The organism is Burkholderia oklahomensis C6786 (genome assembly GCF_000959365.1).
Classification (GTDB): domain Bacteria; phylum Pseudomonadota; class Gammaproteobacteria; order Burkholderiales; family Burkholderiaceae; genus Burkholderia; species Burkholderia oklahomensis.
Genome location: NZ_CP009555.1, coordinates 1419546 through 1476489, shown reverse-complemented (window position 1 = coordinate 1476489; position 56944 = coordinate 1419546). Strand labels below are relative to the sequence as shown.

Genomic DNA, 56944 nt, shown 5'->3' with positions numbered 1-56944 from the left:
GAAAGTGAAGGGTTCGTCGATCACGCTGAAGATGGGCACGAAGGTGAAGAGCATCCGGCTCGTCGGCGGCGATCACGAAGTCGACTGCAAGATGGACGCCGGCAACTTCATGCTGAAGGCTTGCTACCTGAAGAAGGTCTGAGCGGCGCGCGACGGACGATGAATCTCGACGCCGCAAGCCGCAACCTGACGGTCGCGTCGCTGCTCACGCTGTCGGGCGGCTATCTCGACGCATACACGTACGTCGGCCACGGCCACGTGTTCGCGAACACGATGACGGGCAACGTCGCGTTGCTCGGCATCAACCTGTCGGCGGGCGACTGGGCGCAGGCGCTGCACCACGTGCCGCCGCTCGTCGGATTCGTGATCGCGGTGTTCGTCGCGCATACGCTCGGCCTCGCCGCGCAGAAGGGCTGGATCCGGCACACCGCGTTCATCAGCCTGATCGTCGAGATCGTCTTTCTGGCGTTCGCGTCGAGTGGCTGGCCCGCGATGTCGAGTGCGTGGCTGATTCCGGGCATCTCGTTCGCCGCGACGCTGCAGACGCTGTCGTTTACGCATCTCGAGGATCTGTCGTACACGTCGGTGATGACGACGGGCAACCTGCGGCGCGCCGCGCAACTGCTGTTCGCCGGCCTGATCCCGCGCTACGACGCGCTTGCGCTGCACGATTCGGGCCTTCTCGCTGTGATCAGTTTCTGCTTTCTCGCGGGCGCGGTGGGGGGCGGCTTCGCCACGCGCACGATCGGAGACGGCGCATTGTGGGGAGCGGTGCTGCTGCTCGTCGCGGCATTCGCTGAAATCGTCCGGCGCGCGCGCTACGATGCGGATGTCGCCGTGCAACGCGACTGACGCCGCCGCGCGAGGTGCGCGGCATGGCGAATCCATCGAATCCATCGGACGCATTGAACACGAACGATAGCGAGGGCGCATCCGTGCAGTTTTCTTCCGCGATTCCGGTGCTGCGCATCTTCTCCGAGCAGAAGGCAAAGGAGTTCTACGTCGATTTCCTGGGCTTCACGGTCGGCTGGGAGCATCGCTTCGAGCCCGATCTGCCGCTTTACGCCGAAGTGCGGCGAGGCGGTCTGATCCTGCATCTGAGCGAGCACCACGGCGACGCGACGCCCGGCTCGACCGTCTTCGTGCCGCTCGAAGGCATCGATGCGCTACATGCCGAGCTGAACGGCAAGCGCTATCCGTATGCGCGCCCGGGCATCGAGCGATACGACGGGGGGCGGGTGATGGAGATCGCCGATCCGTTCGGCAACCGCCTGCGCTTTTGCGAGCGCGACGCACAGGGCGCCTGAGCACCCGAGCACCCGAGCGCCGTCCGCCGGCGCGCACCGTTGCGCCACGACTACAACGCCGCGATTCTCGCGGCGTTTATTTTTTTACAGAGCTTACATCGTCATATGATTCGTGGACTCGCCGCACGCGGCACGTGCGCGCGGCGGAGTCGGCCGCGGCCGTGGCCGGAGAAGAGATGGAGACAATTCACAAAGGAAAGCTCATGAAGCAAACCACCAAAATCGCGGGACTGGTAGGAGGGATGACGCTGGCGATCGCAGGCCAGCAGGCGATGGCGCAGAGTTCGGTGACGCTCTGGGGCGTCGCGGACGTGAGCCTGCGCTACCTGAGCAACTCGAACGCGCAGAACGACGGGCGCGTTTTCATGACGAACGGCGCGATCACCAACAGCCGCATCGGCCTGCACGGCAGCGAAGACCTGGGCGGCGGCCTGAAGGCGATCTTCAACCTCGAGAGCGGCGTCAATCTGCAGGACGGCTCGTTCTCGGACAGCAAGCGCATCTTCAATCGTGCCGCATACGTCGGCCTGTCGAGCCAGTACGGAACCGTGACGCTCGGCCGCCAGAAGACGGTGCTGTTCGATCTGCTGAGCGACACGTACGATCCGCTGACGGTCGGCAACTATCTGGAGAACGCGTGGCTGCCGGTTGCGCTCGGCGCGGGCCTGTACACGGACAACTCGGTCAAGTACCGCGGCACGTTCGGCGGCCTGACGATCGGCGCGATGTATTCGTTCGGCACCGACTCGACGTCGTCGACGGGCGCGGGCGGCTTCTCCGGCCAGATCCCCGGCCACACGGGCGCGGGCAACATGTACGGCTTCTCGCTGTCGTATGTCGCCGGGCCGGTCAGCGTCGCGGCGGGCGTCCAGCAGAACAGCGACAACTCGAATCGCAAGCAGACGATCTATCACGCGAACGTCGTCTACGCGTTCAGCAAGGCGAAGATCTATGCGGGCTATCTGCATTCGAAGGACGACACGGGTTTCGTCGACTCGCTGCTCGCGCAGCAGCCGGGCCTCTTCACGAACGGCGCGCCGAAGCGCACGGGCCGGATCGACGACGGTCCATTCGCCGGCGTGAGCTGGCAGGCGACGCCCGCGCTCACGCTGACGGGCGCGTTCTACTATGACCGGATGCGCAACGCGACGGTCGCGAACGGCCAGCTCGACAGCGGCAACCGCTACACGGTCGTCGGCCTCGTCGAGTACGCGCTGTCGAAGCGCACCGAGATCTACGGCACCGTCGACTTCAACAAGGTGAACGGCGCGGCGACGGTCGAGCTGCCGGGCCGCAGCAACCAGACGGGCGTCGCGATCGGTCTGCGCAACATCTTCTGAGCGGCCCGACGTCGCGCAGATCCGGTGGAAAGGCCCGCTCGCGGGCCTTTTCGTCGATGCGCTTCGGCGTTCCGCGCTTCGGCATCGATGCGCGGCGTCCGCATCACGCGTGTGATCGAGGTCGCGCACGCATCGCCGCACGCATCGCCGCGCCCGCCGTCACGCCGCGCCGGCTCAACGCGCGGCGGTCACCACGCCGCCCGCCTGCTGCGACACCTGCGTGAGGATCTGCTTGGCCGCCGCGAACGACTCGTTCATGTAGATCTTCGTGAACGAATGGCCGAGCGGATCGGTGAGCAGATGCATGCCGAGCGAAAAATTCGACGGCAACACCGTCTGCACGAGGCTGAGGCTGCCGATCACCGTGTCCGACGACGACGTCAGATAGCTCGAGCCCGGCAGCAGATAGCGCGCCGCGTTGCCGACGTTCACCGAGCTGATCTTGCCTTGCGCGCGCTCCGGTCCCGTGATCAGCAGGTTCATCTCGAAGTTCGCGTACAGCGTGCCCTGCGAGTGGCCGACGAGCACGACCTTGCGGCTCTGCTGCAGATACGTGCGGTATTGGTTCAGATGATCCGGCAGCTCGGGAATCTCGCTCTTCGTCAGGATGTCGATGTATTTCTGTTGCAGCGCCGCGTCCATGCCGTCCGCCGGAATCGTGCCGCCGTCGATCGCACGCCAGAAATCCGCGGGGCTCGCGCCTTCGACTGATTTCTGCTTGAACACCTGCCACAAGTCGTTGAACGTGCCTTGCGTCGCGTTGTACGCGTTGCCGTACACGTATGCATTGCTCGTGTCCCGAGCGTTCAGCTCGTTCTTCAGCACCTGCAGGCTCGCGATCGCATCGTCGAACGTGTTGTTGATGCCGTTGACGAACACGATCGCGGAACCGGGCGCGGCAGTCGCGGTGGTCGCGGCGGCCGTCGTCTGCGCGGCGCGCAGGCTCGTCGAGTAGGGCAGCGCGACCAGCGCGCCGGCAATCATCAGCGTCACTAACTTTTTCATCGATGGTTCCCTCGGGTGGTGGTTGAGGCGCTACGGCGTCGGCACACTCAATTCGGCATGGACGTCGGATTGAAGCCGCATGATGCGGGGCCGGGATCGTCGTAGAACTGGCCGCCCGCGAGCGACTGGAAGCGGATGTACGCGAGCGTGTCGGCTTCGGTGTCGAGCATGATCGCGCGCGTGCTCTTGATCCGGTCGAGCATCGTCTGCTGGTCGACGCCCGCTTTCACGAGCACGCGTGCGCTCAGCGCGCACGCGATGCCCTTCGCGATCGCGTCGCCCGCCACCTTTGCGTCGCCCGGATCGTGGACGTCGTTGACGGCTTCGCTCCAGCCGTATGCGATCTGCGTGAGCGCCTCGCGCGTGACGGCCGAGTCCGCGTATTCGTGCGCGATGTACTCGGTGACGCGAGGGGGAAGCGGCGGCGGCGCGGGGCGCGGCGTCGCCGATGACGCGATGGTGAATGCGTTCGCCTGCGCGGCGGGAGCGGTCGATGCCGTTTGCTCAGCCGGCGCGGCGGCGGGCGCGGCATCGGTCGACACGATCCGCGCGCAGGCCCACACGAATGCGGCGATCGCGAGCGCGGCCGCGGTTGGGTATTGCCATCGCATGCCCTCTCCTTTTTGTTGTGAAATCTTGTAGGGGTTGTGGAGCGTGATCGGTTGCCCGTCACGATCCGGCGGTCCTCGATTCCGCCAACGGCTCGCAAACGTTACTCGAATTCGGCGCAGCGGGAAAGCGTCGCCCCGTCGACAGCGCGAGCTCCGCTTCGCCGCGATTCGCGCGCGGCTTCAATCGGTGTGATTGTTGCGGCGTGCGATGTGAGGCGTCGGTGCGCGAACATGGATCGGGCGGCGAGCACGGCCGCGCTCGCCGACGCAGGATGCGAGACGGCCGCGCTTGATCATGCACGCGGAAATTGAAAGTGGCGTGACGGCGATCGCGCGTTGCGCGACGAACCGCGTCGATCGCCTACGAGGTGCCCGTCGCGACCGACGCTTCCGCGAACTGCCAGGCGAACAGGCCCGGCACGAAGATCAGCAGATCGCGGATGCGCCGCGCGCCCGCGAGTCCGAGCGACGTCGCCGGATCGAGTCCGAGCGCGCCGCCGATCAGCACGAAGCCGCCTTCCTGCACGCCGAGCCCGCCCGGCACGAAGAACGCGGCGCTGCTGAGCGCCTGGATCAGCGCTTCGATCGCGAGCGCGTCGACGAGCGACACGGGCGTGCCGAGAAAATGCAGCGCGAGCCAGATTTCGAGCGACGTCGCGAGATGCTGCAGCGGCTGCCAGAAGAACAGATAGCGCACGACGGTGCCGCGCCGACGCCAGACCGCCTTCAGCGCATCGTCGATCTGCGCGGAGCGTTCGACGAGCGACGCGAGCTGGCCGCCCGCGACGCGATTGAGCGCGTGCATCGCGCGCTCGAACGGCTTCGCATGCTGAATGAGCGCGAACAGGATCAGGAGCGGCACGAGCGCGGCGAGCCCCCACGCGAACACGCCCGCGACGCGCAGCGTGTCCGAGGTCGCGCGCGTGAGCAGATAGCCGACGCCCGCGAGCGCGAAGAGCGCCTGGCTGATCAGCGTCAACTGCATGTCGGACACGAGGCTCGCGCTCGCCGCGGGCGCCGTCAGGCCTTGCGCGCGCAGCAGGCGGAACGATACGAGCTCGCCGCCGATGCGCGCGACGGGCAGCAGGCCGTTTACCGACTCGCGAATCCACACGAGCCGCAGCATCGCGCGCAGGCTCGGCCGGTCCGGCCGCGCGATCAGCGTTTGCCAGTCCTTCGCGTTCGCGAGCATCGGCAGCAGATGCGAAGCGGCCGCGACGACGAGCCCGATGCCGGCCGCGCGCATCAGGTCGAGCACCGCGCGGGGATTGTCGCGGGCGACGAGCCAGAGCGAGATCGCGAGGCCCGCGAGCGCCGCGACGCGTCCCGCGTGTTTTATCAGTCGTCGGTTGAGCGTCGCGTGAGTGTCGGTTCGTGGTCGGGTCGGTTCGTTTTGCATGACGAAGAAAAGTATTGCGGGCGCGCGGCGCCGATCAGACGTTCGGGCTTTTTTCGGGAGCGGGGCACAGGCGGCCGTCGCGGTCGACGTCGAAGCTGAAGCCGCGCCAGATCACGCGAGACGACGAGAAGCTCGCGACGAAGATGCCGAATGCGATCAGATCCGCGAGCGGCAGCAGCAATAAATCGCGCACCGGCCGCTTCGTCGCGCGATCGACGATGCACTTCGCGGTGATGCGCACGGCGAGCGTGATGGGCACGAGCGGCCACGCCCATGCGGCGCCGTGCGACAGCACGACGCCCAGCAGCGCGAGCGCAAGCGGGTGCGTGAGCAGCGAGCCGAGATGCCCGCCCGGGTCGACCGCGCGGATCGTGCGGCTCCAGCGCAATTCGTGTGCGGCGAGCTGCGCGACGCGCGTCTCGACGCAGCCGTGCTCGATCGCGAACGGCGGCACGGCGACCCGCTCGCCGCGCGCGCGCACGGCTTCGCCGATCGCGTGATCCTCGGCGAGATGGTGCGCGAACTGCGTGAGGCCGCCGATCGCGTCGAGCGTCGCGCGGCGCATCGCGATCGTCTGGCCGAAGCATGGCCGCGCGAGCTTGAGCGCGAGGCCCGCGACGACGCCGGGCAGGAACTGATGATTGGTGACGAGCGCCTCGACGCGCGGCCAGAAGCCCGGATCGGGGCGGCCGCGATAGGCGCAGGTGACGAGCCCGACGCCCGGCTCGTCGAGTTCGCCGACGATATGGCGCACGTAGTCGGGGCCGACGCTCACGTCGCTGTCCGCGAAGATCAGCACGTCGTGCACGGCGGCGGGCAGCATGTTGACGAGATTCGCGATCTTGCGGTTCGGGCCGTACAGGCGCGCGTCGGCGACGATCGTCACGTGCGCGTCGGGAAACGCGCGGCGCAGTGCATCGACGGCATGCAGCGCGGGATCGTCGCGATCGTGCACGCCGAACAGGAACTGGATCGGACCGTCGTAGCGCTGCTCGCAAAAGCTCGCGAGGTTCGCGAACAACGCCTGCTCGGTGCCGTGCAGCGGCTTGACGATCGTCACGGGCGGGCTGTGCCGCGGCTCGTGCGGCGCGCGTGCGAAAAAGCGTTGCGTGAGCATGCCCGCGAACAGCGTGTACGCGCAGCCGAACACGGCGGCGAGCACGCACGGCGCGGCGAGCGATACGGCGAGCAGCGCGACGAAGTGTCCGACGTCGCCGAACGAGATCAGCTCGGCCGCGAGCAGCGCGGCAACGGTGCTGGCGAGCCACGTCAGCGTTTTCATCGTGCGGTCTCGCGAATGCGACGACGCGTGCGAACGGCAGCCGCGCGATCGGTCGAGCGATCGTGGCGGCGAACGGCGAGATCGAGACAGGACAAGCTGATAGCTCCGCGTGAATGCGACTCTCGTCGGGAGGCGCCAGGCCGGGCGTTCGTGTGGGGCGGACGTCCGGCTCAGCATGCCGTATCCGGCCGCACTCCGCAATTGCCAGGTTACGCGGAGCGCTGCTTGCGCGCGGCCGAACGGCTACTGTAAGGCGCGGAGCCGACTTTCTGATGGCATTCCGGTGACAAATCGGTTTAAGCGATTTGACAGCATGCGAGCGACGGGTGAATGCGCGCGGCGCCGCGGCGAGCGGCGCGCGCGCCAAGCCCGAAAGGCGTGCAAGGCGAGGGAGGCGAATCGGATCAGAAGGTGATCGTCGTGCGCACGCCGACGATCGCTTCGTTGCCGATCCGCGAGCCGGGCTCGTTCGGATTCGGAATTCCGCCGCCCGGCCGGAACGCGTACTGGAAGTCGGCCTGCAACTGCCACCACGGCGTCACCTGATATTGATACGTCGCCTCGACGAGCGTTTCCGCACGGCGCACCGGATAGCCGGGCGTCGTGAACACGCCGGTGTCGCCGTCGATGCCGCGCGCATGCGAGCCGACTTTCGCGTAGCTGACGGCGAGCCCCGCGGTGTCGTTGTCGCGCCCCGCGAACGGCGCCTTCAGCGTGACGCCCGCGTTCAGCGCGAAATCGACCGCGTTGCGATCGCCGGGCGCGCCCATCATGCGCGCGAACACGTTGAGCGAGCGCGGGCTGTCCGCGCTCGGGCGCCACACCATCTGGTCGGCGACCGCATAGAAGCCGTAGTTGCCGCGATGCGTCGCGGCGATGCCGTTGCTCGCCGGATCGGCGAGCGATACGCCGTTCGTGTCGTGGCGCGGATCGTCGAAGCGCTCGGAGTTGTACCAGACGCCGAGCTTGTACATGCCGGGCAGGCCCGCGGGCTGCGGCGCCTTCGGATCGGCTGGCGGCGCGTTGAGCGCGTATTGCAGTTCGCCGATGAAGAGCGCGCCGTTGTGCAGATTGAAGTTCGTGCCGTGGCGATTGAGCCGCTGCGCGTCGCCGACGCCGCCCGCCGGGTTGCCGTCGAACACGCCCGCCATCACCGTCCACGCGTCGGACGGCTTGTATCGCAGCCTTACGCCGAGCGACGACAGCGGATACACGGGGCCGCCCGCCGGCATGTCGGCGGCGGGCAGCACGGGCCAGCCGAACGTCGCGTTGATGAACGTGCCCGCGTACTGGCTCACCATGAATTCCTGATCGAGGCTCTGCTGGCCGATCTTCATGTCGGCGCGGCCGCCCGCGAACGATTGCTGATACCAGAGCTCCCAGAGGCGCGTCGTTCCTTCGGCCTCGATGCCGCTCGCCGTCTGCAGCAACTGCAGGTTGCGCGACGTGAGGCTCGTGCCGTGAATCTGCAGGCCCGACACGTTGAACGTGCCGCCGGGCAGTCCGATCGCTTTTTCGGTGTCGACGCTGAAGCCGAATTGCGTGAGGCCGTCGTATGCGCCGCCGCGGCGCGTGCCGCCCGACAGGTTGCGCAGGTATTCGCTCGTCTCCTGCAGATTGAGCGTGATTCCGTGATCGCCGAGCTTGCTGCGCAGGCCGCCCATGTCGCCGAACAGGTTCGAGCGTTCCCAGAAGCCCGTCGGCGCGGGCGCGACCTCGGCAGTTTGCGCGGCTGGCGCGGCGGGTGTGCTTTGCGCGGCCGCCGCCGCGGGCGCGGCGTTTTCGGCCGGCGCCGACGCGGCATTGGCCGCTTGCGCGAGCGCGGGCTGTGCGACGCCGAGCGACAGCAGCAACGGCAGGCCGGAAACGACGCCGGATTTGACGAGCATGTGATGAATGGTTTTCTTCATGACGAATCGTTGCTTGGTTGAATGCGGCCGAGGATGCCGTCCGCTTGCCGCTCGAGGTTGCCCGCCGGACACGGCGAACCGGTGGGCTCGCGCCGGTGCTTACCGGTGCTTACGAGAACCACCAGCTGACGCGCACGGCCTGATTCAGGCCGGTGCGGCTGCCCGAGGCGGACAGCAGCGCGACGAGCGCGACGGCGCCCGCGATGGCGCCGACGATCGCGCAGCCGACCGGCCGGACGAGAAGCCCCGCGCCCGGCAGCGTGCCGCTGCTCGATGCGTCTGCCGCATGCGCGAGCGGCGAGATCGACGCGACGACGATCCGGTGGCTCGCGAGATGGGCGTGGCGCCCAAGCTTAACTTTGAAGAATTGAACAAGCATGACTTCGCTCCCGTCCGCTCCGGCATGTGCCGGACGACGTAAGACGTCGCCTGGCGCGCCCGGAGGCGGCTTGCGACAAGACCCAAACAGAGGAAGCGTGCTGCGAACGGGCGGACGGACGCCGCCGACGATGAAGCGCGCTAACTCGACCAATGCGAGCTAGCGGCGAAGGAGACCCAGGCGGCTATCTCGCGATTGCGTTGCCGGTTTCGACCGGCGTCGGACTGTTGCTACTGGGGGACGTGTCCACGAGGGACTCTCCTTCTGTGACGAATTGCGGCGGATTGTAGGCGTGCCGCACATGTCCGCGCAAGTAAAAAACGAATAAAAATGCCGGATCGGTCAACGTGCGCCGCATTCGGCGATGCGCGCGGCGAACGCCGTGGACGCGGCGTTCGGGCTTTCGGCCCAGTTTCCGTCCATGGACGATTGAAAGCAAAGGACACGGTTTCATCGCGTAAAAACTTACAGCGCCGGGAGCGCGGAGATTTTTTTTCGTGATGCCGAAGATCGTCATTGACTTTCGGCGCGCGGCATCCATAGAATCCGCGCATCTCCACAAAAGGGGCATGCGCCTTGGACACTTGCAGTAGTCGATCTTCGAGCAGTTTTCCCGCCTGAACGGCAAGACGTCCGCGCCCTTTTCATTGCCGCCGTCGAGCCGATCAGGCAGACGGTGCGCGTCGCAGTTCGCAGTACCACTCCCCGTGCACCCTTGATTTGCGCCGCATGAGCGCTGCGTTTTCGCGCGCTCGTTCGGCATTCGCCGCGAACCCGGTTCGCGGCGCGCGTTCGCTTGGCGTCGTCGCGTGACGGCGGCGCCGAGCGTGCGTGCACGCGTGCGCGTTCGCCGCGGATGCGTGCACGTCACGCCCCTATTTTCAGACAAGGAGCCGACATGCCGGACAGTGACAGTTATCCCATATGCCGCACCCTGGATCTTTTCGATTTCGATCATCAAGGGAAGCGCGTAGGGCTCGATCGATAAGCGCATCGCGCGCATGAGCTTCGAGCACGCGGCTTCCCGCCATGCGCGGGAACCCGCGCCCGGAGAATCATCATGCAATTCGGTCTGCTTCTGTCACAACTGCCGCACGTCGATGAGTCGCGCGTCCAATACGACGCGATGCTGTCGCTCGAATCCGCCCGCAAGCCGGCGCCCGCCTCGTTCTGGCAGCGCCTGAAAAACCTGATTTCCTGACAACGGCGGCGCGCTTCGGCATACGCAAGCGATGCCGCCGCGTGGCGGCGCTTGTGTGTGCGCATGCCGGCGAAGCGCTTCGACGATAACCACACGCATTCGGAGAAGCAACATGTCAACGCCAACCGACGTCTCGCCGCCGCCCATCGCGCTCCCGCGCAGCGCCGCGCTCGATCAAGCGCACGTGGGCGACATCAAGGGCGCGTTCGGCACGATCGCGCATCACGACACGGCGCCGCGCAGCGGATGGTGGGCGCGCGTGCGCACGCTGCTCGCGATTCTCGGGCCGGGCCTCATCGTGATGGTCGGCGACAACGACGCCGGTGCGTTCGGCACCTACACGCAGGCGGGCCAGAACTACGGCACGTCGCTGTTGTGGACGCTGCTGCTGCTCGTGCCCGTGCTGTTCGTGAACCAGGAGATGGTGCTGCGTCTCGGCGCCGTCACGGGCGTCGGCCACGCGCGCCTCATCTTCGAGCGCTTCGGCAAGTTCTGGGGCGCGTTCAGCGTGGTCGATCTCTTCATCCTGAACGCGCTGACGATCGTCACCGAGTTCATCGGCATCACGTTCGTGCTCGATTTCTTCGGCGTGTCGAAGGTCGCGGGCGTGTGCATTGCCGCCGCGCTGACGATGGCGGCCGTCAGCACGGGCGACTTTCGCCGGTTCGAGCGCTTCGCGGTCGTGCTCTGCGTGCTGAGCCTGTTGCTCGTGCCGGTGCTCGTGTCGATCCATCCGCCCGTGCATCAGATGACGCGCGACCTGTTCGTGCCGGCCTGGCCCGCGCACGCGAAGCTCTCCGACGTGATGCTGCTCGTGATCGGCATCGTCGGCACGACGGTCGCGCCATGGCAACTGTTCTTTCAGCAGAGCTACGTGATCGACAAGCGGATCACGCCGCGCTTCATGAAGTACGAGAAGGCGGATCTCTGGATCGGCATCGTGTTCGTGATGATCGGCGCGATCGCGATGATCTCGTTCTGCGCGGCGCTTTACGACGGCCGTCCGGAAGCCGGCAACTTCACCGACGCGGGCGGCGTGATCGCCGGCCTCGCGAAGTACGCCGGCCACACGAGCGCGACGCTCTTCGCAATCGCGCTGCTCGACGCGTGCATCATCGGCGCGGCGGCCGTGTCGCTCGCGACCGCGTACGCGATCGGCGACGTGTTCAAGATCCGCCACTCGCTGCATCGCGGCGTGTCGGATGCGAAGGGCTTCTATCTCGTCTACTTCGGCATCGTCGCCGCGGCGGCCGCGCTCGTGCTGATGCCGGGCAGTCCGCTCGGACTGCTGACGGAAGCGGTGCAGACGCTCGCGGGCGTGCTGCTGCCGAGCGCGACGGTGTTTCTGCTCCTGCTGTGCAACGACAAGGCCGTACTCGGCCCGTGGGTCAACTCGACAAAATTGAATCTGTTTACGGGGGCGGTGATCTGGGTGCTCGTGATGTTGTCGATTATCCTGACGGCGTCCGTGATGTATCCGGACATGAGCGGCGAGACGATGCTCGAGGTGCTCGCGGGCGGCACGCTGCTCGCGGTGGTGGGGCTCGCGGCGACGCTCGTGCTGCGCAAGCGCGCCGGTGGCGCGAACGGGGCGGCCGACGCCGGCCTCGACCGCAGCCTGCGCGACACGTGGCGGATGCCGCCGCTCGACGCGTTGCCGGCGCCGCGGATCACGCTGTCGACGCGCATCTGGATGGGCGTGCTGCGCGGCTACCTCGTGCTCGCGGTCGGGCTCGTGATCGTGAAGGTCGTGCAGATGGCGTTTTTCAGGTAGCCGGCGCATGCAGTCGTTCGTGGCGCGCGGCCGGCCGTTTTCCGACGATTCGTTTTCTTACGGGAGCGACAGGATGAAGCGTTACGCGTGGGCTGCATCGGTGATGGCCGTATTGCTGGTTGCCGCGTGCACGAGGACGGACGACGATGAAGTGAGCAGCAAGACCAACGATGCGGCCGCCACGGCGACGGCTGCGTCCGGCGTGCCGGCAAGCACCGCGGCCGCATCCGGTGCGAGCGAATGAACGGAAGCGCGTGCGCGGTGAACGCCGCGCGCTGCGGCGCGAGCGGGAAAGTAGAGGATTCCTGCGAATGAAAGCCAGCCGAAATCCTTCCGACATAGTTTGACAGTTGCGCAGGCGCGAGTGAGCTAAGCTGCTTGCGCGCGGCGTCGAGATCGTTTTCGGTCGCGCGCCGCACGTGCGTTCCTCGTTCGGTGGAACGTGCGCATTCGCCGGCGTCATGCGCGTCGGCTCTTGCGAGCGGTCGTGCCGACGTAACGGGCGCTACCGAATGTTACAAACGCGGCGCTGCGTGAATGTCCATGCAATCATGCTCGCTCACGTTCAACCTAAACGGTGATTGCGATGGGAATCTTGAATACGGTAGGTGAGATTGCAGGCGCGGTGGCGGCCGTCGAGACGGCCGAGAAGGTCGATCCGGATGCCGGTCTGCTGACGAAGGCCGCGGCCGCGGTCGCCGGCTTCAAGGGCGCCGAGGCGCTCGAGAATCTCGTCGAGAAAAAGAAGGACGACAACGAAGCGGCGGAAGGCGGCGACAACACGGCCGCGCCGGACAGCGACGCGTCGCAGGCGTAACGCGTCGGCGCGAAGGCTTCGCGCGACACGAAGCGGAAGGCAGTGGAAGGCAGCGCCTTCCGCTTTTTTTTGCGCCGGATAATCCACAGATGATTGCGGTGCATGACAGTGCGTGCGCGCGGCGCCGCAAGAAAGGCGAAATCTTGCTATCGTCGCCTGATCGAGGCTTCGATCAGGCGACGCAATGGAATTCGATTACGATCTCTTTGTCATCGGCGCGGGCTCGGGCGGCGTGCGCTTGGGCCGAATCGCCGCCTCCTGCGGCGCGCGCGTCGGCATCGCGGAAGAAGAGCGGATCGGCGGCACCTGCGTGCTGCGCGGCTGCATTCCGAAAAAGCTGCTCGTCTACGCATCGCACTACAGCCATGACGTCGAGGACGCGGCGGGCTTCGGCTGGACCTTCGACATCGGCCTGTTCTCGTGGCCGACGCTCATCGAAGCGAAGGACCGCGAGATCGGGCGCCTGAGCGGCATCTACGCCGATCTGCTGAACAAATCCGGCGTCGAGATCCATGCGGGGCGCGCGACGCTCGTCGACGCGCACACGGTCGACGTCGCGGGGCGCCGCGTCACCGCGCGGCACATCGGCGTCGCGACCGGCTCGCGGCCGGTGATGCCGCCGATTCCCGGCATCGAGCACGCGATCACGTCGCGCGAGGCGCTCAGCCTGCCCGAGCTGCCCGAGCGGATCGCGATCGTCGGCGGCGGCTATATCGCGGTCGAATTCGCGGGCATCTTCAACGGGCTCGGCGTCGACGTCGACCAGTTCTATCGCGGCGAGCAGATCCTGCGCGGCTTCGACGACGACGTGCGGCGCGTGTTGCACGACGAGATGACGAAGCAGGGCATCGCGATCCATACGCGCGCGAACGTCGAGGCGATCGTGCGCGGCGCCGACGGCGCGCTGACGCTCGAACTTGCGACCGGCGAGCATGGCCCTTACGACGCGGTGCTGTACGCGACGGGACGCGTCGCGAATTGCGACGGGCTCGGGCTCGAAGCGGTCGGCGTCGCGCGCGATGCGGACGGTGCGATCGAGGTCGACGCGTATTCGACGACGACGGTGCCGTCGATCCACGCGATCGGCGACGTCACCGCGCGCCCGCAGTTGACGCCCGTCGCGACGCGCGACGGCATGCTGCTCGCGGCGAACCTGTTCGGCGGCAAGCGGATCGCGGCCGACCATCGTTACATTCCTTCCGCGGTGTTCAGCCAGCCGGAGGTCGCGACGGTCGGGCTCGCCGAGGCGAATGCGCGCGCCGAGTTCGGCGCTGTCGACATCTACAAGACGTCGTTCAGGGCGTTGCGGCACACGCTGTCCGGCCGCGACGAGAAGACGTTCATGAAGCTCGTCGTCGCGCGCGACAGCCAGCGCGTCGTCGGCGCGCACATGGTCGGGCGCGACGCGGCGGAGATCATCCAGGGCATCGCGGTCGCGATCCGCGCGGGCGCGACGAAGGCGCAGTTCGACGAGACGGTCGGCATTCATCCGACCGCGGCCGAGGAGTTCGTCACGCTGCGGCAGAAGGAGCCGGACGACGCGTGACACGCGACACGCGACACGCGATCGCACCGACACCCGGCGCCTGGCCGATGACGACGACGGACATTTATCGACAGATGCGCTGCGCGCTGTTCCGAAATCCGGTCCGATTTCAGGCTCGCGACTTCGGGTGACTGGCGGTTCGGCGGTTTCGCCGCCGCGGCTGGAGCGGGCGCCGGCCATTCGGCTCCGCCCGATCGCGTTTCATGTCCGCTTCGGCAGTTGTCGGACCCCGCCCACGCCCGATGCCCCGCCGAGGCTCGACCGCGTTTTTCCACACTCGACGGTATCCGATTCGCGTGTCCGGCCGCTCGGGATGCGGGCCGCCCAAGCGTCAGCCTGCCGCAGCCGTGCCGCCGCCCGGGCCGAGAGAACCTGCGCTGAACCGCGCTGCAAACTAGCTTCGAATCCGCTCCGAACCCGCTCCGAACCCGCTCCAAGCTGTTCCCAGCCCGCTCCGATGCACCGCCAAATGCTCGCCAAGCCCGCCCCGGGCCCTCGGCTTCCTCACCGAGCGCCCCCCGCCAGCCGGGCTCCACCCGCGCCGACAGCGCCGCTTCCGGCTCCGAACCGCCCAATCTCCGGCCCACACGAGGCGCGCGAGAGACTTGCCTCATAATCAGGCACAGCCGATACTCTTGGATTCCGCGAAATTCCCCCCTTCCAACTGATTGAACGGTTTTCGTCATGACCACGATTCTTGAAAATCTCCCGGCCGGCCAGAAGGTCGGCATCGCGTTCTCCGGCGGCCTCGACACGAGCGCCGCGCTGCACTGGATGCGCATCAAGGGGGCCGTTCCTTACGCCTACACGGCCAACCTCGGCCAGCCCGACGAAGACGACTACGACGCGATCCCGAAGCGCGCGATCCAGTACGGCGCCGAAGGCGCGCGCCTGATCGACTGCCGCGCGCAGCTCGTCGCCGAAGGGATCGCCGCGCTCCAATGCGGTGCATTCCACATCTCGACGGCCGGCGTCACGTATTTCAATACGACCCCGATTGGCCGCGCCGTGACGGGCACGATGCTCGTCGCCGCGATGAAGGAAGACGGCGTCAACATCTGGGGCGACGGCAGCACGTACAAGGGCAACGACATCGAGCGCTTCTACCGCTACGGCCTGCTCGTGAATCCGGACCTGAAGATCTACAAGCCCTGGCTCGACCAGCAGTTCATCGACGAGCTCGGCGGCCGCGCGGAGATGTCCGAGTTCATGCGCCAGGCGGGCTTCGAATACAAGATGTCGGCGGAGAAGGCGTACTCGACCGACTCGAACCTGCTCGGCGCGACGCACGAGGCGAAGGATCTCGAAAGCCTCGAGAGCGGCATCAAGATCGTCAATCCGATCATGGGCGTCGCGTTCTGGCGCGACGACGTGAAAATCGACAAGGAAGAAGTGACGATCCGCTTCGAAGAAGGGCGTCCCGTCGCGCTGAACGGCGTCGAATACAAGGATGCGGTGGAACTGCTGCTCGAAGCGAACCGGATCGGCGGCCGCCACGGCCTCGGGATGAGCGACCAGATCGAGAACCGGATCATCGAGGCGAAGAGCCGCGGCATCTATGAAGCCCCGGGGCTCGCGCTGCTGTACATTGCATACGAGCGCCTCGTCACCGGCATCCACAACGAGGACACGATCGAGCAGTACCGCGAAAACGGCCGCCGTCTCGGCCGCCTGCTGTATCAGGGCCGCTGGTTCGATCCGCAGGCGATCATGCTGCGCGAGACCGCGCAGCACTGGGTCGCGCGCGCGGTCACGGGCGAGGTGACGGTCGAACTGCGTCGCGGCAACGACTACTCGATTCTCGGCACGCGCTCGCCGAACCTGACGTACCAGCCGGAACGCCTGTCGATGGAGAAGGTGCAGTCGACGTTCTCGCCGCGCGACCGGATCGGCCAGCTGACGATGCGCAATCTCGACATCACCGACACGCGCGAGAAGCTGCGCATCTACTCGCAGGTCGGGCTGCTGGCGGCGGGTGAGTCGTCGGCGCTGCCGCAACTGAAGGAAGACCAGGGCGGCAACTGACGCCCGCGCCGCGCGCGGCCGGGAGCGAACCGATGTGTTCGCCGCCTCCGGCCGCGGGAAAGCGGGGCGGCTGATTCGAACGAAAACGCCCGCGCAGCAATCGCGCGGGCCGCGCGCAGCCAAGCGCGCAGCGGCGGGCGGTTCGCATGCCCGCGCCGCAGGGCCGGGCATGAAGCCTCCGGCCCTGCGATACGCATCAACCATAGGACGCCGCCGCATTCGCGCGTTCGCAGAATAGATAACAAGAATGGAGGTTGATATGTTCCAGATGCTTCCGTCGATGACGTTCGGCCGGCGCTTGTCGGTGTGGTGGTCCTGCATGTGGCGTCAGATGGTCGCCAACGTGCCGGTGTGGATCGCCGGCGTCGCGGTCGTCGGTATTTGGGCGTGGCAAACCCGTTCCTTGTCCGGTCATCGGCCGCCGTCCGGTCTGCTCATCGCGGTCGGCCTCGCGGCCGTCGTCGTCTGCTTCCTGGTTTGCGTGCCGATTACCGGATACATGGTGCGCAAGGGCTTCGCGGTGCACGCATTGAACGCGCCCGACCGGCTGACGGTCCAGCAAGCGGTGCTCGTCGGCTTGACGACGGTGGGCTGGAGCGTGCTCGTGTCGCTGCCGATCGATGCGCTGACGTGGCCGCTGCGCCGTGATGGCCATCCGTTTCTCGGTCAGGCGATCCGACTGGTGTGGTATTTCGCAGGCGGAATGTACGTCGTGCTGCCGCGGCAGGCGCGGCGGCTGCGGCTGCTTGCGGGCGATTCGGCGTGACGCCGCGCGCACCGCGATCGGCGCATGCGACCGATCGCGGCGCACGCGCATTGCTTCGCATATCGACGAGGGGGAGCGAATGAACTGGGGAATCCGCATGCGAACGGCGGTCGTGGCGGCCGCGTTGTCGGCGAGCGCATCGGCGATCGCCGCCGGCTCCGCGGTGGAGCCGGGCCGATATCTGTACGTCGAAGGCGGCAGCGCGCACGGCGTGCTGACCGTCAAGGGCAGCACCTTCACTGTCGAAACGATCGGCGGCAACTGCCATACCTGCTCGCTGAGCGGCACGCTCAAAGGGCGCGTCGGCGTGGTGAACGACGGCGACAAGGTATGCCGCATCGCCGTATCCGGCGGGCAAGGCGTCGTCAAGCTGGACGCGTCCGGCTCGGACGCGTGCCGCGACTATTGCGGCATGCGCGCGTCGTTCGACGGCGAATATCGCCGCCCGCCCGCCGCGTGCACCGACCGGTCGCGGGCCGTGCGCACCGAGCAATCGCACAAGCAGTACGCGGCGCGGGATTACGATGCGGCGCGCGCGACGCTGATCTCGCTGCTTGCCGAGTGCGGCGGCTTCATGAACTGGATCGAGCAAGACCGGGCGAAGAGCGACCTGGCGCTGACCGAATACCATCGCGGCGACCATGCGCGATGCGTGGCCGCGCTGTCCGATACGGTCGCCTATCGCGCGCAGCAGGAGCACAGCGATTCGTTCGGTCTGCCGCCGTGCGATGCCGACAACTATCGTTCGACGGGCGACGCGATCCTGCACAACCTCGCCCTCTGCCAGACGCCGGCGAAGCGCTGACGCGCGAGTCTCGCACGCCGGTCGCGGCGAACGCGCGTTGCCCGGGGGGCAGGGCGGCGCGCGGATCGCCCGTCGCGATCGCAATGACTGCAAGGGTCGCGCCGAACGCAGCGAACGCGTCGCGCGATCTCGCGACGCTTACGTTCAAGTCCGCGTTCGACACGCGGCTCCGCCATCGCTAGCCGAGCGTCGATCGCTTGACCTTCCCACTGTGGGAAGATTCATCCTTCGATCACCTCACATCCCTCGGAGAAGCAACATGAAGCTCGAAGTGAAAGACATGTCGTGCGGCGGCTGCGCGAACGCGATCACGCAGGCGATCACGGCCGTCGATCCGTCGGCGACCGTTTCGGCCGACATTACGTCGAAGGTCGTCGAAGTCGGCTCGACGCTCGGCGCCGAGCGCGTGGCGGCCATCATCGAAGCCGCGGGCTTTCGTCCGGCCGTCCTGACGGCATGAGATGCGCGAGGCCGGCGCCGTCCCGCGCGGCTCGTCACCACGCGCAGGATGGCGCGCGAAGCGCCGATGCGCGCCGCGCGGGCTTCGTCAGGTTTTCACGGTACGCAGCCGCAGCGCGTTGCCGATAACCGACACCGAGCTCGCCGCCATCGCGGCGCTCGCGATGATCGGGCTCAGCGTGATGCCGAACCACGGATACAGCACGCCCGCCGCGACCGGAATGCCGACCGCGTTGTAGACGAACGCGAAGAACAGGTTCTGGCGGATGTTCCTCATCGTCGCGACGCTGAGCGCGCGCGCCCGCGCGATGCCGCGCAAGTCTCCCTTCACGAGCACGATCCGCGCGCTGTTCATCGCGACGTCGGTGCCCGTGCCCATCGCGATGCCGACGTTCGCCTGCGCGAGCGCAGGCGCATCGTTGACGCCGTCGCCCGCCATCGCGACGACGTGTCCCTGCTGCTGCAGCGCCTGCACGTGCCGGTACTTGTCCTCGGGCAGCACACCCGCCTTCACGCCGTCGAGCGACAGCGCCTTCGCGACCGCGTTCGCGGTGACCGGGTTGTCGCCCGTCAGCATCACGATGCTCGCGCCTGATGCCTTGAGTAGCTGCACGGCGTCGGGCGTCGTTTCCTTGATCGGATCCGCGACGCCGACGTAGCCCGCGAGCCGCCCGTCGATCGCGACGTACATCACCGTCTGGCCGGCTTCGCGCAGACGGTCCGCTTCCGCTTCGACCCACGCGCAGTCGACTACGAGATCGGCCATCAGGCCTGCGTTGCCGAGCGCGACCGCGTGTTCGTCGATCACGCCTTTCACGCCTTTCCCGGGCACGGAATCGAACGATTCGACCGGCGTGCGCGCGGCGCCCGCCTGCTTCGCCTGTTCGATGATCGCCTGCGCGAGCGGATGTTCGCTCGCGCCTTCGAGGCTCGCCGCGTAGCCGAGCAAGACGCGCTCGCCGCGCGCATCGAGCGCGACGACCGTCTGAACGCGGGGCCGGCCCTCCGTCAGTGTGCCCGTCTTGTCGACGACGACCGTGTCGATCTTTTCCATCAGCTCCAATGCTTCGGCATCCTTGATGAGCACGCCTTCGCGCGCGCCGCGGCCGACGCCGACGATGATCGACACGGGCGTCGCGAGGCCGAGCGCGCACGGGCACGCGATGATGAGCACGCTGATCGCGATGACGAGCGCGTTCGCGAGCGCGGGCGCCGGCCCGAACGTCGCCCACGCAGCGAACGCGACCGCGGCGAGCGCGATGACGGCGAGCACGAACCAGCCGGACACCTGATCGGCGAGCTTCTGGATCGGTGCGCGCGAGCGGCCCGCCTCGGCGACCATCTGCACGATCCGCGCGAGCAGCGTGTCGGTGCCGACTTTCTCCGCGCGCATCACGAACGTTCCCGTCTGGTTGACGGTCGCGCCCGTCACCTTGCTGCCTTCCGTCTTCTCGGCCGGCATCGATTCGCCGGTGATCATCGATTCGTCGACGCTCGAATGCCCTTCGACGACGACGCCGTCGACCGGAATCTTCGAACCGGGCTTCACGCGCAGCGTGTCGCCGACGACGACCGCTTCGAGGGGCACGCTCTCCTCGGCGCCGTCCGGCTTCACGCGCACCGCCGTATGCGGCGCGAGCTGCAGCAGATCGCGGATCGCGCTCGACGTGCGCGAGCGCGCGCGCAATTCGAGCACCTGGCCGAGCAGCACGAGCGTCACGATCACCGCCGCCGCCTCGAAATAGAGCGGGATTTCGTGGCCGCTGCGGAACGCCTGCGGGAGTGCGTCGGGAAAGAGCAGCGCGAACATGCTGAACACGTACGCGGCCGCGACGCCGAGCGCGATCAGGCTGAACATGTTGAGCCGCCGCGTCACGAACGACTTCCAGCCGCGCGCGAGAAACGGCCAGCCGCCCCACAGCACGACAGGCGTCGCGAGCGCCGCCTGCACGCATTGCGACCACGACGCGGACATCCCGTGCGGCAGCGGCCAGCGCGCGAGGAGCGCGTCGATGCTCATGCCGATGTCAAACGGCAACACCATCCGGCCCATCGTCATCAGCACGAGCGGCACCGACAGCGCGAGCCCGACCCAGAAGCGCTTCGTCATCGATTCGAGCTCGGGATTCCTTTCTTCGACGGCGCCGGGCGCGAGCGGCTCGAGCGCCATGCCGCAGATCGGACAGTTGCCCGGCGCGTTTGCGCGTATCTGCGGATGCATCGGGCACGTATAGATCGCGCCAGGCTTGGTTGCGGATTCGCCGGCCGGCTGGTTCGGCGTCCCGACGAATTTATGCGGCGATGCGCGAAACGTCGCCAGGCATTTTTCGCTGCAGAAGCGATACGTCCGGCCCTGGTAGTCGCGCCTGAGTTTCGCGTCGATCGGCACGTTCATTTTGCAAACCGGATCGACGACTGTTTCGCCGGGCTTCGATGCATCGTGCGTGTCGCGCGCGCGATGCGGATCGCGCTGCTCGTTCGTGTCGTGGCGGTGATCGTGATGGACATGTGCGTCGTGCATGGCAAGCGCTCCAGTCGCGTCTGTGAATGTCGGTTTCTCCCGCGTCGGCGAGCTTCGGCGAGACGCATTGCGTCATCGCGGCGCCGCACCGTGTGGCTGCTTCGAATCGTCTTTCGATGTTGCGCTTCTCCGGCCGGCTTCGCGAGCGCGGGAGACGGAAGCTCGCGGGCCGGTGTCGCTAGCGGTGCCGCTCATGGTCGTCTTCGGAATCGCGGCGCGCATCGTTCCCGGATGCGCGCCGGTGTCGATGTCCGCGACGCATGACAAGATGGGCGGGCGGACCGGCGAGCAGCAACAGATACGGCGGGAAGCCAAGAAGTGGGTAACGGTGGCGAGGCAGCGGCACGAACGCAGCGATCGCGCGGACTGCCCTTCCGCATCCGACGATACCCGCGCACGGCAAGCAATCCCGAATCGCGTTGCGAGCGGGTCGGCGACCGTTGCAATTTCGAATCGATAGAACGCTTTCAATTCGGGGGCCTGAACATCGTTCGACGGCGGATGATCATTCCACTGTAGTGCCGGTTGCAAGGTGCGAATTGATATGCCTCAATCGAGCCCCGCTACTTGCCGGCCGCCGCGCGGATCGAACGGGCATCGTGCAAAGATTCGAAATAGCGGCGCGCGGCGGCGCGCACGTTGCCTGTTGTCCGCTCGCGCAAGTCGACTGTTGACGCAAATCAAGCTGATCCGGAACCGCATACGTAGCATCGATTCGAAGCCGGCGCGGCCGATCCGGGACCGGCCGATCCGGGACCGGCCGTCCGGAACCGGCCGTCCGCGATCGGCGCGACGCCTTCCCGGCGAACAGCAACGGAGGTAGCAGATGCGACATCACTCATCGATCCCGCAAGCCGCGGCGGCGTGGACACATCTCGTCCGGGCGGCGGCGCTCGCCGTGCTCGCGTTCGCGTTGTCCGGCTGCGGCTACAACGCGATCCAGGTGCAGGACGAGCAGGTGAAGGCGAGCTGGTCGGAAGTCCTGAATCAGTATCAGCGCCGCGCGGATCTCGTGCCGAATCTCGTCAACACGGTGAAGGGCTACGCGAATCAGGAGCGCGACGTGCTCACGCGCGTCACCGAGGCGCGCGCGCAAGTCGGCTCGATTCGCGCGACGCCCGAGCTGCTGTCCGATCCGCAGGCATTCGCGAAATTCGAGGCCGCGCAAGGGCAACTGACGTCGTCGCTGTCGCGGCTTCTCGTCGTGTCGGAGAACTATCCGCAACTGAAGTCCGATGCGAACTTCCGCGATCTGCAAGCGCAGCTCGAAGGCACCGAAAACCGCATCACGGTCGCGCGCAACCGCTACATCCGCTCGGTGCAGGCCTACAACACGACGATCCGCTCGTTCCCGAGCAACCTGACCGCAACGGCGTTCGGCTACAAGGAAAAGCCGAACTTTGCGGTCGCGAACGAAGCGGAGATCTCGAAGCCGCCGCGCGTCGACTTCGGGTCCACGCCCGCGCCCGCGCCGGCCGCCGGAGCCTCGAATTGAAGTTCTTTCGTGCGGCGTGCCTCGCCATCCTCACGTTCGCGTCGCTCGGCGGCGTCTGCCGCGGCGAGCAGCCGGTGCCGCCGCTCGCCGCGCGCGTGACGGACGCGACGGGCACGCTGACGGACGCCCAGCGCGCGACGCTCGAACAGTCGCTGAAGGACTTCGAAACGCGCAAGGGCAGCCAGGTCGCCGTTCTGATCGTGCCGACGACGCAGCCCGAGACGATCGAGCAGTATTCGATTCGCGTCGTCGAGCAGTGGAAGCTCGGCCGCGCGAACGTCGACGACGGCGTGCTCCTCATCGTCGCGAAGAACGATCGCACGCTGCGCATCGAAGTCGGCTACGGCCTCGAGGGCGTGCTGACCGACGCGACGAGCCATCGCATCATCGACGAGGTCATCGTGCCGAGCTTTCTGCGCGGCGACTTTTACGGCGGAATCTCGGCGGGCGTCGGCAGCATGATGCGCGTGATCGAAGGCGAGCCGCTGCCGCCGCCGCGCGCGCGGCGCGGCGAAGACGGCGGGCCCGGCCGTTTGCTGCCGGTGCTGTTCGTGATGACGATCGTTGCGGGCGGCGTGCTGCGCGCGGTGTTCGGCCGGTTCGCGGGCTCGGTCGTCACGGGCGGCGCGGTCGGTTTCGTCGCGTGGCTGTTGTCCGGCGCGCTACTCGTCGCGGTCGCGGCGGCCGCGATCGCGCTCTTCTTCACGCTGTTCGGCGGCGGGATGGGCGCGCGCGTCGGCGGCCCGTTCATCGGCGGCCGCGGCGGCGGCTGGGGCGGCGGACAGGACGGCTTCCGCGGCGGCGGCGGCGGGTTCGGCGGCGGCGGCGCATCCGGGAGATGGTGATGGATATCGGACGAATCGCGCGACATCTGCTGATGACGCGCTGGCGCGTCGGCGCCGCGTTTCCGAAGCGCACGCTCGGCAAGATCGAGCAGGCGGTCAAGGCGAGCCACGGGAAGCACGTCGGGCAGTTGCGCTTCGCGGTCGAGGGCGCGCTGCACGCATCGATGCTCTTCAAGGGGGTGACTGCACGCGAGCGGGCGATCGATGTGTTCTCCGAACTGCGCGTCTGGGACACCGAGCACAACAACGGCGTGCTCATCTATCTGCTGCTCGCCGATCACGACGTCGAGATCGTCGCCGATCGCGGCATACATGCGCGCGTCGACAGTGACGACTGGGAAGAGATTTGCCGCGCGATGGAGGCCGAGTTCCGGCGCGGCCGCTTCGAGGCGGGCTCGATCCACGGAATCGAGCGCGTGACCGCGCTGCTCGCGCGGCACTATCCGTCGCGCAGGGCGCCGGGCGACGAGCTGTCGAGCGCGCCGGTCGTGTTGTGACTCGCATACGGCGCCGCGGCGCGCTCGCGCGGTTCGTCCGGTGTGGCGAAACGTGAGCCGGCTGGTGCTCGAAGTCGCACAACGCCGCGCCGCCGCGCCGCGTGCCGACAGGTCGCGGGCAGCAGCCCGGCCGCACGCCAGAACCTGTTCGAACGCAACGAACGACTTGCGCCCGCTGCGCTATACTTTTGCGCGATGAAGATGCTTCGCCTGCTCCTCGTGCTGCTGTGGTGCGCGACGCTGCCCCTGACCGGGCTGGCGGCGAGCGGCCTTGTCGGCGATTGTCCGATGCAGCGGACGATGTCGATGGGCGACGGCGGCGCAATGCCGCCGATGCAGGACTGCGAATCAATGAAGTCGTCGACCGTCGACAAGAGCGGCAAAGCGAAGGACGTCTTCTGCAAGGTGATGGTGCAATGCCAGTTCGGCAGCCTTTACCATCCGATGCCGGCGCCCGACCTGGTCCGTCCCGCGGGCTCGAGCCGCCAGGTCGCCTTCCATTACGCGAAGTCGCTCACCGTCCGCGAGCCGGGCGGATGGTGGCGACCTCCGCGCACCGCCTAACCCCTCTCCGATAGGTTCGCCGCACGCGCGGCGGGATCGTCCCGTATTCGGGACGCGGAATCCCTCGGGGATTCCATCGCTGGGGTTCAAGATATGCATTTCATGTTTCGCGCGCCGCGTGGCCGGCGTGCGCGCCTGCGCGCGCGCACGCTCGTCGCGGCGCTCACGTTCGCGAACGCCGCCGCGGCGTTCGCCCAGCAGACGTCTTTCACGCTCGACGCCGCGCTGCAATCCGCCACCGATCGATCGGCGGCGATGCAGGCGGCGCAGGCATCCGTCCAGGCGAGCGCCGAGCTCGTCGTCAAGGCCGGGCAGCTGCCCGATCCGATGCTGAAGGCCGGCATCGACAATCTGCCGATCGACGGTCCGCAGCGATTCACGATTGGCCAGGAATCGATGACGATGCGCCGCATCGGCATCGAGCAGGAGTGGGTGCCGGGCGACAAGCGCCGGCTGCGCGCCGCGCTCGCGAACGAAGTCGTCGGCCGCGAGCGCGCCGGCTATCTCGCGCAGCTCGCGAACGTCCGTCAGCAGACGGCCGTCGCGTGGCTCAACGCCACTTATGCGAAGAAGGCGCTCGCGCTGCAGCGCGAGCTCGTCGACGCGATGAATCGCGAGCTCGCCGCGACGCAGGCCGCGTATCGCGGCGCGAAGGCGATGGCCGCCGACGCCTTGCAGGCGCGGGCGCTGCTCGCACAGGCGCGCGACCAGCAACTGAAGGCGCGGCAGGCATTCGACGTCGCGCTGATCGACCTGTCGCGCCGGACCGCCGTGCCGGTGTCCGACGTGTCGGGCGAGCCGCCCGCGCCGGTGTCGTTCGTGCCGTCGCTGCCGTCCGACGAGCTGAGGCACGTGCAGCCGACGCTGATCGCAGCCGACGGCGACGTCGCGGTCGCCGACGCCGATGTCGCCGTCGCGAGCAGCGAGCGCCGTCCGAACTGGACGTGGGAGATCGCGTATCAGCAGCGCGGTGCGCCGTACGCCAACATGGTGTCGATCGGCGTCACGATCCCGCTGCCGCTCAATCGCCGCGACCGCCAGAATCGCGACGTCGCCGAGAAGCGCGCGCTCGCGACGAAGGCGCGGCTGATGTACGAGGATGCGCGGCGCCAGGTCGAGGCGGACATTCGCACGCAGTCGGCGACGCTCGCGAGCGGCCGCGCGCGTCTCGCGGAGCTCGATCGATCGCTGCTGCCCGCGGCCGACGAGCGCGTGCGGCTCGCCGACGCCGCGTATCGCGCGGGCGCAGGCTCGCTCGCCGACGCGTTCGCCGCTCGCCGCGCACGGCTCGATGCCCGGCTGCAGGTGCTCGATCTCGAGCGCGACGTCGCGCAGACGTGGGCGCAGCTCGAATACCAGGTCGTCCCCTCGACGACGGTTGCCGCACAGTGAAGGAGCGCACATGAACCACACTCGCTTGATGCGTGCGGCGCTGATGACGTTCGCCGCCGCTGCATTGCTGGGCGCTGGCTATTTCGCCGGCGCTCGTTTCGCGCCGCACGGGAACGGAGCCGCGACTTCGGCCGCGGCCGGTGCCGCGAACACCGCGAACACCGCGAACACCGCCGACAAAATCGACCCGAAGACGGGCAGAAAGGTGCTGTACTGGCACGACCCGATGGTGCCGAATCAGCATTTCGACAAGCCCGGCAAGTCGCCTTTCATGAACATGCCGCTCGAACCCGTCTATGCGGATGACGGCGGCGGCGCGGTCGGCGTGCGCATCGATCCCGGCCTGCAGCAGAACCTCGGCATCCGCTACGCGACCGTGCGCCGGCGCGACGTCGACGAAAGCATCGACGCGATCGGCACGACGCAATTCGACGAATCGCGCTCGGCCGTCGTGCAATCGCGCGTGACGGGCTATATCGACCGTTTGTACGCGAGCGCGCCGATGCAGCGCATTGCGAAGGGCGCGCCGGTCGCGTCGCTGTTCGTGCCGGACTGGCTCGCGCCGCAGGAGGAATATCTCGCGCTCAAGCGCGGCGGAATGGAGGCGGAGCTGCTTGCCGCGTCGCGTGCGCGGATGCGTGCCTTGTCGATTCCCGACAGCGTGATCGCGAGCCTCGACCGGACGGGGCGCGCGCAGACGCACGTCGCGCTCGCGTCGCCGGAGACGGGCGTCGTCAGCGAACTGAACGTGCGCGACGGCGCGATGGTGACGCCCGGGCAGACGATCGCGAAGATCGCCGGATTGTCGACGCTGTGGCTCGTCGTCGACGTGCCGGAGTCACTGGCGTCCGACCTGCGGCCCGGCCTGCGCGTCGATGCGACGTTCGCGGGCGATCCACGGCAGCGCGTGAAGGGAACGATCCGCGAGATCCTGCCGGGCGTCAGCGCGACGACGCGCACGCAGCAGGCGCGCCTCGAGATCGACAACCACGCGCTTGCGCTCACGCCGGGCATGCTGATGCGCGTGCGCGTCGGCGCGCGGAAGGCGGCGCCCCGGCTCGTCGTGCCGTCCGAGGCGGTGATCGCCACGGGCAAGCGCTCGGTCGTGATCGTCAGGAGCGCTGACGGTCGGCTGCGGCCCGCGGACGTGACGGCCGGCCGCGACGTCGGCGACGAGACCGAGGTGCTGGGCGGGTTGAGCGAAGGCGAAACGGTCGTCGCGTCCGGCCAGTTCCTGATCGACTCCGAAGCGAGTCTGAAGTCGGTGCTGCCGCGGCTCGAAGCCGATGCGTCCGGCACGCGCGCAACGACGGGCGATGCCGCCGCCGCGCACGCGGCGAGCGCGGCTTCGTCATCGGCGGCGGCTTCGTCGCGATCGACGCCGACGTCGCGGACCGCCGCCGCGCCGACCTACGAAACCATCGGCAAGATCGAAAATATCACCGCGACCGATATCACGTTCTCGCATCGACCGGTGCCGGCGCTCGGCTGGGGCGCGATGACGATGTCGTTCGGCAAGCCCGCGCCCGACGCGTTCGCGAGCGTGAAGACGGGCGATACGGTGCGCTTCGCGTTCAAGGCAACCGGCGACGGCTATCAGCTGACGAAGGTCGAACCGGTCGGAGGCGCACGATGATCGCGCACGTCATTCGATGGTCGATCCGCAATCGCTTCCTCGTGCTGCTCGCTGCCGCGCTCGTCGCCGCGTGGGGCGTGGCGTCGCTGAGCCGAACGCCGCTCGACGCGCTGCCGGACCTGTCCGACACGCAGGTGATCGTCAAGGCATCGTATCCGGGCAAGGCGCCGCAGGTGGTCGAAGATCAGGTCACCTATCCGCTGACGACGACGCTGCTCGGCGTGCCGGGCGCGAAGTCGATCCGCGCGTATTCGTCGTTCGGCGACGCGTTCGTCTACGTGCTGTTCGACGACAAGACCGATCAGTACTGGGCGCGCTCGCGCGTGCTCGAGTATCTGAGCCAGGTGCAGAGCCGGCTGCCGGCGGGCGCGACGGTCGCGCTCGGGCCGGATGCGACGGGCGTCGGCTGGGTCTACGAGTACGCGCTCGTCGACAAGACCGGGCGGCACGATCTCGGTCAATTGCGCGCGCTCAACGACTGGTTCCTGAAGTTCGAGCTGAAGGCCGTGCCGGACGTCGCCGAAGTCGCGAGCATCGGCGGGATGGTGCGCCAGTACCAGGTCGTGCTCGATCCCGACAAGCTGCGTGCGTTCGGCATCACGCAGGCGGCCGTCGCCGGCGCGCTCGGCAAGGCGAACAGCGAATCGGGCGGCTCGGTCGTCGAGATGGCCGAGTCCGAGTACATGGTGCGCTCGAGCGGCTACCTGCGTTCGCTCGACGACTTCCGCAACGTCGTGCTGCGAACGAGCGATACCGGCACGCCGGTGCTGCTCGGCGATGTCGCGCGCGTCCAGATCGGCCCGGAGATGCGGCGCGGGATCGCCGAGCTGAACGGCGAAGGCGAAGTCGCGGGCGGCGTGATCGTGATGCGCTCCGGCAAGAACGCGCTCTCGACGATCGACGCGGTGAAGGCGAAGCTCGCCGATCTCGAGCGCTCGCTGCCCGCGGGCGTCGAGCTCGTGACGACGTACGACCGCTCGCAGCTGATCGAGCACGCGGTCGACAACCTGAAGGGCAAGCTCGTCGAGGAGTTCGTGATCGTCGGGATCGTGTGCGCGGTGTTCCTGTTTCATCTGCGCAGCGCGTTTGTCGCGATCCTGTCGCTGCCGCTGGGCGTGCTCGCCGCGTTCATCGTGATGCGCTATCAGGGCGTCAACGCGAACCTGATGTCGCTCGGCGGCATTGCGATCGCGATCGGGGCGATGATCGACGCGGCCGTCGTGATGATCGAGAACGCGCACAAGCATCTCGAAGCGTACGAACACGAGCATCCGGACGTGCCCCTCGCGGGGGCCGCTCGCTGGGAGCTGATCGCGGCATCCGCAGCGGAGGTCGGGCCCGCGCTCTTCTCCTCGCTCCTGATCATCACGCTATCGTTCGTTCCGGTGTTCGCGCTCGAAGGTCAGGAGGGCAAACTATTCGCGCCGCTTGCGTTCACGAAGACGTATACGATCGCCGCGGCAGCCGGATTGTCGGTCACGCTCGTACCGGTGCTGATGGGCTATCTGATTCGTGGTCGCATTCCGCGCGAGGCGTCGAATCCGCTCAATCGCCTGCTCGTGAGGCTCTACCGCCCGCTGCTCGAAGCGACGCTGCGGCGGCCGTGGCTTGCGATCGGCATCGCGGTCGCGGCGCTCGTCGTCACCGCGATTCCGCTGTCGCGCCTGGGCGGCGAGTTCATGCCGCCGCTCGACGAAGGCGATCTGCTGTACATGCCGACCGCGCTGCCGGGCATCTCCGCGCAGAAGGCGGCCGAGCTGCTGCAGCAGACCGATCGCCTGATCAAGACGGTGCCCGAAGTCGCGACCGTATTCGGCAAGTCGGGCCGTGCGGATACCGCGACCGACCCGGCGCCGCTCGAGATGTTCGAGACGACGGTCCGCTTCAGGCCGCGCAGCGAATGGCGGCCCGGGATGACGCCCGAGAAGCTCGTCGACGAGCTCGATCGCGTCGTGAAGGTGCCGGGCCTGTCGAACGTCTGGGTGCCGCCGATCCGCAACCGGCTCGACATGCTGTCGACCGGCATCAAGACGCCCGTCGGCGTGAAGATCTCAGGCGCGGATCTCGCGCAGATCGACCGGATCGCGACGCAGGTCGAAGCGGCGGTGAAGGGCGTGCCGGGCGTCACGTCGGCGTTCGCGGAACGCCTGAACGGCGGGCGCTACGTCGATGTCGACATCGGCCGGCGCGCGGCCGCGCGCTACGGGCTGTCGGTCGGCGACGTCCAGTCGGTCGTCGCGTCGGCAATCGGCGGCGAGAACGTCGGCGAGGTGATCGCCGGGCGTGAGCGCTTTCCGATCAACATCCGCTATCCGCGCGAGGTTCGCGATTCGCTCGAGAAGCTGCGGCAGTTGCCGATCGTCACCGAGCGCGGCGCGCAGATCCTGCTCGGCGACGTCGCGGCGGTGACGATCGCCGACGGGCCGCCGATGATCCGCAGCGAGAACGCGCGACTGTCGGGTTACGTGTACGTCGACATTCGCGGCGTCGACCTGAAGACGGCCGTCGACGCGATGCAGCGCGCGGTCGCGCAGCGAGTCGCGCTGCCGCCGGGCTATTCGATCGCGTGGTCCGGACAGTTCGAGTATCTGGAACGCGCGGCCGCGAAGCTGCGCTCGGTGATTCCGGTGACGCTCGTCGTGATCTTCGTGTTGCTGTTCCTGACGTTCGATTCGGCGGCGGACGCGCTGCTGCTGATGACGACCGTGCCGTTCGCGCTCGTCGGCGGATTCTGGTTCGTCTGGATGCTCGGCCATGCGGTGTCGGTCGCGACGGCGGTCGGCTTCATCGCGCTAACGGGCGTGGCGGCCGAGTTCGGCGTCGTGATGCTGCTGTATCTGAAGAGCGCGTTCGACCGGCGCGTCGCCGCCGGCGAGCAACCGACCGACGCGATGCTTGCCGACGCGATCCGCGAAGGCGCGGTGCTGCGCGTGCGGCCGAAGGCGATGACGATCGCCGTCGTGCTCGCGGGCCTCGTGCCGATCATGGTCGGGCATGGTTCGGGTTCCGAAGTGATGCAGCGAATCGCCGCGCCGATGGTGGGCGGCATGGTCACGGCGCCGCTGTTGTCGATGTTCGTCATTCCCGCCGCATGGTTCCTGTTGCAGCGCCGCCGCGTGCGCAGCGCGGGCCGCGCGCCGCTTTCCCCCGTTGCCGGCCGCGCCGGCGCGGATCTTCCATCCGTTCACACTGGAGAACCTCGATGAAGCAATCGATCGCTGTACTGATGACGTTCGCGGCTGTCGTCGCCGCCGCACCCGCAATCGCCGCCGACGGGATGGCCGGCATGAACATGCCGATGCAATCGAGCGGCGCGTCGAAGCCGTCCGATGCGGCGTTGACCGACGCGGTGGTCAAGAAGGTCGATCTCGCGACCGGCATGGTCACGCTGAAGCACGGCGCGCTCGACAACGTCGGGATGCCGTCGATGACGATGACGTTCAAGGCGAAGGACGCCGCGATGGCGAAGGGCGTTCATGCGGGCGACAAGGTGAAGGTGCGCGTCGAGAACGTCGATGGCGTGATGACCATCGTGAAGCTCGAGAAGTAGACGCCACGCGCGGCCCGCTGCGCGCATCGCGGCGGGCCTGTCACCGTTGGGGCAGGCTAGCTCGCGACGATCGCTTCGCATGCTTGCCGGGGCGGGCGATGCGCATGCTTCGTGCGCGCCGCGTGGCGCGCAGCCGCACGAAGGGAGGCAGAAAATCCGGAGAAACATCGCTCGCCGTCGCGAGCGGATGGTCTATTGTTTTATTTATCCGTGCTGCAACGCCGACAGAACAAGAGCCTTGGCGTGATCTGCGCCCCGTCCCGGCCGGCTGCCGTCGATTCGTAAATTAAGGAGGCGAAAGATGCAGCGATTGGAACATGCGCTCAAGCGCGTCAAGGCCGGCACCGGCATGCCGATCGATTTCTCCGGCACGTGGAAGAACGAGCTCGGCTCGACGATGCAGATCGAGCAATCGGACGACAGCGTGACGGGCACGTACAGAAGCGCGGTCAGCGAAACGGGCGGTTCGACGAGCGGCGAGCTGATCGGCTACGTCGACGGCGACCTGATTGCGTTCATCGTTCACTGGGATCAGTTTCAGGCGATTACCGCGTGGGTCGGACAGTGCGAGCCCGGCACGTCGAACGACAGGATCAACACGCTATGGCAGATGACGCAGCAGGTGGAGGCGGGCGACGAGTGGGCGTCGATCAACGCGGGAGCCGACACATTCGTTCGGGTTTGATGAGGGCGTGACGCTCGAGGGTTCGGTGCGAGCGATCCGCGGCGTTGCGCGGCGGATCGCTCGCCCGGCGGTGCGCGATTACTCCACCGTCACCGATTTCGCGAGATTGCGCGGCTTGTCGACGTCGGTGCCGCGCGCGCAAGCGGTGTGATATGCGAGCAATTGCAGCGGCACGACGTGCAGGATCGGCGACAGCGGCCCGTAATGCTCGGGCATCCGGATCACGTGCAGCCCTTCGTCGTTGACGATGTGCGTGTCGGCATCGGCGAACACGTACAGCTCGCCGCCGCGCGCGCGCACTTCCTGCATGTTCGACTTCAGCTTCTCGAGCAGCGTGTCGTTCGGTGCGACCGTCACGACCGGCATCGCTTCCGTCACGAGCGCGAGCGGCCCGTGCTTCAGCTCGCCCGCGGGATACGCTTCCGCGTGGATGTACGAGATTTCCTTCAGCTTCAGCGCGCCTTCGAGCGAGATCGGATAGTGCAGCCCGCGGCCGAGGAACAGCGCATTCTCCTTGCGCGCGAACTCTTCGGACCACGCAATGATCTGCGGCTCGAGCGCGAGCACGCTGTTCAGCGCGGCGGGCAGGTGGCGCAGCTGCTTGAAGTAGTCGGCTTCGCGCGCCGCGTCGACGTGGCCGCGCAGCTTGCCGAGCGTCGCCGCGAGCACGAACAGCGCGACGAGCTGCGTCGTGAACGCCTTCGTCGACGCGACGCCGATCTCGGTGCCCGCGTGCGTGAGAAATTGCAGCTCGGTGAGGCGCACCATCGCGCTCGTCGCGACGTTGCAGATCGCGAGCGTGTGTGCGTGGCCGAGCGCCTGCGCATGCTTGAGCGCGGCGAGCGTATCGGCCGTCTCGCCCGATTGCGAGATCACGACGACGAGCGAGCGCGGGTTCGGCACCGATTCGCGATAGCGGTACTCGCTCGCGATCTCGACCTGCGTCGGGATCTTCGCGATCGATTCGAGCCAGTACTTCGCGGTCAGGCCCGAGTAGTAGCTGGTGCCGCAGGCGAGGATCAGCAGGCTGTCGATGCCGGCGAACACGCCGGCCGCCTTGTCGCCGAACAGCGACGGATCGAACGCGTCGGCTTGCGGAATCGTGTCGGCGATCGCACGCGGCTGCTCGAAGATCTCCTTCTGCATGAAATGCCGGTACGGGCCGAGCTCGACCGCGCCGCCGTACGCGTTGACGACGCGCACTTCGCGCTCGGCGCGCGCGCCGCTGCGATCGACGAGCTGCACGCCGTCGAGCGTCAGCTCGCAGACGTCGCCTTCCTCGAGGAACGTGAAGTGGTCGGTGCTGCCGGCGAGCGCGAGCGCGTCGGACGCGAGGAAGTGCTCGCCCTGGCCGAAGCCGACGACGAGGGGCGACCCCTGACGCGCGCCGACGACTGTGTGCGGCTCGTCCTTGTGGATCACCGCGATCGCGTACGCGCCGTGGAGCTGCTTGACGGCTTCCTGGACGGCGGCGAACAGGTTGCCGCGATAGAGGCTGTGGATCAGGTGCGCGACGACTTCGGTGTCGGTCTGCGACACGAACTCGTAGCCCTTGCCGCGCAGCGTCTCGCGCAGCGTTTCGAAGTTCTCGATGATGCCGTTGTGCACGAGCGCGAGCGCGTTCGACGAGAAGATCGGGTGCGCGTTGTGCGTGACGGGCGCGCCGTGCGTCGCCCAGCGCGTGTGCGCGATGCCCGTCGTGCCCCCGAGATGCGACTCGCGCGTCTGCGCATCGAGATCGGCGACGCGCGCGACGCTGCGCGCGCGCTTCGGCGCGCCCGGCGTAGGGGCGTCGGTGTCGAGCACCGCGACGCCGCACGAGTCGTAGCCGCGATACTCGAGACGGCGCAGTCCTTCGATCAGCACCGGAACGATGTTACGTTGCGCAACTGCGCCGACAATCCCGCACATGAAATCTATCCTCGAAACTCGACAATGATGCGGGCGCGTCCGTGCGCGCCCGAAAAACGGTTCAGCTCTTCTTCTTGACGGGGCGCACGTAGCCGCTCTTCGCGGTCTGCGTCTTGTCGTTCAGCACGAGCATGCCTTCGGCGACGTCTTTCCAGACCGTCGTGCCCGCCGCGATCGTCACGCCGCGGCCGACGCGCACCGGCGCGACGAGCTGCGTGTCCGAGCCGACGAACACGTCATCCTCGATGATCGTGCGGAATTTGTTCGCGCCGTCGTAGTTGCAGGTGATCGTGCCCGCGCCGATGTTGACGCGCGCGCCGATGTCGGCGTCGCCGAGATAGGTCAGATGGTTCGCCTTCGAGCCGTGGCCGAGCGTCGCGTTCTTCACCTCGACGAAGTTGCCGACGTGCGCTTCGTCGGCGAGCACCGCGCCCGGCCGCAGCCGCGCGTACGGGCCGACGACGGTGTGCGCGCCGAGCGCCGCGCCGTCGAGATGCGAGAACGCGTCGATGCGCGCGCCCGCGGCGACCGTCGCGTTGCGGATCACGCAGTTCGCGCCGATCGTCACGCGGTCGGCGAGCGTCACGTCGCCTTCGAACACGCAGTTCACGTCGATCGATACGTCGCGGCCGCACGTGAGCGTGCCGCGCACGTCGATGCGCGCCGGATCGGCGAGCGTCACGCCACCGGCGAGCAGCGCGTCCGCGAGATTGCGCTGGTGAATGCGTTCGAGCTCGGCGAGCTGCGCCTTGCTGTTGACGCCGAGCGTCTCCCATTCGTCGTCCGGCTGCGTCGTGACGATCTCGAAGCCCGCTTCGATCGCCTGCTCGACGACGTCGGTCAGGTAATACTCGCCCTGCGCGTTGTCGTTGCCGAGCGCACCGAGCCACATCGACAGCTGCGCGGTCGGCGTGACGACGATGCCCGTGTTGATCTCGGCGATCTTCAGTTCGTCGGCCGTCGCGTCCTTCTGCTCGACGATGCGCGTCACGCAGCCCGCCTGATCGCGCACGATGCGCCCGTAGCCGGTCGGATCGTCGAGCGTGACGGTCAGCACGCCGTAGCGCGCGTCGGTCGCGGCGTCGACGAGGCGCTTGAGCGTCGCCGTGCGCGTGAGCGGCACGTCGCCGTACAGCACGAGCGTCGGCTGCGACGGATCGAGAAGCGGCAGCGCCTGGCGCACCGCGTGCCCGGTGCCGAGCTGCTGCTCCTGCACCGCGAACTGCACGTCGGGCGCGGCGACGGCCGCCTGCACCTGCTCGGCGCCATGGCCGACCACGACGACGAGCCGGGACGGCGCGAGCGCGCGGGCGGTATCGATCACGTGGGAGAGAAGGGGCCTGCCGGCCAGAGGATGAAGCACTTTCGGCAGCGCCGAACGCATGCGCTTGCCGGTGCCTGCCGCCAAAATCACGATATTCATGGCGCCAGTTTCGTAGGGAGAGTTCGAAGCTGGCCATTCTAGCATGCAGGCCCCCGCCGGCGCGGGCGCGCGGCGGGCCGGGAGGGGCGCGTCGGCCGCCGGCGGGCGGGGCGGCGGACGGGCAGTGCGGCTCGCGCGAATGTCGGGGCGGAGCGGGGGCGGCGGGCAGGCGATCGCGCCGGAAATCGGGGCGCCGCGCTGCCGGCGAGGGCGGGCAACGAGCGCCGAGCGACGCGCTTCGACGCGCGGCAGGTGTCTCGCACGCCGCGCGGATCGGGGCGGCGGCCGGCTTGCCGCAAGCGCGTGCCGCGCGGATCAGGTCGGCGCCGGGCCCGGGGCTGGCCGCGTGCGCTGCGCGCGCACGGCGAGACCGGCTCGGCTCGCGGCGAGCCAGGTGTCGACTCGCTCGCGAATCGCACGTTCGCCATCGCTCATCCCGTTCGCTCCTTCGAAGTGACGCGTCCGATTTCATTGCGCGCGCCGCGCGTCACACACGTCGCATCGCCGTACGCGATTCGCGGCGCAGCGGGATCGCGTTCGGATTTCTTTTGCACATGCAGCGTCTGGCCAATGTTTTACAGTCCTGAAGGAATGATGTTCGGACATCTGAATAAACGAGAGTCTCCCCTCGAATCGTTTTCATCGTCAGCGGCGTGTCACAGACGAAACGCAGACTCCGGCTCGCATCACGCGGCGGCAGCCCGGCGACATGGACCGATCGCGCCGCACGCGGCTTTTCAGGGGAGGGACAGTGAGTCAGGATCAGAACAATTCGTCGGCGCATTTCCACACGCGCCGGCGTCTCATCAGCGCGGCCGCCGCGGCGCTCGCGAGCTCGGTCGGCCTCGCGAGTTGCGGCGGCGACAGCGTCGGCGACGGTTCGGGCGGCGCGCAGGCATTGGCCGCCGCATCGTCGGGAGCCGACACGGCGCGACGCGACGCATCGTCGCCGCAGCCGCCGCAATTGCCGCCGCCCGGGCAGTCGGGCATCGATCACGTCGTGCTCGTCGTGATGGAGAACCGCTCGTTCGACCATTACTTCGGCTGGCTGCCCGGCGCGAACGGCAAGCAGGCGGGCCTGCAGTTCCAGGATGCGTTCGGCGACATGCAGAACACGTTCCGGCTCGCGATCAGTCCGCTGTACGGCTTTCAAGGCTGTAATTTTGCGGATCCGGATCACAGCTACACGGGCGGCCGCATTCAGATGAACGGCGGCAAGATGGACGGCTGGCTGAAGACGCCCGACACGAACCAGACGGCGGGCGACCTGTTCCCGATCGGCTACTACCTCGGCGAGGATCTCGCGTTCTTCGGCCCGTGCGCGCAGAACTGGACGGTCTGCGACCAGTACCATTGCGGGATTCTCGCGGAGACCTATCCGAACCGCTTCTATCTGATGTGCGGCGAGACGGACCGGATCGTCAACACGTCGACGGTGTCGCAGTTGCCGACGATCTTCGATCGCTTCGCCGCGAAGGGCGTGTCGTCGACGTACTACTACAGCGACGTGCCGTTCACCGCGCTGTTCGGCACGAAATATCTCGGCATCTCGAAGCTGTTCTCCGAATTCCTCGTCGACGCGGCGGCGGGCGCGCTGCCCGCGTTCTCGTACGTCGATCCGCGCTTTCTCGGCGAGAACCCGGAAGGCGTGTCGGGCGACGATCATCCGAACTCGGACATCCGCAACGGCCAGGCCTTCCTGAACCAGATCTACGACGCGGTGCGCAACGGCCCCGGCTGGCAGCGCACGCTGCTCGTCGTCACGTACGACGAATGGGGCGGCTTCTTCGATCACGTCGCGCCGTTCCAGCGCCCGGTGTCGACCGCCGAAGCGCTGCTCGGCAACGACGGCTATCTCGGCTTTCGCGTGCCGCTCGTGCTGATCGGGCCGACCGCGCAGCGCGGCTACGTGAGCCACTGGCAGTTCGATCCGAGCTCGATCCATCAATTCCTGATGTGGCGCTTCGGCCTCGATCCGCTCGGCGTGCGCAGCACGCTGTCGGACACGAACTCGATCGCGTACGCGCTGAATTTCTCGTCGCCGAATGATTCGGCGCCGGCATTCAGCGTGCCGACCGGCCCGTTCGGCAACGTGTGCTCGAACACGGTCACGGGCGCGCTGACGAGCGCGGCCGGCATTCCGGGCATCAGCGATCTGCGCGCGGCCGCGACGACGCTCGGCTTTCCTTCACCCTGAATTCACAGGTTCGTCATCATGCAAGTTTCGTTCGATTCGCTGTGGCGCGCGCTGCGCGGGCTCTTCGCCGTGATGACGGTGGTCGCGCTCGCGAGCTGCGGCGGCGCCGATTCGCCGGGCGTGGCCGGCAAGGCGGCCGCCGCGCAAAACACGTCGGCCGTCGCGAAGGCGTCGGCGATGTCGCAGACGCTCGGCTCGATCCCGAAGATCGGCCACGTGTTCGTGATCGTGCTGGAAAACAAGGGCTATGCGGCGACATTCGGCACCGGCAGCCAGGCGCCGTATCTCGCGACGACGCTGACGAGCCAGGGCGCGCTTCTCACGCAGTACTACGGGATCGGCCACAACAGCAACGACAACTATCTGGCGATGGTGAGCGGCCAATCGCCGAATCCGCAGACGCAGGCGGATTGCCAGTACTACAGCGACTGGATCGGCACGACGATTCCCGACGTGAACGGCCAGGTGGTCGGCTCGGGCTGCGTATATCCGCCCGCCGTCCAGACGATCGCGAACCAGCTCGAGACCGCGGGCCTGAACTGGCGCGGCTACATGGAAGACATGGGCAACGATCTCGCGCGCGACGGCAGCACGACGTGCTCGCATCCGCCGCTCAACGGCCAGGACGGCACGCAGAAAGCGACCGCGACCGACGGCTACGCGACGCGGCACGATCCGTTCGTGTACTTCCATTCGATCGTCGACAACCCGACCGATTGCAACGCGCACGTCGTGCGGCTCGACAACCTCGCGAACGATCTCGCGAATCCGAACACGACGCCTGCGCTGTCGTTCATCGTGCCGAATCTCTGCAACGACGGCCACGACGATCCGACGTGCGCGGACGGCACGACGGCGGGCGGCCTGCCCGCGATCAACGATTTCCTGCAGAACTGGGTGCCGAAGATCACGTCGTCGGCGGCGTTCAAGCAGGACGGACTCCTGATCATCACGTTCGACGAGGCTGACACGAGCGACGCGTCCGCATGCTGCGGCGAGCCCGCCGGACCGAACACGCCGCTGCCGGGCATCACCGGGCCGGGCGGCGGGCTGACGGGCGCGGTGCTGCTGTCGCCGTTCATCAAGGGCGGCACGGTCAGCAACACGCCGTACAACCACTATGCGCTGCTGAAGAGCATCGAGGACGTGTTCGGGCTGCCGTATCTCGGCTATGCGGGAATGAGCGGGCTGCAGTCGTTCGGCAGCGACGTCTATACCGCGCAGAAGCTTCAGTAAGCGGGGAAGATGCCCGGCCGCATGAAGCCGGGCGGCGGCGGGGCCGTATTCGACGAGGACGGCGGCGCGCAGGCTTGCGCGCCGCCGTTCGTTTCCGCGCTCGAGCGAGCGCACAGGGAAAGCGCGAGGATGCCGCGGGTCATCGGCGGCCCGGCGTCGCACGTGCGCACGAACGACGGTGCGTCGTCATCATGCGCGGCGCCCGGCGAACGGCCGCGCCGCGTGCGCGGAAAGCCGTTCGCCGTAGGTCGGCCGCCGCGGGCGCCGCGCTTTACAGATCGTCGAACTGCACGATCGACACGGACTTCGCCCCGCCCGGCGCGCCCGCGTCGGTGCCGCACGGCTCCTCGTCGAACGCGATGTCGCCGTCAGGATCGGCGCGGCCCGTTGCGCGCAAGTCCGCGAACGGGAACAGCTTCGCGTCCATCAGGTGCGACGGCACGACGTTCGCGAGCGCGTTGAACATGTTCTCGACGCGGCCCGGGAAGCGCTTGTCCCATTCGCGAATCAGCGCCTTCATCTCCGCGCGCTTCAGGTTCGGCTGGCTGCCGCACAGGTTGCACGGGATGATCGGGAACTCGCGCAGCTCCGCGTACTTCTCGAGATCGGTTTCCTTCACGTACGCGAGCGGGCGGATCACGACGTTCCTGCCGTCGTCCGACTGCAGCTTCGGCGGCATTCCCTTCAGCTTGCCGCCGTAGAAGAGATTGAGAAGCAGCGTCTGCAGGATGTCGTCGCGATGGTGGCCGAGCGCGATCTTCGTCGCGCCGAGCTCGCCCGCGACGCGGTACAGAATGCCGCGGCGCAGCCGCGAGCACAGCGAGCAGGTGGTCTTGCCTTCCGGCACGAGGCGCTTGACGATGCTGTACGTGTCCTGGTTCTCGATGTGGAACGGCACGCCGATCGTCGCCAGGTACTCGGGCAGCACGTGCTCCGGAAAGCCCGGCTGCTTCTGGTCGAGGTTCACGGCGACGATGTCGAAATCGATCGGCGCGCGCTCGCGCAGCCGCAGCAGGACGTCGAGCAGCGCGTAGCTGTCCTTGCCGCCCGACAGGCAGACCATCACCTTGTCGCCGTGCTCGATCATGTTGTAGTCGCCGATCGCCTGGCCGACCTGACGCGCGAGCCGCTTGAACAGCTTGTTGTTTTCGTACGCTTCCTTCTGCTCGCGGCGCGTGAGCGCGCGGCGGCCGATCTCGGCGGCGTTCGCCTCGACGGCGGCGGCCGCGTCGGCTTCGTTCAGATGCGGGGTATGGGGCGCATTCATGCTCGCTCCTCGTCCTTGATGCGAAATACTTCGACGCCGACGGCGTCGCAATCGGAATAGGCGTCCGGCTTTTCGGTGGAGACGCGCACCGCGCGCACCGCGTCGTGCGCGAGCAGGTTCGCCGCGATCGCGTCGCAGAGCGTTTCCTGCAGATGGATGTGGCCGCGCGCGACGCACTGCGCGACGCTTTGCTTCATCAGATCATAGTCGACGACTTCGCGCAGCTTGTCCTCGACGGGCGTCGTCAGCGCGAGCGGCACGAACAGGTCGACGTTGATGACGACGCGCTGTTCGCCGCGCTTCTCATGCTCGAAGGCGCCGATGTTCATGTACACCTCGTAGTCGCGCAGGTAGAGCCTGCGGCAATCGGCGAGCCTGGGGTGCAGGAGGGCGGCAAACATGGTCGTTCCAGTCAAAGGGTAATGCATGCAAAGGGGCGCGGCCGGCGCGGCGTCGATACGTCCGTACGTCCGCGCGCGGCCGCGCCCGTCAATTCTTCTCGTCCGCGGGCGGCGCGAGATGCTCGCCGCCGTCGACGGTCAGCGTCGCGCCGGTGACGCCCGGCGCGTCCGCGAGATAGCAGGCGGCGTCGGCGATGTCGTCCGCGCGCGGCGCGCGTCCTCGCACGAGGCCGACGACCCGCACCTTCGGCGCGAGCGCGAGCGCCTGCGCGGTCGTCGCGCGGTGCAGCGCGGCTTGCGCGAGCGAGTGCGACAAGCGCTCGGGCGCCGGATGAAACAGCGTCTCGTCCAGCAGGTGAATCACGACCGCGCGCGCGCGCTCGTCGTCGCGCGCGGCGTCGGGCGTCGCGTCGGCGAGCGTGCGCGCGAGCACGAGCGGCGCGGCGACGCTGCGCGCCATCGCGCCCGCGAGCGACGCGTAGCCGATGTCGTGCGCGCTGTCCGCGACGGGCGCGGCTTGCGCGACGACGCACGTCGGCCGGCCGAGCGCCGCGCCGCAGGCGGCGACGAGCCGCGCGACGTCGTCCTCGACCGACAGGTCGGCGACGAGCACCGCCGCGCGGCGGCCGAGCGCCCCGACTTCGGCGGCGAGCGCGGCGGCCGCGCGGGCTTCGTCGCCCGCGGCGGCGGCGAGCGCGACGTCCCAGCCGCGCCGCGCGAAGCCGAGCGCGAGCGCGCGGCCGACGGCCGCGGTGTCGAGCGCGGGCGGCGTGGCGGCGGGCGGGCGGCCCGCGCCGGTCGTGCCGCCCGCCGCGCCGCTTGCGCTGCTCGGGCTGCTCGGGCCGTTCGGGCCGGACGCGGCGGCGGGCGCCACGGGCATGCCGCCGGAACGTGCGGTGTCCGAAGCGATGTTCGTTCGCTCGGCGCCCGCTCGCGGGGCGTTTGCCGGCGCCGAGTCCGTTCGCGCGGCGCCGGATCGTGCGTCGCCTGCCTGAGCGTCGCCTGCCCGGGCGGCGGCATCCGCCGCTCGCAAGGTGTCCGTCGACAAGGCGTCGGTTTGCACGGCGCCCGTGATCAGCACGACCCGTGCGGCGCTTGCCGAGGATGTGTCGCAGGTGTCGGCTAAGACGGTCATTTACAATGCCGGGATGAATCCGATAGCTCACGAACCCGCTAGTTTACCCGTTCCCGGCCCCGACGCGCTCGCGCAGTCCGAATCGCTCGCGGCTTCGCTGCGCGCCGAAATCGCCGCGGCGGGCGGCTGGATCCCGTTTTCGCGCTATATGGAACGCGCGCTGTACGCGCCGGGCGCGGGCTATTACAGCGGCGGTGCGCAGAAATTCGGCCGTCGCGCCGAAGACGGCAGCGATTTCGTGACCGCGCCGGAACTGTCGCCGCTCTTCGCGCAGACGCTCGCGCGTCCTGTCGCGCAGGCGCTCGAAGCGAGCGGTACGCGGTGCGTGATGGAATTCGGCGCGGGCACGGGCAAGCTCGCGGCGGGGCTCCTGAACGCGCTCGCCGCGCTCGGCTTCGAGCTCGACGAATACGCGATCGTCGACTTGTCCGGCGAGCTGCGCGCGCGCCAGCGCGAGACGCTCGAAGCGGAAGCGCCCGGACTCGCCGCGCGCGTGCGCTGGCTCGATGCGTTGCCCGAGCGTTTCGAAGGCGTCGTCGTCGGCAACGAAGTGCTCGACGCGATGCCGGTGCGGCTCGTCGTCAAACATGCGGACGGCTGGCGCGAGCGCGGCGTCGCGATCGACGACGCGGGCGCGTTCGCGTTCGCCGACCGGCCGCTCGCGCGCGCCGAAGACGCGGCGCGCCTGGTCGAGATCGACGCCGACGAGGGCTACGTGACCGAGACGCACGACGCGGCGGCGGCGTTCGTCCGCACGGTCTGCACGATGCTCGCGCGCGGCGCGGCGTTCTTCATCGACTACGGCTTTCCGAGCCACGAGTACTACCACCGGCAGCGCGCGCAGGGCACGCTGATGTGCCACTACCGGCACCGTGCGCACGGCGACCCTTTCCTTTATCCGGGGTTGCAGGACATCACCTCGCATGTCGAGTTCAGCGGGATCTACGAAGCGGGCGTCGGCGCGGGCGCGGATCTGCTCGGCTACACGTCGCAGGCGCGCTTCCTGCTGAACGCGGGCGTCACCGACGTGCTCGCCGAGATCGACCCGTCCGACGCGCAGCATTTCCTGCCCGCCGCGAACGCGGTGCAGAAGCTGATTTCCGAAGCGGAGATGGGCGAGCTCTTCAAGGTGATCGCGTTTTCGCGCGGCATCGACGGCACGCTCGACGCGTTCGCGCGCGGCGACCGCTCGCACACGCTGTAGCGGGCGGGAGGCGACGCGATGCTGCGCTGGCTGCTCACCACGTTCATCGCCGTGATGGTGCTGACGCGCGCGTGGCCGTGGCTGTCGAAGCTCGGCGTCGGGCGACTGCCGGGCGACGTGACGCTGCGGTTCGGCTCGCGCGTCTATCCGTTTCCGTTCATGTCGACGCTCGTGATCATGGGCATCGTGTCGGTGATCGCGCGGCTCTGGTGACGCCGACGTTCGGCGAGGCGCGGGGCGGCCGCGCTCGATGCGGCATGCCGCGTCTCGCCCGGCCCGGCGAGTGCGCGCCGGTGCGGCCGCGAGCCGCTGCGTTCGGTGCCGGCTGGCTATCGCCGAACCGCCGAACCGCCGAGACTCGCGCCGACGGTTCGTCTAAGCCGTCATCGGCGCGGTCAGGCCAATTGGCTGCGCCGATCGCGACCGTCTCACAGCTCGAGCTCGCCGAGAATCCGGTGCGCGAGCGCCTTTGCTTCGTCGAACGCTTCCGCCTCGTTCGCGCTCGTCGTGTCGACCTCGTAGACCGTGTTGTCGGGCGTGCCGCCTTCGTCCCGGGACAGGATCACGTACCCCTGGAAGCGTCCGTCATCCGTCTTGCGGGTGTGCGCCTTGGCCGTATAAAGGCCCTTCGTGTAGGTGTTGCCGCCGTCCATGTTGCCTCTCCCGAGAAAGGACGCCTCATCGTAACATCCCGACGCCGCGCTTTCAGCGGCGGCAAAAGGGCACGGCCGGTCAGGCACGGCCGGTCAGGTACTGGGCGAATTCGACCGGGCCGGTAGGCGCATGGCCGGCTGAGCGCGACCGGCCAAGGCACGTCAGGCCATGGCCCGGCCGGTCGAAGGTGGCAGACGCTCGACTGAGGCATGGCCAGTCGAGGCTTGGCCGGTTATGTACAGGTACGACCGGCATATATGTACGACCGGCCCGCGCTCGGCAGGCCCGTCCGCGCGCGACTGTTCACGCGCGGACGGCCGGCAAGAACGTCACGACGCGACGAGCGCGACGACCTCGTCGAGCGTCGGCGCGTGCGCGCCTGTGTGGCGGCAAGCCGCCGCGCCCGCCGCGAGCGCGAACGACAGATGCTCGCGCCAGCCGCGCCCCGGCGCCGCCATCAGGCTGAACAGCAGGCCGCCGATCGTCGCGTCGCCCGCGCCGACCGTGTCCGCGACCTCGATGCGCGGCGGCTGCGCGTCGAGCGTCTCGCCGTTCGCATAGAGCGTCGCCGTGCCCGGCCCGCGCGTCACGAGGAGCGCCGCGTGCGGATTGAACGCGCGCAGTCGCGCGATCGCACTCGCTTCGTCGTCGCCTGCGAACAGATGGCGCAAGTCTTCGTCGGACACCTTGATCAGGTCGGCGAGCTCGGCCATCTTCGCGAGCGTCGGCCGGTAGCCGTCCGTCATCAGATTGCGGTAGTTCGGATCGAAGCTGATTTTCACGCCCGCTTCGCTCAGCTCGGCGGCGAGCGCGACGAGCGTCGCCGCGAGCGGCTCGCGCACGAGGCTGATGCAGCCGAAATGCGCCCACTGCACGTGCTCGCGCCAGCCGTCGGGCAGCCGCTTCGGATCGAACGCGAGATCGGCGCTGTTTTCGCCGATGAAGAAATACGCGGGCGGCTGCGTCTCGTGGACGATCGCGAGGAGCGGCGCGCGCTCGACCCGCTGCAGGAAGCGCAGATCGAGGCCGGCCGCCGCGCTCTCGCCCCATAGCTCGTCGGAAAAGCAGTCGCGGCCCACCGCGCCCGCGCACGCGCTCGGCGCGCCGAGCCGCGCGACCGCGCGCGCGACGTTCCAGCCGGCGCCGCCGGGGCGCGACGTCCAGTGTGCGCCGCCCGTGCGGACCATGTCGGTGAGGATGTCGCCCGCCGACACGAATTGCGGAAACCCTGCGCTCATCGAGCTCCTCCGTTGCGGCGGCGCACGGCGCCGTTGCCTTTGTCCTCGCCGTTGCCGCCGTCGCCGCTGCGTCGGCGGCCGCGTTTCGCGGGCGCGGCTTCGCCGTCGCCGCCGCGCGCGCCTTGGCCGCCGTCGTCGCGCTTCGCGGCGAGCGCGTGCAGCACCTCGTAGCACGCGCCCATCGTGTGATAGTCGGTCTTGCCGGCCGGGCTCTTCTCGTCGCCGTACTTGCGGTTGTCGCAGGTGAGAATCCGGTACCACGCGCCGTAGCGATGATCGACGAAGTGCGCCCAGCTATAGCGCCAGATCTCGTCGTACCAGTCCCAGAAGCGCTCGCTGCCGGTGCGCTGCGCGAGGAGCGCGGCGGCCGCGAAGCTTTCCGCCTGCACCCAGAAGTACTTGTCGTGGTCGCACACCATGTAGTCCGGCCCGAAGCCGTAGCAGAGGCCGCCGTGGTCGGTGTCCCACGCGTGCGCGAACGCCGCGTCGAACAGCTCGATCGCGCGCGGCAGCAGCCAGTCGAGCGGACGGTGGCGCTCCAGGATCAGCAAGAGCTTCGCCCATTCGGTCTGATGGCCGGGCTGGAAGCCCCACGGGCGGAAGATGTTCGAGCTGTCTTCCTTGTTGTATTCCCAGTCGACCGACCAGTCCGCATGGAAGTGCTCCCACACGAGCCCCTGCGACAGCGCGGCCTGCCGCTGCACGATGTTGGTCGCGACCTTCTCGGCGCGATCGAGGTACGTCAGGTGGCCCGTCGCCTCGTACGCGGCGAGGAGCGCTTCCGTCGCGTGCATGTTCGCGTTCTGGCCGCGGTAGCTCGACACGGTCCAGTTCGCCGTCGCGTCGTCCGCATAGAGACCCGCCGCCCGATCCCAGAAGCGGTGCTCCATCAGCTCGAACGTGTGCGCGATGAGCGGCTTCGCCTCCTCGACGCCCGCCATCGCCGCGTGCGCGGCCGCGAGCAGCACGAACGCGAGCCCGTAGCAGTGGCGCGTGCCGTCGCGCGTCGCGCGCTTTTCGCCGTCGCGCCACTCGATCTCCCAGTCGTAGCCTTCGTGCTCGGCGTCCCAGTGCGCGTCGCGCAGGAAGCGCAGCCCGTGGCGCACATGGTCGAGATCGCGCGTATCGCCGAAGTGGCGGTACGCCATCGCGTAGTTGAAGACGAAACGGCAGCTGCTGACGAGATGGCGCGTCGTGCGGTCGTAGACGCTGCCGTCGTCGCGGAAGAAGTGGTGGAAGCCGCCCGTCGGATCGAACACGTTCGGCGCGTAGAAGTGCAGCGTGTCCTCGACGTGCGAAAGCAGGAACTGCGGGTCGCGGAAGCTCGCGACGTACGGCGCGGAAGCGTGCGGCGCGTCGGGCGCCGGACGGGGAGCGGGCGTGGCTGAGGTCGTCATGATCCGAGTACCGTGGTGAGGGCGCGCGGCGCGCGGGCGGCGCCTGCGCTGCTGGCCCGCGCGATCAGCCGCACGGGGAGGCTGAGTTCGGTCTGCGCGGGCGAATCGGCGAGCAGCAGCTCGACGCCTTGTCGGCCAAGCGCCTCCTTGTCGATCGCGAGCGTCGTGAGGGGCGGCGCCGCGTGCACGGCGGCCGGAATGTCGTCGAAGCCGACGAACGCGATGTCGTCCGGCACGCGCACGCCGCGCTCGACGCACACGCGCATCGCGGCGAGCGCGGCCGCGTCGTTGTATGCGAACACGGCGTCGGGCAGCGGGCCGCCCGCGTCGAGCAGCTGCCGCATCGCGTTCGCCGCGCCGGCATCGGGGCCGAGGCTCGTGTCGATCGACAGCTCGAGCGACGGATCGAACAGCATGCCCGCGTCGAAGAACGCGCGGCGATAGCCGAGCGCGCGCTGCGCGATGCTGTAGTGCGCGAGCGAGCCGCCGATGAACGCGACGCGCCGGCGGCCCGACGCGAACAGATGACGCATCGCGAGCGCCGCGCCGCCCGCGTTGTCGACGTTGATCGAGCGCAGCCCGGGCGCGCGGATGTCGATGAGGACGAGCGGCCGGCCCGTCGCGGCGAGCGCTTCGAGCGTCTCCGGCTCCATGAAGCCCGCGACCGCGATCGCGTCGGGCGCGTGCGGGCGCATCTGGCGGATCACGTCGTCGGTCGGGCCCGTCGTCAAGAGCGACGGCACGACCCCGCGTTCGCGGCATGCGTCCTCGACGCCGTGCAGCACGTGCGAGAAGAACGGCGTCGTCGCGAAGTTGTTGTGCTGGCGATGCAGCAGGAACGTGAGCCGCTTGATCCGCGGGCGTAGCTGCGCCGGATCGTAGTTCAGGCGGCGCGCGATCTCGACGATGCGGGCGCGGGTCGTTTCGGACAGGCCGGGCTGATTCTTGAGCGCGCGCGACACGGTGCCGATCGACACGCTGGCCGCCTGTGCGACGTCGCGAATGGTGGTGCCCATCGTGTTGAGCCGGGATGTTTAGGGTGTTCGCGATTGTATAGTAAAAATCGTTGCGAAACGCCCCGGAATTGCGCCGATCCGGCTTATAAGTGCTTATGTATGAACGGTTAATCGAATCATAATCGTTTACTAAAAATACTAAACAGCTTGTGTCGCGCGCGTTTTCGCGACGCTCACGCCGCGACCCGGAAGATCGCGGCCGCCTCGCGCAGCGCGGCCGCCTCGTCGGCGAGCGCGCCCGCGGCGCTCGCCGCCTTCTGCACGAGCAGCGCGTTGTGCTGGGTCATCTCGTCCATCTGCGCGACCGCGCGGTTCACCTGGTCGATGCCCGAGCGCTGCTCGTCGGACGCGTGCGAGATCTCGTCGACGAGCGTCGCGACCTGCCGCACCGACGCGAGCATGCCGACGATCGTGCCGCCCGCCGCTTTCACCGTGTCCGCGCCGAGCTCGACTTCGCCCGTCACGCCGGCGATCAGCGCCGAGATCTCCTTCGCCGCCTGCGCGCTGCGATGCGCGAGGCCGCGCACCTCCTGCGCGACGACCGCGAAGCCGCGGCCCGCCTGGCCGGCGCGCGCCGCCTCGACGGCCGCGTTCAGCGCGAGCAGGTTGGTCTGGAACGCGATTCCCTCGATCGTCGACGAGATGCTGCGGATCTGCTGCGAGCGCACCGACAGCGTTTCCATCCGCGCGATCGCGTCGCGCGCCGCGGCGTCGCCCTGTTCGGCCTGCGTCGACGCGGCGAGCGCGAGCGAGCTCGCCTGCCGTGCGTGATCGGCGTTCGTGCGCACCGTCGCGGCGAGCTGCTCCATGCTGCTCGCCGTCTGCTGCAGGCCGGCCGCGTGTTCGTCGGTGCGGCGCGACAGATCGTGGTTGCCGTGCGCGATGTCGGTCGTCGCGTGCGCGATCGCGTCTGCCGCGCGTTGCAGCGTGCCGATCGTCCCGGCAAGCCGCGCGCGCATCGCGTGCATCGCGTGCAGCACGCTGCCGGATGCGGCATCGCCGGCATGCACGTCGAGCGCGAGATTGCCGGACGCGATCTCGTTCGCGACGGTCGCCGCGTAGTCCGGCTCGCCGCCCAACTGCCGCGCGAGCGCGCGCGCCATCGCCGCGCACAGTAGCGCGACGGCGGCGACGCCCGCGATCACGCAGCCCGCGACCGCCCACTGCACGAGCCGCGCGTCGCCGCGCGCGCGGTCGTACGCGTGCTGCGCCGCTTCGAGCTGCCACTGGCGCAACTGCGCGGTTTCGCCTTTCACGCGCTGCGCAACGGGGTCGAGCGTCTGCGTGACGACCCATTGCGCTTCGGACAGGTTGTTCGCCTTCAGCAGATCGACGGCGGGCTTGATGCCCTTGTCGCGCAGCATCGCCCAGTCGGCGGCGAGACGCTCGGCCTGCGCGCGTTCGGTGTCGGCGCGCGGCGTCGTGCGATAGTCGGCGAGCAGGCGGTCGATCGCGGCGACATCGCGCGCGGATGCGGCCGCGACCGCTTCGGTTTTCGCGGCGGACGGATCGAGCACCGCGTCGCCGACCGCGTAGCGCGTTTGCGTGACGAGCTCGTCGATCGACGAGATCCGTTGCAGCGTCTTCGCGCGATCCTCGAAGACGTGCGCGAGCGCATCGCCGACGCGCGCGACGCCGGTGAGGCCGATGCCGCCGACGGCGGCGAGCACGAGGACGACGACCGCGACGAGGATGCGCAGCCGGGTTTTGACGGTGAGGCGGGTGGTGTTCATCAGGGGCGATTCCGGAAGCGGCGCGTCGCGCTCGTGACGCGTCGAGCCGTGACGAGAAGCCGGCTTAACGGCGTCCGGGAGCCGAGGTTGAATGAATTTTCCGTGAAGCGATGCCCTGTTTTGGCGCATCGGGTTCGTGAGGCGCGTTGCGCGGCGTCCGGACTGGCGCAGGTGAAAGCGGCGGGCTGAGCGACGCCTGACGGGATCGGCGAGCCCGGCCGGACGGCGGGCGCGAAGCGCTAGAAGGATCGAAGGCGCGGACGGGGGGAAGTCGGGCGAGTCGCGAGCGTCCGGATGAACGAACGGCGGGAGGATAAAAAAAGCGAAAGAGCGACGAGGAGAAAAATTGGGGAAACGGAAAGGCGGAAAGGCGGAAAGGCGGAAAGGCGGAAAGGCGGAAAGGCGGAAAGGCGGAAAGGCGGAAAGGCGGAAAGGCGGAAAGGCGGAAAGGCGGAAAGGCGGAAAGGCGGAGGAATCTGCGAAGCCGAACAAGCGCGGCGCGGCCGAAACGACTCGCTCCGGCCGCGCCCCGTCGCGCTCAGCGCTTCGCCGCGCCGGCGTTCGCGCCCGTGCCGAGCGGCCCGCCGCCATGCCCGCCCGTCTCCTGCTCGCGGCTCGTGTCGCGCGCGCTCCAGCGCTGCGCGAGCGCCGCGCAGGCCATCAGCTGAATCTGATGGAACAGCATCAGCGGCAGCACGACCGCGCCGACCGCGTGCGCGGCGAAGATCACCTTCGCCATCGGCACGCCGGCCGCGAGGCTCTTCTTCGAGCCGCAGAAGATGATCGTGATCTGGTCCGCGCGATTGAAGCCGAGCCGCTTGCTGACGAGCGAGGTGACCGCGATCGCGATCGCGAGCAGCACGACGTTGACGACGACGAGGCCCGCGAGCGCGGTCGGCGGAATCTGGTGCCAGAGCCCTTCGTTCACGGCTTCGCTGAACGCGACATAGACGACGAGCAGGATCGAGCCCTGGTCGACGAAGCGCAGCACGCCGCGGTTGCGCTCGATCCAGCGGCCGATCACGGGGCGCAGCAGCTGGCCGGCGATGAACGGCACGAGCAGCTGCATCACGATCGCGCCGATCGTGCTCCACGGCGACGCGGTCGCGCCCGTGCCCTGCGACGAGATCATCAGGCCGACGAGCGCGGGCGTGACGAAGATGCCGAGCAGGCTCGATGCGGACGCCGAACAGACGGCGGCGGGCACGTTGCCTTTCGCGATCGACGTGAACGCGATCGACGACTGGACGGTCGACGGCAGCGTGCAGAGGAACAGCACGCCGGCATAGAGCGCGGGCGTGACGAGCGGCGTGAGGACGGGCTTGAGCGCGAGCCCGAGGAGCGGGAAGAGCGCGAACGTGCTGAGCAGCACGACGGCGTGCAGCCGCCAGTGCGTCGCGCCCGCGATGATCGCCTCGCGCGACAGCTTCGCGCCGTGCAGGAAGAAGAGGAGGCCGACCGCGATGTTGGTCGCCCAGTTGAACACGTGCGCGGCCTCGCCGCGGCACGGCAGGAAGCTCGCGAGCACGACGGTGCCGACGAGTGCGAGCGTGAAGTTGTCGGGAATAAAGCGGGAGCGCGCCATTTCGGGTCTCGGACGAATGCAGTGAAGGCGCCGGCGGCCCGCGGGCGGGCGGCGCAGCGATTGTCGGCCTGATATTGTCGCGGCCGGCGATTGAATAGGCAAATTCATTCGAAGAATCGATTAATGACTCGAATGCATGTCGATGCACCTTGCCGGCGCATCGCTACCTTACGGCGGAAACGTCAAAAACGAGCGGCGCGCGACGGGCGCAAAACGGCGCGGAATTCCCGAAAGCCGTGCAGTAACACGGTGTTACACCGATGCTTTTGGTCTAACACTTTTGCGCTCGACACGCTTTCGCCTCGCCCATAAATTACCGCTGAAAGCCTTTCGCGCGCGATTCGGGTGCGCGCAGGCGGAAAAGCAAGCGGTAGACCAATCATGATGACGGAACGGGCAATACGGAAGATCGGGCAATGGGCGGCGGGCGTGATGTGCGCGCTCGCAGCAACGCTCGTCTTCGCGCAGCCGCCGCACGGCGGCGGGCCCGGCTTCGGCGGCGGTCGCGGCGCCGCGCTGTACGCGGCGGGCGGCGCGGGCGGCTGGCGCGGCGCGCCCGGCTCCATGCAGGCTGCGCCGCAAGGCCGCGAAGCGCGGATCGGCGTGAACGGCTACCGCCAGCGCTGGGGGCTGCGTCCGACGCCGTCGTACGGCCGCTACGCGGCGCAAAGCCCGTATCGGCCGATCAGCGCCGAAGCGCGCCAGGCGCCGCACGGGCCCGGCTCGGCCAACGTGCCGATGCGCTCCGGCTCGATCCGCGCCGACGTCGCGCGCTACAACGAGGAGCGCGGCGGCCGCCCGGCGCCTCCGCCGCGCCAGGACGAAGCGCCGCATCTGCCGTTCTTCGCGCCGTTTTACCGCAACTGAGTCTCGATCCGGCCGGCTTGCGCGCGTCGCCGGCTGATGCAAATCCGCGACACTCGCGCGAAATCCTTCCGCACATTTCCTTGGTTACGCTATCTTTCGCGCCTCGTTGCGAGGACGACGCGCGCAAGCCGGCGTTTTCTCCGCGTTCGAATCGCCGCCGGCCATCGTTGCTGGCGCTTGATCGCCGTGCGCAGGAAAGCCGTTCGTCAGTTTGAAACCGGCGCGCCCGCCGCCGACGCCCGACAAATCGCCGGGAAGTTAACGCTGACGCTATATCCGCAATAAGTCCCTCCTTTTTTGACCGGAAAAATGGCTCGTGAAGATGGCGACGCCCCGAACGGCGTCGTGTCTTCCGGACGCCGCCTGCCCGTTCGCCTCGCTTCCGTTAGACGACCATCTGGAGATCACATGAAGTCATCCGTCAGCCGCGCGCTGAAAACCACTTTCGCGTGCGCCGCCGTCGCGGCGCTGGCCGCGGGCGCGTCGGGCGTTCGCGCGCAGTCGAGCGTTCAACTCTACGGGCAGGTCGACGAATGGATCGGCGCGCAGAAATTCCCGGGCGGGCAACGCGCATGGGGCGTGCAGGGCGGCGGGATGTCGACGTCGTACTGGGGCCTGCGCGGCACCGAGGATCTCGGCGGCGGCTATCAGGCGATCTTCACGCTCGAGGATTTCTTCCGCGCGCAGAACGGGCGCTACGGCCGCTTCGACGGCGACACGTTCTTCGGCCGCAACGCGTACGTCGGACTCGCGACGCCGTACGGCACGGTGCGCGCGGGTCGACTGACGACGGAGCTCTTCGTCTCGACGATCCTCTTCAATCCGTTCGTCGATTCGTACGTGTTCTCGCCGATGGTCTATCACGTGTTCCTCGGCCTCGGCACGTTCCCGACTTACACGACCGATCAGGGCGTCGTCGGCGATTCGGGCTGGAACAACGCGATCGATTACACGAGCCCGACCTTCGGCGGCTTCAACGCGGCCGCGATGTACGCGTTCGGCAACACGGCGGGCGACAACCGCTCGAAGAAATGGAGCGGCCAGCTGAACTATGCGAACGGCCCGTTCGCCGCGACGGCCGTCTATCAGTACGTGAACTTCAACGGCGGTCCGGGCGATCTCGGCGCGCTCGTGTCCGGCATGAAGAGCCAGGGCGTCGCGCAGGTCGGTCTGTCGTACGACTTCAAGGTCGCGAAGGTCTACGCGCAATACATGTATACGAAGAACGAGCAAAACACCGGAAGCTGGCACGTGAACACCGCCCAAGGCGGCGTGTCGGTGCCGCTCGGGCCGGGCAGCGCGCTCGCATCGTATGCGTATTCGCGCGACTCGGGCGGACTCGACCAGACGCATCGCACGTGGGCGCTCGGCTACGACTATCCGCTGTCGAAGCGCACCGACGTGTATGCCGCGTACATGAACGATCGCTACTCGGGCATGTCGAGCGGCGACACGTTCGGCGCGGGAATTCGTGCGAAGTTCTAACGAATCGGAGCCCGGGCGCGCGTCGCTCGGGCAATGCACGAAAAAGTGAGCGGCGTCACACTAAACGGCGCCGTTTTGCCTTTTTTGACGTTTTCAATTCTCCAGCTTTGTTACAGTTGCTTGCGATTGCATAATTCCCCTCGATTGTGAGCATTCTGGATGGATACCCTCGTCAGCATGAATGTGTTCCGCTACGTCGTCGAAGTCGGCAGCTTCGTCGGCGCGGCTGAGCGCATGGAGATGTCGGCGGCGATGGCGAGCAAGCACGTGATGCATCTCGAGCACCAGCTCGGCGCACGGCTCTTGCATCGCACGACGCGCCGCGTCGCGCCGACGGAGGCGGGGCGCGAATACTACGAGCGGCTCGTGCAGGCGCTCACCGAACTCGACGAGGCCGGGCAGGCGGTGGGCGCCGCGAGCGTCGTGCCGCAAGGGCGGCTGCGCGTGACGTCGCTGTCCGCGTTCGGGCTGCGGCACGTGATGGACGCCGTGACGTCTTACGCGGAGCGCTACCCGGACGTGACGGTCGAAATCACGCTGTCCGATCGCATCGTCGAACTGATCGACGAAGGCTACGACGTCGCGGTGCGCGCGGCGCCCGCCGGCATGAAGTCGTCGTCGCTCGTCGCGCGGCAGATCGCGACCGCGCACATCCTGCTCGTCGCGTCGCCCGAGTATCTCGCGAAGCACGGCACGCCGACGACGGTCGCCGATCTCCAGCGTCACAACATCATTCGGCGCGAGCCGAACGAGACGCTGCTCGACGCGACGATCGCCGACGTCGCGGCCGCGTCGCGCATGCCGCTGTCGGGCAACGTGATCGTCAATCATCTCGAAGGACTGCGCGTCGCCGTGCTGGGCGGCGCGGGCATCGGGCTTCTCGGCACCGAAGTGATCGGCGAGGACATCGAGTCCGGCCGCCTCGTGCCGCTGTTGCTCGACGCGCTGCCGCCGCGCGAGCTGCCGATCTATGCGGTGTACGCGAGCCGTCGCCACGTGTCGGCGAAGGTGCGCACGTTCGTCGATTTCCTCGCGGATCGCTTCGCCGGCCAGTCGCTGTGCCCGTCGATCGACGAGCGGCTGCGGCAGCTCACGATGCCGCGGATGAAGCGGCTCGGATGACGCGAGCGCCGCGCATCGACGAAAAAAAACGCGGACCGGCCGGTCCGCGCTCAGACTGAAGACGAACCCTCGCTTGGCGAGGGTTTTGTTGTTTACCGCTTCTTGATCCGCTTTTGACGCCTGGTCGATGCGACGCAATGCGATGCAATGTGGTGCGATGCATTGCAGGTTGCATGCGCTTCGCACGCGCGCCACGCGTGCATCGTGCGAGCGCCATGCGTGCGACGCCGCGTCAATCACGCGCCGCACGCCATGTGCAGCAAGGGTTACGCGCGAATGCCGAGCCGCGTCTTCGCGTCGTCGTATTCGCGCGTGAGCCGCGCGACGAGCTCCGCGACGGACGGAACGTCGTCCATCAGCCCGACGCCCTGTCCCGCGCCCCAGATGTCCTTCCATGCCTTCGCCTTGTCGCCGCCGAAGTTCATCTTCGACTTGTCGGCGACGGGCAGCGCGTCCGGATCGAGGCCCGCGTTCACGATGCTCTCGCGGATGTAGTTGCCGTGCACGCCGGTGAAGAGATTCGTGTAGATGATGTCGGCCGACTTCGCGTCGAGGATCGCGTGCTTGTAGCCGTCGACCGCGTGCGCCTCCTGCGTCGCGATGAAGCGCGTGCCCATGTACGCGAGATCGGCGCCCATCGCCTGCGCGGCGAGGATCGAGCCGCCGTTCGCGATCGAGCCGGACAGCACGATCGGGCCGTCGAAGATCTTGCGGACTTCGCCGACGAGCGCGAACGGCGACGTCGTGCCCGCGTGGCCGCCCGCGCCCGCCGCGACGAGGATCAGGCCGTCCACGCCCGCTTCGAGCGCCTTCTGCGCATGCCGCAGGTTGATCACGTCGTGCAGCACGATGCCGCCGTAGCCGTGCACGGCGTCGACGATCTCGCGCGCGGGCGCGCGCAGGCTCGTGATGAAGATCGGCACCTTGTGCTCGACGCACACGCGGATGTCGTGCTCGAGCCGCACGTTCGACTGATGGACGATCTGGTTCACGGCGATCGGCCCGATCACGGCGTCCGGGTTCGCGGCCCTGTGCTCGGCGAGCTGCGCCTGGAGCTGCGTGAGCCATTCGTCGAGCAATTCGGCCGGGCGCGCGTTGAGTGCGGGGAACGAGCCGACGATGCCCGCCTTGCATTGCGCGAGCACGAGTTCCGGATAGCTGACGATGAACATCGGCGACGCGATGACGGGCAGCGCGAGGTTTTGCAGGATGGCGGGCAGGGCCATGCGGTGTCTCCTGGATCGTCGCCGCGAGTGCGGCAAATGCGTGAGTTCGTTGCGTCGCGGCGGCCCTCGCCAAGGCCCTCGCGCGCGGTCGATATGTTATGTGAGTGTCGTGCCGGCTGCGCGCTCGCGACGAATTAATACGAACGGTCGTGCCATTATAGACGCGCTTCGATGCACGCGCTGCGGCCGGGCTGTCGAATGAGTGCTCTGTTTCTATGCTTTGCGCGGGCCTGCCTGCGGTGACGCGACGATCGCGCTCCTACAATAACGATCACAACAATCCGAGAGAACAAGACCATGTCGTTTGAGGAGTTCGCGCCGTTTCGCGTGACGGCGCAAGACGTCGACATCTTCGGCGTCAAAGGAGGCGCGGGGTCGCCGCTTCTGTTGCTGCACGGCCACCCGCAAACGCACATGATCTGGCATCGCGTCGCTGCGACGCTTGCCAGGCATTTCACCGTGATCGCCACCGATCTGCGCGGCTACGGCGCGTCGGGCAAGCCGGCGAGCGACGCGCAGCACGCGCCGTATTCGAAGCGTGCGATGGCGGCCGATCAGGTCGCGGTGATGCGTCACTTCGGCTTCCCGCGCTTCTACGTGTGCGCGCACGATCGCGGCGCGCGCGTCGCGCATCGGATGGCGCTCGATCATCCGGATGCGGTCGAGCGGATGCTGCTCCTCGACATCGCGCCGACGCTCGCGATGTACGAGCGCACCGATCGCGCGTTCGCGACCGCGTACTTCCACTGGTTCTTCCTGATCCAGCCCGAGCCGCTGCCGGAGACACTGATCGGCGGCAACTCGGATGCGTACGTCGAATCGGTGATGGGCAACCGGTCGGCCGGCCTCGCGCCGTTCTCGCCGGAGGCGCTGCACGCGTATCGCGAAGCGCTGCGGCAGCCGGGCGCCGTGCATGCGATGTGCGAGGACTATCGCGCGTCGGCGACCATCGATCTCGACCACGATCGCGCGGACCTCGAACGCGGTCACAAGGTCGCGTGTCCGCTGCGCGTGCTGTGGGGCGAGAACGGCGTCGTCGGGCGCTGCTTCGAGCCGCTCGACGAATGGCGGCGCGTCGCGCGCGACGTGAGCGGCCGCGCGCTCGCTTGCGGGCACTACATCCCGGAAGAGGCGCCCGTCGCGCTGATCGACGAGATCGTCGCGTTCTTCGAGGCGCGCGAGGTGGCGTGACGCGGCGGCGCGCGACGCGGCGTGAGTCGGGGCGCGCGCAGTGGCGCAAGGCCGGGACGGCAGGGCGCGGTGGGTGGGCGGCGGATCGTTGCCTGTTGCCGATTGCCGCCGGCCGCCGCTGTTGCTGTCGCTCGGACGGCGGCGTGCAGCGGCGGCCGCGTAACGCGCGAGACGGATCGACAGTCGCGCGCGTTACGCGGCGACCGACGGCGACGACTGCCGCGCCCGTCGGCGAGATTTCATCGTCGTGCGACGGGCGACGCGTGCCCACGGCATCCCCGCCGGCGTCGCCGCGTCGCGGGCTGGAGTCCTCGTTTCTCCGATGCGAGCCCCGCGCGGCCTTCACGCGCACGGCTCATCCGTCGATTTCACACGGGGTGGCGCCGCGCTTCGCGTCCGCCCCGCGCATGCGTCAATCCTCTTCGATCACGAGCGGCGGCAAGCGCCGCGCGACGGGCGTCGACTTGACGATCGCCGTGCTCGTCTCCGCGCGCTCGGTCACCTTCGCGAGTATTCCGTCGAGCTGCTCGATCGAGCGCAGATAGAGCCGGCAGACGAAGCAATCGTCTCCCGTCACCTTGTCGCATTCGACGAACTCGGGAATCCGCCGCAGCAATTCCTCGACGAGATGCAACTGGCCGGGCAGCGGCTTCACGCGCACGATCGCCTGCAGCGTGTAGCCGAGCGCGCGCGGATCGAGCTCGACCGTGAAGCGCGCGATCACGCCTTGCGCTTCGAGCCGGCGCAGGCGGTCCGCGGTGCTCGGCGCGGACAATCCGACGCGCCGCGCGAGTTCGCTGACGGGCTGGCGCGCATCGTCGGCGAGCGCGCGCAGCAGTTCGCGG

At 68.1% G+C, this 56944-nt stretch carries 51 protein-coding genes (2 of these 51 only partly in view); 30 read left to right on the top strand and 21 right to left on the bottom strand.

Going from position 1 to position 56944, the window contains the following annotated elements; translation table 11 throughout:
- From BG90_RS06535 to BG90_RS06520, 4 genes are all read left to right on the top strand, one after another.
- Nucleotides 1-142, top strand: the end of a protein-coding gene (locus BG90_RS06535; RefSeq protein WP_010101093.1) for a zinc ribbon domain-containing protein YjdM. The gene continues 203 nt to the left of window position 1, outside the view; the window shows 142 of its 345 coding nt (coding positions 204-345); its start codon lies beyond the left edge, outside the window; the stop codon is at nt 140-142.
- A 17-nt stretch (nt 143-159) separates the two neighbouring features.
- Nucleotides 160-852 (top strand): YoaK family protein, encoded by a 693-nt coding sequence (locus BG90_RS06530; protein WP_010101094.1) that lies wholly within the window; start codon nt 160-162, stop codon nt 850-852.
- An 83-nt stretch (nt 853-935) separates the two neighbouring features.
- Entirely contained in the window at nt 936-1307 is a 372-nt protein-coding gene (locus BG90_RS06525; RefSeq protein ID WP_025989600.1) for a glyoxalase superfamily protein, read from the top strand.
- Nucleotides 1308-1510: 203 nt separating this feature from the next.
- Entirely contained in the window at nt 1511-2647 is a 1137-nt protein-coding gene (locus BG90_RS06520) for a porin (protein ID WP_025989601.1), read from the top strand.
- Between the two features lie 174 nt (nt 2648-2821).
- On the opposite strand, the gene BG90_RS06515 is transcribed toward BG90_RS06520, so the two are convergent.
- From BG90_RS06515 to BG90_RS06490, 6 genes are all read right to left on the bottom strand, one after another.
- Nucleotides 2822-3640, bottom strand: coding sequence for a hypothetical protein (locus BG90_RS06515; protein ID WP_010113473.1), 819 nt, complete (start codon nt 3638-3640; stop codon nt 2822-2824).
- Between the two features lie 59 nt (nt 3641-3699).
- Nucleotides 3700-4263 carry a hypothetical protein gene (locus BG90_RS06510; RefSeq protein WP_010113475.1) on the bottom strand — a complete coding sequence of 188 codons (564 nt, stop codon included), beginning with the start codon at nt 4261-4263 and terminating at the stop codon, nt 3700-3702.
- Between the two features lie 361 nt (nt 4264-4624).
- Nucleotides 4625-5605, bottom strand: a complete 981-nt coding sequence (locus BG90_RS06505) for an HpnL family protein (RefSeq protein WP_038801903.1) — start codon at nt 5603-5605, stop codon at nt 4625-4627.
- Between the two features lie 91 nt (nt 5606-5696).
- Nucleotides 5697-6944: a bacteriohopanetetrol glucosamine biosynthesis glycosyltransferase HpnI gene (hpnI, locus tag BG90_RS06500; RefSeq protein ID WP_010101108.1), complete on the bottom strand. Its 1248-nt coding sequence runs from the start codon at nt 6942-6944 to the stop codon at nt 5697-5699.
- A gap of 404 nt (nt 6945-7348) precedes the next feature.
- A complete protein-coding gene (locus BG90_RS06495; RefSeq protein ID WP_010113479.1) occupies nt 7349-8854 on the bottom strand; it encodes a carbohydrate porin in 1506 nt (501 codons plus the stop codon).
- A gap of 109 nt (nt 8855-8963) precedes the next feature.
- The gene (locus BG90_RS06490) at nt 8964-9233 is read right to left on the bottom strand and encodes a hypothetical protein (RefSeq protein ID WP_010113481.1); all 270 of its coding nucleotides are present in this window, start codon (nt 9231-9233) and stop codon (nt 8964-8966) included.
- Nucleotides 9234-10293: 1060 nt separating this feature from the next.
- Here BG90_RS06490 and BG90_RS36645 point away from each other — a divergent pair.
- The 9 genes from BG90_RS36645 (at nt 10294) to BG90_RS06450 (ending at nt 18627) form a co-directional block, all read left to right on the top strand.
- A complete protein-coding gene (locus tag BG90_RS36645) occupies nt 10294-10434 on the top strand; it encodes a hypothetical protein (protein ID WP_010101112.1) in 141 nt (46 codons plus the stop codon).
- A gap of 112 nt (nt 10435-10546) precedes the next feature.
- Nucleotides 10547-12208 (top strand): NRAMP family divalent metal transporter, encoded by a 1662-nt coding sequence (locus tag BG90_RS06485; RefSeq protein WP_010113488.1) that lies wholly within the window; start codon nt 10547-10549, stop codon nt 12206-12208.
- 73 nt (nt 12209-12281) lie between these two features.
- A complete protein-coding gene (locus BG90_RS36640) occupies nt 12282-12452 on the top strand; it encodes a hypothetical protein (RefSeq protein ID WP_164466504.1) in 171 nt (56 codons plus the stop codon).
- Between the two features lie 342 nt (nt 12453-12794).
- On the top strand, nt 12795-13025 hold the full coding sequence (locus tag BG90_RS06475) for a hypothetical protein (protein ID WP_025989603.1): 231 nt from the start codon (nt 12795-12797) through the stop codon (nt 13023-13025).
- A gap of 184 nt (nt 13026-13209) precedes the next feature.
- A complete protein-coding gene (gene gor, locus BG90_RS06470) occupies nt 13210-14571 on the top strand; it encodes a glutathione-disulfide reductase (RefSeq protein ID WP_025989604.1) in 1362 nt (453 codons plus the stop codon).
- 684 nt (nt 14572-15255) lie between these two features.
- Nucleotides 15256-16596, top strand: a complete 1341-nt coding sequence (gene argG, locus BG90_RS06465) for an argininosuccinate synthase (protein WP_010101123.1) — start codon at nt 15256-15258, stop codon at nt 16594-16596.
- Between the two features lie 259 nt (nt 16597-16855).
- Nucleotides 16856-17362: a hypothetical protein gene (locus tag BG90_RS06460; protein ID WP_010113494.1), complete on the top strand. Its 507-nt coding sequence runs from the start codon at nt 16856-16858 to the stop codon at nt 17360-17362.
- Between the two features lie 97 nt (nt 17363-17459).
- Nucleotides 17460-18167 (top strand): hypothetical protein, encoded by a 708-nt coding sequence (locus tag BG90_RS06455; RefSeq protein ID WP_025989605.1) that lies wholly within the window; start codon nt 17460-17462, stop codon nt 18165-18167.
- A 259-nt stretch (nt 18168-18426) separates the two neighbouring features.
- Complete coding sequence (locus BG90_RS06450; RefSeq protein WP_010101129.1) at nt 18427-18627, top strand: heavy-metal-associated domain-containing protein; 201 nt, start codon at nt 18427-18429, stop codon at nt 18625-18627.
- Between the two features lie 87 nt (nt 18628-18714).
- On the opposite strand, the gene BG90_RS06445 is transcribed toward BG90_RS06450, so the two are convergent.
- Complete coding sequence (locus BG90_RS06445) at nt 18715-21147, bottom strand: heavy metal translocating P-type ATPase (protein WP_010113501.1); 2433 nt, start codon at nt 21145-21147, stop codon at nt 18715-18717.
- 178 nt (nt 21148-21325) lie between these two features.
- Nucleotides 21326-21493, bottom strand: coding sequence for a DUF2933 domain-containing protein (locus BG90_RS37240; protein WP_232288853.1), 168 nt, complete (start codon nt 21491-21493; stop codon nt 21326-21328).
- A gap of 480 nt (nt 21494-21973) precedes the next feature.
- On the opposite strand from BG90_RS37240, the gene BG90_RS06440 reads away from it, so the two are divergent.
- The 9 genes from BG90_RS06440 (at nt 21974) to BG90_RS06400 (ending at nt 31811) form a co-directional block, all read left to right on the top strand.
- Entirely contained in the window at nt 21974-22642 is a 669-nt protein-coding gene (locus BG90_RS06440) for a LemA family protein (protein WP_010101131.1), read from the top strand.
- Nucleotides 22639-23487, top strand: coding sequence for a TPM domain-containing protein (locus BG90_RS06435; RefSeq protein WP_010113504.1), 849 nt, complete (start codon nt 22639-22641; stop codon nt 23485-23487). The genes BG90_RS06440 and BG90_RS06435 overlap by 4 nt, the downstream gene beginning before the upstream one ends.
- Entirely contained in the window at nt 23487-23984 is a 498-nt protein-coding gene (locus BG90_RS06430) for a TPM domain-containing protein (RefSeq protein ID WP_010113506.1), read from the top strand. The genes BG90_RS06435 and BG90_RS06430 overlap by 1 nt, the downstream gene beginning before the upstream one ends.
- Nucleotides 23985-24179: 195 nt before the next feature.
- Nucleotides 24180-24548 (top strand): hypothetical protein, encoded by a 369-nt coding sequence (locus BG90_RS06425; RefSeq protein WP_010113509.1) that lies wholly within the window; start codon nt 24180-24182, stop codon nt 24546-24548.
- A 93-nt stretch (nt 24549-24641) separates the two neighbouring features.
- The gene (locus BG90_RS06420; protein WP_010113511.1) at nt 24642-25940 is read left to right on the top strand and encodes a TolC family protein; all 1299 of its coding nucleotides are present in this window, start codon (nt 24642-24644) and stop codon (nt 25938-25940) included.
- A gap of 10 nt (nt 25941-25950) precedes the next feature.
- Entirely contained in the window at nt 25951-27576 is a 1626-nt protein-coding gene (locus BG90_RS06415; protein WP_025989606.1) for an efflux RND transporter periplasmic adaptor subunit, read from the top strand.
- Complete coding sequence (locus BG90_RS06410; RefSeq protein ID WP_010113515.1) at nt 27573-30782, top strand: efflux RND transporter permease subunit; 3210 nt, start codon at nt 27573-27575, stop codon at nt 30780-30782. The genes BG90_RS06415 and BG90_RS06410 overlap by 4 nt, the downstream gene beginning before the upstream one ends.
- Complete coding sequence (locus tag BG90_RS06405; RefSeq protein WP_010113517.1) at nt 30779-31126, top strand: copper-binding protein; 348 nt, start codon at nt 30779-30781, stop codon at nt 31124-31126. The genes BG90_RS06410 and BG90_RS06405 overlap by 4 nt, the downstream gene beginning before the upstream one ends.
- A 301-nt stretch (nt 31127-31427) precedes the next feature.
- Nucleotides 31428-31811 carry an avidin/streptavidin family protein gene (locus BG90_RS06400; protein ID WP_010113518.1) on the top strand — a complete coding sequence of 128 codons (384 nt, stop codon included), beginning with the start codon at nt 31428-31430 and terminating at the stop codon, nt 31809-31811.
- Nucleotides 31812-31889: 78 nt separating this feature from the next.
- Here BG90_RS06400 and glmS read toward each other — a convergent pair whose 3' ends face one another.
- Both glmS and glmU read right to left on the bottom strand, forming a co-directional pair.
- On the bottom strand, nt 31890-33722 hold the full coding sequence (gene glmS / locus BG90_RS06395; protein WP_010113520.1) for a glutamine--fructose-6-phosphate transaminase (isomerizing): 1833 nt from the start codon (nt 33720-33722) through the stop codon (nt 31890-31892).
- A gap of 61 nt (nt 33723-33783) precedes the next feature.
- On the bottom strand, nt 33784-35145 hold the full coding sequence (glmU, locus tag BG90_RS06390) for a bifunctional UDP-N-acetylglucosamine diphosphorylase/glucosamine-1-phosphate N-acetyltransferase GlmU (protein WP_010113522.1): 1362 nt from the start codon (nt 35143-35145) through the stop codon (nt 33784-33786).
- A gap of 751 nt (nt 35146-35896) precedes the next feature.
- Between glmU and BG90_RS06385 the strand changes: the two genes are divergently transcribed.
- The gene (locus BG90_RS06385) at nt 35897-37342 is read left to right on the top strand and encodes an alkaline phosphatase family protein (RefSeq protein ID WP_010122857.1); all 1446 of its coding nucleotides are present in this window, start codon (nt 35897-35899) and stop codon (nt 37340-37342) included.
- Between the two features lie 18 nt (nt 37343-37360).
- Entirely contained in the window at nt 37361-38578 is a 1218-nt protein-coding gene (locus BG90_RS06380; RefSeq protein ID WP_010122855.1) for an alkaline phosphatase family protein, read from the top strand.
- A gap of 271 nt (nt 38579-38849) precedes the next feature.
- Here BG90_RS06380 and ttcA read toward each other — a convergent pair whose 3' ends face one another.
- From ttcA to BG90_RS06365, 3 genes are all read right to left on the bottom strand, one after another.
- The gene (gene ttcA, locus BG90_RS06375) at nt 38850-39845 is read right to left on the bottom strand and encodes a tRNA 2-thiocytidine(32) synthetase TtcA (RefSeq protein ID WP_010122853.1); all 996 of its coding nucleotides are present in this window, start codon (nt 39843-39845) and stop codon (nt 38850-38852) included.
- Nucleotides 39842-40246, bottom strand: coding sequence for a dihydroneopterin aldolase (locus BG90_RS06370; RefSeq protein WP_010111662.1), 405 nt, complete (start codon nt 40244-40246; stop codon nt 39842-39844). Before BG90_RS06370 ends, ttcA begins: the two co-directional genes overlap by 4 nt.
- Before the next feature lie 88 nt (nt 40247-40334).
- Nucleotides 40335-41381, bottom strand: a complete 1047-nt coding sequence (locus tag BG90_RS06365; protein ID WP_045568093.1) for an SDR family oxidoreductase — start codon at nt 41379-41381, stop codon at nt 40335-40337.
- 13 nt (nt 41382-41394) lie between these two features.
- Here BG90_RS06365 and BG90_RS06360 point away from each other — a divergent pair, with 13 nt between their 5' ends.
- Both BG90_RS06360 and BG90_RS06355 read left to right on the top strand, forming a co-directional pair.
- Nucleotides 41395-42585 carry a class I SAM-dependent methyltransferase gene (locus BG90_RS06360; RefSeq protein WP_010113532.1) on the top strand — a complete coding sequence of 397 codons (1191 nt, stop codon included), beginning with the start codon at nt 41395-41397 and terminating at the stop codon, nt 42583-42585.
- An 18-nt stretch (nt 42586-42603) separates the two neighbouring features.
- Nucleotides 42604-42798, top strand: a complete 195-nt coding sequence (locus tag BG90_RS06355) for a DUF2905 domain-containing protein (protein ID WP_010101152.1) — start codon at nt 42604-42606, stop codon at nt 42796-42798.
- A gap of 215 nt (nt 42799-43013) precedes the next feature.
- Here BG90_RS06355 and BG90_RS06350 read toward each other — a convergent pair whose 3' ends face one another.
- From BG90_RS06350 to BG90_RS06325, 6 genes are all read right to left on the bottom strand, one after another.
- Nucleotides 43014-43238 carry a hypothetical protein gene (locus BG90_RS06350; RefSeq protein ID WP_010113534.1) on the bottom strand — a complete coding sequence of 75 codons (225 nt, stop codon included), beginning with the start codon at nt 43236-43238 and terminating at the stop codon, nt 43014-43016.
- A 330-nt stretch (nt 43239-43568) separates the two neighbouring features.
- On the bottom strand, nt 43569-44477 hold the full coding sequence (locus tag BG90_RS06345) for a carbohydrate kinase family protein (protein WP_010113536.1): 909 nt from the start codon (nt 44475-44477) through the stop codon (nt 43569-43571).
- Complete coding sequence (locus BG90_RS06340; protein ID WP_010113538.1) at nt 44474-45874, bottom strand: AGE family epimerase/isomerase; 1401 nt, start codon at nt 45872-45874, stop codon at nt 44474-44476. Before BG90_RS06340 ends, BG90_RS06345 begins: the two co-directional genes overlap by 4 nt.
- Nucleotides 45871-46890 (bottom strand): LacI family DNA-binding transcriptional regulator, encoded by a 1020-nt coding sequence (locus BG90_RS06335; protein WP_010101158.1) that lies wholly within the window; start codon nt 46888-46890, stop codon nt 45871-45873. The genes BG90_RS06340 and BG90_RS06335 overlap by 4 nt, the downstream gene beginning before the upstream one ends.
- A 173-nt stretch (nt 46891-47063) precedes the next feature.
- Entirely contained in the window at nt 47064-48623 is a 1560-nt protein-coding gene (locus BG90_RS06330; protein WP_010101159.1) for a methyl-accepting chemotaxis protein, read from the bottom strand.
- Nucleotides 48624-49161: 538 nt separating this feature from the next.
- Nucleotides 49162-50208, bottom strand: a complete 1047-nt coding sequence (locus tag BG90_RS06325) for a bile acid:sodium symporter family protein (RefSeq protein WP_010113540.1) — start codon at nt 50206-50208, stop codon at nt 49162-49164.
- Nucleotides 50209-50589: 381 nt separating this feature from the next.
- Here BG90_RS06325 and BG90_RS36390 point away from each other — a divergent pair, with 381 nt between their 5' ends.
- The 3 genes from BG90_RS36390 (at nt 50590) to BG90_RS06310 (ending at nt 53682) form a co-directional block, all read left to right on the top strand.
- Nucleotides 50590-51075 (top strand): hypothetical protein, encoded by a 486-nt coding sequence (locus BG90_RS36390; protein ID WP_038802832.1) that lies wholly within the window; start codon nt 50590-50592, stop codon nt 51073-51075.
- Nucleotides 51076-51483: 408 nt separating this feature from the next.
- Nucleotides 51484-52560, top strand: coding sequence for a porin (locus BG90_RS06315; protein ID WP_010113551.1), 1077 nt, complete (start codon nt 51484-51486; stop codon nt 52558-52560).
- A gap of 159 nt (nt 52561-52719) precedes the next feature.
- Nucleotides 52720-53682: a LysR family transcriptional regulator gene (locus BG90_RS06310; protein ID WP_010113553.1), complete on the top strand. Its 963-nt coding sequence runs from the start codon at nt 52720-52722 to the stop codon at nt 53680-53682.
- A 266-nt stretch (nt 53683-53948) separates the two neighbouring features.
- On the opposite strand, the gene BG90_RS06305 is transcribed toward BG90_RS06310, so the two are convergent.
- Nucleotides 53949-54908, bottom strand: a complete 960-nt coding sequence (locus tag BG90_RS06305; RefSeq protein ID WP_010101180.1) for an NAD(P)H-dependent flavin oxidoreductase — start codon at nt 54906-54908, stop codon at nt 53949-53951.
- Nucleotides 54909-55205: 297 nt separating this feature from the next.
- Here BG90_RS06305 and BG90_RS06300 point away from each other — a divergent pair, with 297 nt between their 5' ends.
- Entirely contained in the window at nt 55206-56099 is an 894-nt protein-coding gene (locus BG90_RS06300) for an alpha/beta fold hydrolase (protein WP_010101181.1), read from the top strand.
- Nucleotides 56100-56511: 412 nt separating this feature from the next.
- Here BG90_RS06300 and BG90_RS06295 read toward each other — a convergent pair whose 3' ends face one another.
- Nucleotides 56512-56944, bottom strand: partial view of an Lrp/AsnC family transcriptional regulator gene (locus tag BG90_RS06295; RefSeq protein WP_010101182.1) — the 3' portion only. Its footprint extends 53 nt past the window's final position; only the last 433 of its 486 coding nucleotides appear in the window; its start codon lies off the right edge, out of view — the gene reads right to left on this strand; it ends in the stop codon at nt 56512-56514.

What these genes read in the sequence shown, in the direction of transcription:
- BG90_RS06530 (WP_010101094.1), top strand. Translation starts at nt 160, where the DNA reads ATGAATCTCGACGCCGCAAGCCGCAACCTGACGGTCGCGTCGCTGCTC.
- BG90_RS06520 (WP_025989601.1), top strand. Translation starts at nt 1,511, where the DNA reads ATGAAGCAAACCACCAAAATCGCGGGACTGGTAGGAGGGATGACGCTG.
- BG90_RS06510 (WP_010113475.1), bottom strand. Translation starts at nt 4,263, where the DNA reads ATGCGATGGCAATACCCAACCGCGGCCGCGCTCGCGATCGCCGCATTC.
- hpnI (WP_010101108.1), bottom strand. Translation starts at nt 6,944, where the DNA reads ATGAAAACGCTGACGTGGCTCGCCAGCACCGTTGCCGCGCTGCTCGCG.
- BG90_RS06495 (WP_010113479.1), bottom strand. Translation starts at nt 8,854, where the DNA reads ATGAAGAAAACCATTCATCACATGCTCGTCAAATCCGGCGTCGTTTCC.
- BG90_RS06490 (WP_010113481.1), bottom strand. Translation starts at nt 9,233, where the DNA reads ATGCTTGTTCAATTCTTCAAAGTTAAGCTTGGGCGCCACGCCCATCTC.
- BG90_RS36645 (WP_010101112.1), top strand. Translation starts at nt 10,294, where the DNA reads ATGCAATTCGGTCTGCTTCTGTCACAACTGCCGCACGTCGATGAGTCG.
- BG90_RS06485 (WP_010113488.1), top strand. Translation starts at nt 10,547, where the DNA reads ATGTCAACGCCAACCGACGTCTCGCCGCCGCCCATCGCGCTCCCGCGC.
- BG90_RS36640 (WP_164466504.1), top strand. Translation starts at nt 12,282, where the DNA reads ATGAAGCGTTACGCGTGGGCTGCATCGGTGATGGCCGTATTGCTGGTT.
- BG90_RS06475 (WP_025989603.1), top strand. Translation starts at nt 12,795, where the DNA reads ATGGGAATCTTGAATACGGTAGGTGAGATTGCAGGCGCGGTGGCGGCC.
- gor (WP_025989604.1), top strand. Translation starts at nt 13,210, where the DNA reads ATGGAATTCGATTACGATCTCTTTGTCATCGGCGCGGGCTCGGGCGGC.
- argG (WP_010101123.1), top strand. Translation starts at nt 15,256, where the DNA reads ATGACCACGATTCTTGAAAATCTCCCGGCCGGCCAGAAGGTCGGCATC.
- BG90_RS06460 (WP_010113494.1), top strand. Translation starts at nt 16,856, where the DNA reads ATGTTCCAGATGCTTCCGTCGATGACGTTCGGCCGGCGCTTGTCGGTG.
- BG90_RS06455 (WP_025989605.1), top strand. Translation starts at nt 17,460, where the DNA reads ATGCGAACGGCGGTCGTGGCGGCCGCGTTGTCGGCGAGCGCATCGGCG.
- BG90_RS06450 (WP_010101129.1), top strand. Translation starts at nt 18,427, where the DNA reads ATGAAGCTCGAAGTGAAAGACATGTCGTGCGGCGGCTGCGCGAACGCG.
- BG90_RS06445 (WP_010113501.1), bottom strand. Translation starts at nt 21,147, where the DNA reads ATGCACGACGCACATGTCCATCACGATCACCGCCACGACACGAACGAG.
- BG90_RS06440 (WP_010101131.1), top strand. Translation starts at nt 21,974, where the DNA reads ATGCGACATCACTCATCGATCCCGCAAGCCGCGGCGGCGTGGACACAT.
- BG90_RS06430 (WP_010113506.1), top strand. Translation starts at nt 23,487, where the DNA reads ATGGATATCGGACGAATCGCGCGACATCTGCTGATGACGCGCTGGCGC.
- BG90_RS06425 (WP_010113509.1), top strand. Translation starts at nt 24,180, where the DNA reads ATGAAGATGCTTCGCCTGCTCCTCGTGCTGCTGTGGTGCGCGACGCTG.
- BG90_RS06420 (WP_010113511.1), top strand. Translation starts at nt 24,642, where the DNA reads ATGCATTTCATGTTTCGCGCGCCGCGTGGCCGGCGTGCGCGCCTGCGC.
- BG90_RS06415 (WP_025989606.1), top strand. Translation starts at nt 25,951, where the DNA reads ATGAACCACACTCGCTTGATGCGTGCGGCGCTGATGACGTTCGCCGCC.
- BG90_RS06410 (WP_010113515.1), top strand. Translation starts at nt 27,573, where the DNA reads ATGATCGCGCACGTCATTCGATGGTCGATCCGCAATCGCTTCCTCGTG.
- BG90_RS06405 (WP_010113517.1), top strand. Translation starts at nt 30,779, where the DNA reads ATGAAGCAATCGATCGCTGTACTGATGACGTTCGCGGCTGTCGTCGCC.
- BG90_RS06400 (WP_010113518.1), top strand. Translation starts at nt 31,428, where the DNA reads ATGCAGCGATTGGAACATGCGCTCAAGCGCGTCAAGGCCGGCACCGGC.
- glmS (WP_010113520.1), bottom strand. Translation starts at nt 33,722, where the DNA reads ATGTGCGGGATTGTCGGCGCAGTTGCGCAACGTAACATCGTTCCGGTG.
- glmU (WP_010113522.1), bottom strand. Translation starts at nt 35,145, where the DNA reads ATGAATATCGTGATTTTGGCGGCAGGCACCGGCAAGCGCATGCGTTCG.
- BG90_RS06380 (WP_010122855.1), top strand. Translation starts at nt 37,361, where the DNA reads ATGCAAGTTTCGTTCGATTCGCTGTGGCGCGCGCTGCGCGGGCTCTTC.
- ttcA (WP_010122853.1), bottom strand. Translation starts at nt 39,845, where the DNA reads ATGAATGCGCCCCATACCCCGCATCTGAACGAAGCCGACGCGGCCGCC.
- BG90_RS06370 (WP_010111662.1), bottom strand. Translation starts at nt 40,246, where the DNA reads ATGTTTGCCGCCCTCCTGCACCCCAGGCTCGCCGATTGCCGCAGGCTC.
- BG90_RS06365 (WP_045568093.1), bottom strand. Translation starts at nt 41,381, where the DNA reads ATGACCGTCTTAGCCGACACCTGCGACACATCCTCGGCAAGCGCCGCA.
- BG90_RS06360 (WP_010113532.1), top strand. Translation starts at nt 41,395, where the DNA reads ATGAATCCGATAGCTCACGAACCCGCTAGTTTACCCGTTCCCGGCCCC.
- BG90_RS06355 (WP_010101152.1), top strand. Translation starts at nt 42,604, where the DNA reads ATGCTGCGCTGGCTGCTCACCACGTTCATCGCCGTGATGGTGCTGACG.
- BG90_RS06350 (WP_010113534.1), bottom strand. Translation starts at nt 43,238, where the DNA reads ATGGACGGCGGCAACACCTACACGAAGGGCCTTTATACGGCCAAGGCG.
- BG90_RS06345 (WP_010113536.1), bottom strand. Translation starts at nt 44,477, where the DNA reads ATGAGCGCAGGGTTTCCGCAATTCGTGTCGGCGGGCGACATCCTCACC.
- BG90_RS06340 (WP_010113538.1), bottom strand. Translation starts at nt 45,874, where the DNA reads ATGACGACCTCAGCCACGCCCGCTCCCCGTCCGGCGCCCGACGCGCCG.
- BG90_RS06335 (WP_010101158.1), bottom strand. Translation starts at nt 46,890, where the DNA reads ATGGGCACCACCATTCGCGACGTCGCACAGGCGGCCAGCGTGTCGATC.
- BG90_RS06330 (WP_010101159.1), bottom strand. Translation starts at nt 48,623, where the DNA reads ATGAACACCACCCGCCTCACCGTCAAAACCCGGCTGCGCATCCTCGTC.
- BG90_RS06325 (WP_010113540.1), bottom strand. Translation starts at nt 50,208, where the DNA reads ATGGCGCGCTCCCGCTTTATTCCCGACAACTTCACGCTCGCACTCGTC.
- BG90_RS36390 (WP_038802832.1), top strand. Translation starts at nt 50,590, where the DNA reads ATGATGACGGAACGGGCAATACGGAAGATCGGGCAATGGGCGGCGGGC.
- BG90_RS06315 (WP_010113551.1), top strand. Translation starts at nt 51,484, where the DNA reads ATGAAGTCATCCGTCAGCCGCGCGCTGAAAACCACTTTCGCGTGCGCC.
- BG90_RS06310 (WP_010113553.1), top strand. Translation starts at nt 52,720, where the DNA reads ATGGATACCCTCGTCAGCATGAATGTGTTCCGCTACGTCGTCGAAGTC.
- BG90_RS06305 (WP_010101180.1), bottom strand. Translation starts at nt 54,908, where the DNA reads ATGGCCCTGCCCGCCATCCTGCAAAACCTCGCGCTGCCCGTCATCGCG.
- BG90_RS06300 (WP_010101181.1), top strand. Translation starts at nt 55,206, where the DNA reads ATGTCGTTTGAGGAGTTCGCGCCGTTTCGCGTGACGGCGCAAGACGTC.